This window comes from Psychrobacter sp. JCM 18900 (genome assembly GCF_904846625.1).
Lineage (GTDB): Bacteria > Pseudomonadota > Gammaproteobacteria > Pseudomonadales > Moraxellaceae > Psychrobacter.
In genome coordinates this window covers 115,344-173,014 of record NZ_CAJHBL010000003.1, presented here as the reverse complement: position 1 = coordinate 173,014, position 57,671 = coordinate 115,344, and the positions used below count along the sequence as shown (strand labels likewise).

Annotated in this window: 54 protein-coding genes and 2 tRNA genes (2 of these 56 cut by a window edge); 29 read left to right on the top strand and 27 right to left on the bottom strand. The window is 42.0% G+C overall.

The genetic code is table 11. The features are described from left to right. From JMX96_RS06355 to JMX96_RS06345, 3 genes are all read right to left on the bottom strand, one after another. Positions 1-645, bottom strand: partial view of an NADP-dependent oxidoreductase gene (locus tag JMX96_RS06355; protein ID WP_201568152.1) — the 5' portion only. 387 nt of this gene lie to the left of the window's left edge; the window shows 645 of its 1,032 coding nt (coding positions 1-645); its start codon is at positions 643-645; its stop codon lies beyond the left edge, outside the window. A gap of 186 nt (positions 646-831) precedes the next feature. Continuing rightward, a complete protein-coding gene (locus JMX96_RS06350; RefSeq protein WP_201568151.1) occupies positions 832-1,587 on the bottom strand; it encodes an endonuclease/exonuclease/phosphatase family protein in 756 nt (251 codons plus the stop codon). A 208-nt stretch (positions 1,588-1,795) separates the two neighbouring features. Then, positions 1,796-2,908, bottom strand: coding sequence for a hypothetical protein (locus JMX96_RS06345; protein ID WP_201568150.1), 1,113 nt, complete (start codon positions 2,906-2,908; stop codon positions 1,796-1,798). Between the two features lie 496 nt (positions 2,909-3,404). On the opposite strand from JMX96_RS06345, the gene JMX96_RS06340 reads away from it, so the two are divergent. The 4 genes from JMX96_RS06340 to JMX96_RS06325 all read left to right on the top strand — a co-directional run bounded on the left by JMX96_RS06340 (position 3,405) and on the right by JMX96_RS06325 (position 7,146). Next, on the top strand, positions 3,405-5,600 hold the full coding sequence (locus JMX96_RS06340) for a M3 family metallopeptidase (protein WP_201568149.1): 2,196 nt from the start codon (positions 3,405-3,407) through the stop codon (positions 5,598-5,600). Beyond that, the gene (locus JMX96_RS06335) at positions 5,601-5,858 is read left to right on the top strand and encodes a YheV family putative metal-binding protein (RefSeq protein ID WP_201568148.1); all 258 of its coding nucleotides are present in this window, start codon (positions 5,601-5,603) and stop codon (positions 5,856-5,858) included. A gap of 142 nt (positions 5,859-6,000) precedes the next feature. Next, a complete protein-coding gene (locus JMX96_RS06330; protein ID WP_201568147.1) occupies positions 6,001-6,549 on the top strand; it encodes a hypothetical protein in 549 nt (182 codons plus the stop codon). A gap of 33 nt (positions 6,550-6,582) precedes the next feature. Further along, a complete protein-coding gene (locus JMX96_RS06325; protein WP_201568146.1) occupies positions 6,583-7,146 on the top strand; it encodes a hypothetical protein in 564 nt (187 codons plus the stop codon). A 119-nt stretch (positions 7,147-7,265) separates the two neighbouring features. On the opposite strand, the gene pnp is transcribed toward JMX96_RS06325, so the two are convergent. The 14 genes from pnp to tpiA form a co-directional block, all read right to left on the bottom strand. Then, on the bottom strand, positions 7,266-9,368 hold the full coding sequence (gene pnp / locus JMX96_RS06320) for a polyribonucleotide nucleotidyltransferase (RefSeq protein ID WP_201568145.1): 2,103 nt from the start codon (positions 9,366-9,368) through the stop codon (positions 7,266-7,268). Between the two features lie 690 nt (positions 9,369-10,058). Next, a complete protein-coding gene (gene rpsO / locus JMX96_RS06315; RefSeq protein ID WP_045443035.1) occupies positions 10,059-10,325 on the bottom strand; it encodes a 30S ribosomal protein S15 in 267 nt (88 codons plus the stop codon). Positions 10,326-10,704: 379 nt separating this feature from the next. Beyond that, positions 10,705-10,881 (bottom strand): hypothetical protein, encoded by a 177-nt coding sequence (locus tag JMX96_RS06310; protein WP_201568144.1) that lies wholly within the window; start codon positions 10,879-10,881, stop codon positions 10,705-10,707. Between the two features lie 114 nt (positions 10,882-10,995). Then, positions 10,996-11,157 (bottom strand): hypothetical protein, encoded by a 162-nt coding sequence (locus JMX96_RS06305; RefSeq protein WP_201568143.1) that lies wholly within the window; start codon positions 11,155-11,157, stop codon positions 10,996-10,998. Between the two features lie 97 nt (positions 11,158-11,254). Then, entirely contained in the window at positions 11,255-11,779 is a 525-nt protein-coding gene (locus JMX96_RS06300; protein ID WP_201568142.1) for a type 1 glutamine amidotransferase domain-containing protein, read from the bottom strand. A 386-nt stretch (positions 11,780-12,165) separates the two neighbouring features. Continuing rightward, positions 12,166-13,260, bottom strand: a complete 1,095-nt coding sequence (gene truB, locus JMX96_RS06295) for a tRNA pseudouridine(55) synthase TruB (RefSeq protein WP_201568141.1) — start codon at positions 13,258-13,260, stop codon at positions 12,166-12,168. Between the two features lie 9 nt (positions 13,261-13,269). Then, positions 13,270-13,659 (bottom strand): ribosome-binding factor A, encoded by a 390-nt coding sequence (locus tag JMX96_RS06290; RefSeq protein WP_102078739.1) that lies wholly within the window; start codon positions 13,657-13,659, stop codon positions 13,270-13,272. Between the two features lie 204 nt (positions 13,660-13,863). After that, positions 13,864-16,590 (bottom strand): translation initiation factor IF-2, encoded by a 2,727-nt coding sequence (gene infB, locus JMX96_RS06285; RefSeq protein ID WP_201568140.1) that lies wholly within the window; start codon positions 16,588-16,590, stop codon positions 13,864-13,866. A gap of 148 nt (positions 16,591-16,738) precedes the next feature. Next, on the bottom strand, positions 16,739-18,223 hold the full coding sequence (gene nusA / locus JMX96_RS06280) for a transcription termination factor NusA (protein ID WP_057757751.1): 1,485 nt from the start codon (positions 18,221-18,223) through the stop codon (positions 16,739-16,741). 135 nt (positions 18,224-18,358) lie between these two features. Further along, positions 18,359-18,859 (bottom strand): ribosome maturation factor RimP, encoded by a 501-nt coding sequence (gene rimP / locus JMX96_RS06275; protein ID WP_057757748.1) that lies wholly within the window; start codon positions 18,857-18,859, stop codon positions 18,359-18,361. A 452-nt stretch (positions 18,860-19,311) separates the two neighbouring features. Further along, a tRNA-Met gene (locus JMX96_RS06270) sits at positions 19,312-19,388 on the bottom strand. A 123-nt stretch (positions 19,389-19,511) separates the two neighbouring features. After that, positions 19,512-19,595: transfer RNA gene (locus JMX96_RS06265), tRNA-Leu, on the bottom strand. A 141-nt stretch (positions 19,596-19,736) separates the two neighbouring features. Beyond that, on the bottom strand, positions 19,737-20,045 hold the full coding sequence (gene secG, locus JMX96_RS06260) for a preprotein translocase subunit SecG (protein ID WP_201568139.1): 309 nt from the start codon (positions 20,043-20,045) through the stop codon (positions 19,737-19,739). Between the two features lie 214 nt (positions 20,046-20,259). Then, positions 20,260-21,072, bottom strand: coding sequence for a triose-phosphate isomerase (tpiA, locus tag JMX96_RS06255; RefSeq protein ID WP_201568138.1), 813 nt, complete (start codon positions 21,070-21,072; stop codon positions 20,260-20,262). A 384-nt stretch (positions 21,073-21,456) separates the two neighbouring features. On the opposite strand from tpiA, the gene pilB reads away from it, so the two are divergent. From pilB to coaE, 4 genes are all read left to right on the top strand, one after another. Further along, positions 21,457-23,172: a type IV-A pilus assembly ATPase PilB gene (gene pilB, locus JMX96_RS06250; RefSeq protein ID WP_201568137.1), complete on the top strand. Its 1,716-nt coding sequence runs from the start codon at positions 21,457-21,459 to the stop codon at positions 23,170-23,172. Positions 23,173-23,392: 220 nt separating this feature from the next. Continuing rightward, entirely contained in the window at positions 23,393-24,616 is a 1,224-nt protein-coding gene (locus JMX96_RS06245) for a type II secretion system F family protein (RefSeq protein WP_201568136.1), read from the top strand. A 7-nt stretch (positions 24,617-24,623) separates the two neighbouring features. After that, complete coding sequence (locus JMX96_RS06240; RefSeq protein ID WP_201568563.1) at positions 24,624-25,523, top strand: prepilin peptidase; 900 nt, start codon at positions 24,624-24,626, stop codon at positions 25,521-25,523. Positions 25,524-25,649: 126 nt separating this feature from the next. Further along, positions 25,650-26,336 carry a dephospho-CoA kinase gene (coaE, locus tag JMX96_RS06235; protein ID WP_201568135.1) on the top strand — a complete coding sequence of 229 codons (687 nt, stop codon included), beginning with the start codon at positions 25,650-25,652 and terminating at the stop codon, positions 26,334-26,336. Here the strand turns inward: coaE and rlmB are convergent. Both rlmB and JMX96_RS06225 read right to left on the bottom strand, forming a co-directional pair. Then, positions 26,299-27,069 carry a 23S rRNA (guanosine(2251)-2'-O)-methyltransferase RlmB gene (gene rlmB / locus JMX96_RS06230; RefSeq protein WP_201568134.1) on the bottom strand — a complete coding sequence of 257 codons (771 nt, stop codon included), beginning with the start codon at positions 27,067-27,069 and terminating at the stop codon, positions 26,299-26,301. The two genes, coaE and rlmB, sit on opposite strands and share 38 nt — an antisense overlap. A 223-nt stretch (positions 27,070-27,292) precedes the next feature. Beyond that, positions 27,293-27,628 (bottom strand): pyrimidine/purine nucleoside phosphorylase, encoded by a 336-nt coding sequence (locus tag JMX96_RS06225; RefSeq protein WP_057757729.1) that lies wholly within the window; start codon positions 27,626-27,628, stop codon positions 27,293-27,295. Between the two features lie 764 nt (positions 27,629-28,392). Here JMX96_RS06225 and recN point away from each other — a divergent pair. The 7 genes from recN (at position 28,393) to JMX96_RS06190 (ending at position 33,838) form a co-directional block, all read left to right on the top strand. After that, complete coding sequence (recN, locus tag JMX96_RS06220) at positions 28,393-30,072, top strand: DNA repair protein RecN (RefSeq protein ID WP_201568133.1); 1,680 nt, start codon at positions 28,393-28,395, stop codon at positions 30,070-30,072. 167 nt (positions 30,073-30,239) lie between these two features. After that, positions 30,240-30,803, top strand: a complete 564-nt coding sequence (locus JMX96_RS06215) for a YqgE/AlgH family protein (protein ID WP_101204671.1) — start codon at positions 30,240-30,242, stop codon at positions 30,801-30,803. A gap of 50 nt (positions 30,804-30,853) precedes the next feature. Continuing rightward, positions 30,854-31,435, top strand: a complete 582-nt coding sequence (gene ruvX, locus JMX96_RS06210) for a Holliday junction resolvase RuvX (protein WP_227676954.1) — start codon at positions 30,854-30,856, stop codon at positions 31,433-31,435. An 86-nt stretch (positions 31,436-31,521) separates the two neighbouring features. Continuing rightward, entirely contained in the window at positions 31,522-32,016 is a 495-nt protein-coding gene (locus JMX96_RS06205; protein WP_201568132.1) for a hypothetical protein, read from the top strand. A 92-nt stretch (positions 32,017-32,108) separates the two neighbouring features. After that, a complete protein-coding gene (gene tusA / locus JMX96_RS06200; protein WP_201568131.1) occupies positions 32,109-32,435 on the top strand; it encodes a sulfurtransferase TusA in 327 nt (108 codons plus the stop codon). 66 nt (positions 32,436-32,501) lie between these two features. Beyond that, the gene (gene xerD / locus JMX96_RS06195) at positions 32,502-33,440 is read left to right on the top strand and encodes a site-specific tyrosine recombinase XerD (RefSeq protein WP_114701433.1); all 939 of its coding nucleotides are present in this window, start codon (positions 32,502-32,504) and stop codon (positions 33,438-33,440) included. A 68-nt stretch (positions 33,441-33,508) separates the two neighbouring features. Then, positions 33,509-33,838, top strand: coding sequence for a DUF3817 domain-containing protein (locus tag JMX96_RS06190; RefSeq protein ID WP_201568130.1), 330 nt, complete (start codon positions 33,509-33,511; stop codon positions 33,836-33,838). 63 nt (positions 33,839-33,901) lie between these two features. On the opposite strand, the gene JMX96_RS13735 is transcribed toward JMX96_RS06190, so the two are convergent. Next, positions 33,902-34,174 carry a PH domain-containing protein gene (locus tag JMX96_RS13735; protein WP_227676985.1) on the bottom strand — a complete coding sequence of 91 codons (273 nt, stop codon included), beginning with the start codon at positions 34,172-34,174 and terminating at the stop codon, positions 33,902-33,904. Between the two features lie 412 nt (positions 34,175-34,586). On the opposite strand from JMX96_RS13735, the gene JMX96_RS06180 reads away from it, so the two are divergent. Next, positions 34,587-35,195: a class I SAM-dependent methyltransferase gene (locus JMX96_RS06180; protein ID WP_101204678.1), complete on the top strand. Its 609-nt coding sequence runs from the start codon at positions 34,587-34,589 to the stop codon at positions 35,193-35,195. Positions 35,196-35,309: 114 nt separating this feature from the next. On the opposite strand, the gene lptG is transcribed toward JMX96_RS06180, so the two are convergent. Beyond that, positions 35,310-36,518: an LPS export ABC transporter permease LptG gene (lptG, locus tag JMX96_RS06175; RefSeq protein WP_201568128.1), complete on the bottom strand. Its 1,209-nt coding sequence runs from the start codon at positions 36,516-36,518 to the stop codon at positions 35,310-35,312. Further along, complete coding sequence (locus tag JMX96_RS06170) at positions 36,518-37,828, bottom strand: LPS export ABC transporter permease LptF (protein WP_201568127.1); 1,311 nt, start codon at positions 37,826-37,828, stop codon at positions 36,518-36,520. The genes lptG and JMX96_RS06170 overlap by 1 nt, the downstream gene beginning before the upstream one ends. A gap of 493 nt (positions 37,829-38,321) precedes the next feature. On the opposite strand from JMX96_RS06170, the gene JMX96_RS06165 reads away from it, so the two are divergent. The 4 genes from JMX96_RS06165 (at position 38,322) to sstT (ending at position 42,820) form a co-directional block, all read left to right on the top strand. Beyond that, a complete protein-coding gene (locus tag JMX96_RS06165) occupies positions 38,322-38,933 on the top strand; it encodes a cysteine hydrolase family protein (protein ID WP_201568126.1) in 612 nt (203 codons plus the stop codon). 225 nt (positions 38,934-39,158) lie between these two features. Further along, entirely contained in the window at positions 39,159-40,814 is a 1,656-nt protein-coding gene (locus tag JMX96_RS06160; protein ID WP_201568125.1) for a leucyl aminopeptidase, read from the top strand. A 7-nt stretch (positions 40,815-40,821) separates the two neighbouring features. Continuing rightward, positions 40,822-41,313 (top strand): DNA polymerase III subunit chi, encoded by a 492-nt coding sequence (locus JMX96_RS06155; RefSeq protein ID WP_201568124.1) that lies wholly within the window; start codon positions 40,822-40,824, stop codon positions 41,311-41,313. A 304-nt stretch (positions 41,314-41,617) separates the two neighbouring features. Continuing rightward, the gene (sstT, locus tag JMX96_RS06150; protein ID WP_201568123.1) at positions 41,618-42,820 is read left to right on the top strand and encodes a serine/threonine transporter SstT; all 1,203 of its coding nucleotides are present in this window, start codon (positions 41,618-41,620) and stop codon (positions 42,818-42,820) included. 80 nt (positions 42,821-42,900) lie between these two features. Here the strand turns inward: sstT and JMX96_RS06145 are convergent, their stop codons facing one another. The 4 genes from JMX96_RS06145 to JMX96_RS06130 all read right to left on the bottom strand — a co-directional run bounded on the left by JMX96_RS06145 (position 42,901) and on the right by JMX96_RS06130 (position 45,399). Then, positions 42,901-43,224, bottom strand: a complete 324-nt coding sequence (locus JMX96_RS06145; protein ID WP_102083164.1) for a chaperone modulator CbpM — start codon at positions 43,222-43,224, stop codon at positions 42,901-42,903. Between the two features lie 100 nt (positions 43,225-43,324). Next, a complete protein-coding gene (locus tag JMX96_RS06140; protein ID WP_201568122.1) occupies positions 43,325-44,350 on the bottom strand; it encodes a DnaJ C-terminal domain-containing protein in 1,026 nt (341 codons plus the stop codon). A 446-nt stretch (positions 44,351-44,796) separates the two neighbouring features. Further along, positions 44,797-45,090, bottom strand: a complete 294-nt coding sequence (locus JMX96_RS06135; protein WP_201568121.1) for a Bor family protein — start codon at positions 45,088-45,090, stop codon at positions 44,797-44,799. A gap of 9 nt (positions 45,091-45,099) precedes the next feature. Beyond that, a complete protein-coding gene (locus tag JMX96_RS06130) occupies positions 45,100-45,399 on the bottom strand; it encodes a Bor family protein (RefSeq protein WP_201568120.1) in 300 nt (99 codons plus the stop codon). Positions 45,400-46,274: 875 nt separating this feature from the next. Between JMX96_RS06130 and JMX96_RS06125 the strand changes: the two genes are divergently transcribed. Continuing rightward, positions 46,275-46,637, top strand: coding sequence for a septal ring lytic transglycosylase RlpA family protein (locus JMX96_RS06125; RefSeq protein WP_057757673.1), 363 nt, complete (start codon positions 46,275-46,277; stop codon positions 46,635-46,637). Positions 46,638-46,709: 72 nt separating this feature from the next. Here the strand turns inward: JMX96_RS06125 and JMX96_RS06120 are convergent, their stop codons facing one another. Beyond that, positions 46,710-48,731, bottom strand: a complete 2,022-nt coding sequence (locus tag JMX96_RS06120) for an ATP-binding cassette domain-containing protein (RefSeq protein ID WP_201568119.1) — start codon at positions 48,729-48,731, stop codon at positions 46,710-46,712. 660 nt (positions 48,732-49,391) lie between these two features. Between JMX96_RS06120 and erpA the strand changes: the two genes are divergently transcribed. The 8 genes from erpA to JMX96_RS06080 all read left to right on the top strand — a co-directional run. After that, on the top strand, positions 49,392-49,772 hold the full coding sequence (gene erpA, locus JMX96_RS06115) for an iron-sulfur cluster insertion protein ErpA (RefSeq protein ID WP_057757666.1): 381 nt from the start codon (positions 49,392-49,394) through the stop codon (positions 49,770-49,772). A 353-nt stretch (positions 49,773-50,125) separates the two neighbouring features. Further along, positions 50,126-51,700 carry a glutamate--cysteine ligase gene (gene gshA / locus JMX96_RS06110; RefSeq protein ID WP_201568118.1) on the top strand — a complete coding sequence of 525 codons (1,575 nt, stop codon included), beginning with the start codon at positions 50,126-50,128 and terminating at the stop codon, positions 51,698-51,700. Between the two features lie 105 nt (positions 51,701-51,805). After that, entirely contained in the window at positions 51,806-52,318 is a 513-nt protein-coding gene (locus JMX96_RS06105) for a disulfide bond formation protein B (protein WP_057757661.1), read from the top strand. 442 nt (positions 52,319-52,760) lie between these two features. Then, positions 52,761-53,399 carry a copper resistance protein NlpE N-terminal domain-containing protein gene (locus JMX96_RS06100; RefSeq protein WP_201568117.1) on the top strand — a complete coding sequence of 213 codons (639 nt, stop codon included), beginning with the start codon at positions 52,761-52,763 and terminating at the stop codon, positions 53,397-53,399. Positions 53,400-53,660: 261 nt separating this feature from the next. After that, on the top strand, positions 53,661-55,142 hold the full coding sequence (gene mpl, locus JMX96_RS06095; protein WP_201568116.1) for a UDP-N-acetylmuramate:L-alanyl-gamma-D-glutamyl-meso-diaminopimelate ligase: 1,482 nt from the start codon (positions 53,661-53,663) through the stop codon (positions 55,140-55,142). A gap of 341 nt (positions 55,143-55,483) precedes the next feature. Next, positions 55,484-55,738, top strand: a complete 255-nt coding sequence (locus JMX96_RS06090; RefSeq protein WP_057757652.1) for a GlsB/YeaQ/YmgE family stress response membrane protein — start codon at positions 55,484-55,486, stop codon at positions 55,736-55,738. Between the two features lie 233 nt (positions 55,739-55,971). Beyond that, the gene (gene def, locus JMX96_RS06085) at positions 55,972-56,526 is read left to right on the top strand and encodes a peptide deformylase (protein WP_057757649.1); all 555 of its coding nucleotides are present in this window, start codon (positions 55,972-55,974) and stop codon (positions 56,524-56,526) included. A 147-nt stretch (positions 56,527-56,673) separates the two neighbouring features. Continuing rightward, positions 56,674-57,671: the 5' portion of a type III PLP-dependent enzyme gene (locus JMX96_RS06080; RefSeq protein WP_191115316.1), read on the top strand. 178 nt of this gene lie beyond the right edge of the window; the window shows 998 of its 1,176 coding nt (coding positions 1-998); its start codon is at positions 56,674-56,676; its stop codon lies beyond the right edge, outside the window.

Below are 57,671 nucleotides of genomic sequence, written 5' to 3'. Positions count from 1 at the left end.
TATCAACTCATCAAGCTTGGCGTACTTTTCTGGCGAGCAAATTACCGTCACCTTGATATTATCCTGAGCCACTTTATTCATGAGCAATTGGATTAGTAAATGACCGACACCACCTGCTGGTGCATTAATCACCACATGCTCGCCTGTTTTTATATCAGCAAAATCTACAAACTGTAGAGCCGTTTGTCCGATACAAGGCAAAGCACCTGCCTGCTCTAAAGTGACATTGTCTGGTACTTTTGCAAGCAACTTGGCATCCACTGCCACATATTGCGCATAGCCACCACCGCTAAAAGTCAAAGCCGCTACTCTATCGCCAACAGCAAACTCATCGCTATTACTGCTGACTACTTCGCCTGATACATCGAATCCTAAAATAGCTGGCTGATCATTCTCAAACTTGTCTTTACGGATGTTTTCCGCACCCCAGCCTTTACCTTGGCGGGTTTTATAATCGACAGGGTTAATCCCAGCATAGGCAATTTTTACCAGTACTTGGTCGTCCTGTAGCTCAGGGACCTCAGCACCCTCTTGATATTTCATTACTTCCGGCTCACCGAACTCGCGTATGAGTACGGCGTGCTGAGTCTTAGGTATGTTTTGGTTAGCTTGTTGATTGTTATCAGTAGTAGACGCTGTTGCCATCGTAGAATATCCTTATATTTTGTTTATTAGGCTGTACTTGTTATCTATTTTATTGAAACGTTGTGCTGCAAATAGCACTTTCAATCGAAAACATAATTAATCAATAATATGGTTAATAAAGACAATTGTTCATATATCGATAGATTGCCAATATAATACATTTAGACGAATTATTATAGTTAGGTATTAGGGCAGCATCAGCTCTGCACTGATAGGCAGATGATCTGATAGCGATGACCAAGGTTTTCCAATGTGTACCCAAGCATCCTTCACAAGCAAATTGCGCACATAGATACGATCTAAACTGAGTACTGGCAGTTTTGCTGGAAAGGTTGGCAACAGCTTGCCATGACAATGCTTGAACGCTTCTATCATACCGAGATCTGACGCCAGTTTGTCACAAGACATCTTTTTCCAATCATTAAAATCGCCTGCCAAGATGAGCGGTTGATTCGGCGCAATCTCATTTCGCACATAATCACTAATCGCTTGATACTGCTTGATACGATCACGCTCAAACAAGTTCAAATGTGCACACAATACGACAACTGGCATCTCCCAACCGATAGGTTGTACCTCACAGTGCAAGACACCGCGCTGCTCAAGCTTGTTGACCGTAATATTTACATTGTGTTTGGGGTCTAGCGGAAAGCGGCTCAATACTGCATTGCCGTGATGGCCGTTTTCGTACTCGGAGTTTTTGCCGTAACTGTTTTGCAGATCTAAAAACTCGCCGAACCATTCATGCTGCGATTGATCTGGGTACTCGTTGTATTGCATATTGCGTTTAAGGTTTTGGCCTTGCACTTCTTGCAAACACAAGACGTCTGAACCCACAGACTCTAGCGCCTGAGCAATACCTTGCATCTTCACTTGGCGATTCAGCGGTGACATGCCTTTGTGGATGTTGTAGCTGGTTAAAACAAAAGAGGTGGTAGTCATAGTTTGGTTAGTTGTACGCTCATTATTTATGGAGTAAAGATCAATAGCTCAGCTACGATAGCACCCATAGTGATGGTAATGACAGACATAAAAAGAGCACTGGCTCGTATTGAACCAATGCTCTCATATTACACCTATGTATTATCAATGGCTAATTCATAAATGGCTGACCCATAAATGAACATCGCGCATAGGTGTCATCGTCAGATTAGTAGCGAGTTACTAGCGCTATTGGTTGATCTTCACCCATGATGTCTTGTGGCATAAATACAGCTTCGCCGCCATTGTGAATGACATGTTCGATGATTTCACCGATTGCATCATCTGTGATGCCTTCCGTAGTCGCATCATTGGCAGGGCTTAACGTTTGTGCTTTCTCATCAATCTTAGCGGACTGTATATAACCACGGCGTACATAAAGTGTCTCGCCAGCCCCTTGGAAGGCACTGCGATATACTTCCTGTAAATCAGTCTGCAACATATTCGCACCGCGAGCTTTATCGATTTCACCCAATGCAGCTTTATGTAGTGAAGTGCGATACTCTTCTACGGCCTCTTGCACGCTATCTACGATATGCTGAGCACTACCGTCTTCTAGATTGGTCGCATTCGATACTGTAGCGATGATATTATCTGGACGATCACAGACTTCTTTATAGTAGCCAATATTCTTTGCATCACCAACTATGACAAGAGGCATTTTATGCTCACCCCATAGTTCTTGGACACTTTTATCAACTTGGTTAAAGAATTCTTTTAAGTGACTGCTTTCGTTATTTGATGAACGATCTGAGCCACCGTCCCCTGTTGTGTATAGTCCGTTGTTTTCGACAGGGAACTGAATGTTCTCCATGTTGTTTTGTGCATCGTCATCTTTATCGAATTCTCTCACAACACGGTCATTAGACGCTTCGATCAAACGAGCATTGTCACGGGTTAAGACCACAGTATAATAATGAACTGCACTTGCCATATCACGTACCAAATCTCGGGTCGCAAATCTATCTGAAATCACAACACGTTCTGTTGTATCAATTGGCATACGGATAACTTGCACATCATCCGTACTAGCAAATATAGCTAACGTATCAAGATTATAATTGTGATTGAGCTCACTGATTTTATTTTGGATATTATCTAGAATGGTAGTTGCTGTGCGTTTATCGTACTCTTTCGTCAGACGATCTTCGGCAACTTTCAATTGGTTTTTTAGAGCGATAGGATCTTGCTCGTTATCTGGATGTTCACGATGTGTTTTAACAAAGATACTTACTGCAGGGTTAGCTTTAGTTTCACGTAAACTTTTAAGAGTCGCTTTCATATATTGCTCCTTGTTTTATTATCGTTCATTTTTAACTTTATGTATTTCTTCACTCATATACTGTTATAAGCGTAGAAATTTCTATCCGTGTTTTTCTTGCATCCTGTCGATGCATAATATTTAAATTCCATTATCTTGATGCTAACAGCTATACCCCACTCCCTGTAGGGTTAATTTGCAAGCAAATGATAGCGCTTTGTAAGTAGAGCACTCTATATTGTTAAAGAACTGCTTTAACGAGCATAGCTACATATTTGGATAATTATCTTGAGAAGTTGAATCTAAGTATCAGAATTTCGATATTTACTTCCAGATTGCTAGCACTGTCCTAATTACTTGAATCGTATAAAAGTGCTTAGGTTGTATTTTTACCAAACGAACCCATCTTTTATATAATCTATATATAAAATAAGAACACACTGTATATTTCAATAGTAGCCAGACTTTTCTCATTCTCGTTTTGATTAATAATAATTCATTGATATCGGATACCTATATGACACCTTCTCCTTTAGATTTGCACCTTGTCGATTTTGCCGACACTGCGCCACATACCTTACAAAACCATGTGATTGACGCCATTGATGCTGCCAATGCTTTTTTAGATACTTTAACCGTGATAGAAAGCGACAGTGCTGAAAAAATAAGCGCTGAACAAGCTTTGGCAGATGTGATGAGCTTTGACCATATTAATTTGGCATTAGATCGTAGCTGGGGTATTTTGTCGCATCTCAATAGCGTGATGAGCAACGATGAGATTCGTCATGTTCACCATGAACTGCTACCAAAGCTGTCTGCTTACGGTACGCGAGTTGGACAACATCAGCCGTTGTTTAATCGCTATCAAGCTATCGTCAATGACACAGATTTCTTTGCTACGTTAGAGCCTGCTCGTGCACGTGCAATTGAACTGGCATTACGTAGCTTTGAGTTATCAGGCGTTGCGTTACCTCAAGCTGAGCAAGAAAAATTTGCCGCTATCCAAAGTGAATTATCGACCCTGTCTGCAACTTTCTCGGACAATATCTTGGATGCGACGCAAGCATTTGCCCTACCTTTAGAAGACTCTCAATTAAAGGGCTTAACAGAGAGTGGTTTGGCACTATTGGCAGATGCAGGCGAGCAATACAAGGCGCGTGAGCTTGCTAGCGGTGCTCTTGGCCAAGCTGATATAGATGCACTTCCTACTCCTTACTATGTGGCCAGTTTAAATATCCCTGTATATCTAGCGATCATGACTCATGCGGACGATCGCAACCTGCGTGAGACGCTGTATCATGCTTATGTCACACGCGCCTCTGAGTTTGATACGCATAGTAATGCAAAAGGCAACTCATTAAATAACGCTAACAATATGAGTCAAATCCTCTCATTACGTGAACAAAAAGCTAAGCTACTTGGTTTTACAAATTATGCTGAAGTATCGCTATCGACCAAGATGGCAGACAGCGTCTTAGAAGTTGAAACATTCTTACGTGACTTAGCAACGCAAGCCACCCCTGCTGCCAAAGCAGATTTGGCACAGCTACAGAAATACGCTAGCGATTATGGCATTGACGAGTTGCAACCGTGGGATAGCGCCTACATCGCTGAAAAAGTAAAACAAAGTGAGTTCAGCTTATCGCAAGAGGAAATTCGTCCATACTTCCCATTACCCAAAGTGATTAATGGCTTGTTCACTATCGTTGAGCGTCTATACGGTATTAAAGTACAAGAGCAAAGCCATAAAAATACAGAAAGTGACTCAGTCTCTCGCTGGCATGACGATGTAAGCTTTTATCAATTATTCGATGCTGATGATCGCTTGCTCGGTGGCTTCTACTTCGACTTATTTGCACGTAGCGGTAAGCGTGGCGGTGCATGGATGAGTGGTTTTCAATCTCGCTACAGCTATGAAGAACAAAACCATCAACAGCTGCCCGTCTGCTTTATGGTTGGTAATTTCACGCCAGCACTTGATGGCAAACCTAGTTTATTGACCCATGATGAAGTATTAACCTTATTCCACGAGTTTGGTCATGGCTTGCATCATTTATTGACTCAAGTCACGGTCGGTGATGTCGCTGGTGTCAATGGCGTCGAGTGGGATGCGGTCGAGCTTCCTAGTCAGTTTATGGAAAACTGGGCTTGGGATGCTGAAGGTATCGCGCTTATCAGTAGTCATGTTGAGACTGGTGAGCCATTACCTAAAGACAAATTGGATGCACTATTAGCAGTGAAAAATTTCCAAAGCGGCATGCAAACGCTGCGTCAGATTGAGTTTGCTCTATTTGATTTGCTCATTCATGCTCATACGCCAGCACTTAATTACGATGGCATTTTAGAGACGCTCAATACTGTCCGTAATGATATCTCCGTTATGCAAACACCTGACTATAACCGTTTTGCTAATGGTTTTAGTCATATCTTCGCGGGTGGTTATGCTGCAGGTTATTATTCATACAAATGGGCGGAACTGCTATCAGCTGATGCGTTTAGTAAGTTTGAAGAAGACGGTATTTTCAATCCAGCGACAGGCAAAGCGTTCCGTGAATCTATCTTATCTGTTGGCGGCAGTTTCCCAGCGAAGACCAACTTTGAAAACTTCCGCGGTCGTAGCGCCAGTATTGATGCCTTGTTACGTCATAATGGTTTCACTGATGCTAAAAATATCGATGCCGCAAATACTCAAACGACGCGCGAGGTCATTTAAATGCGTTATCAGTCATCTAGTCCTAAGCGCCGATTTTTAGCAGGGGTACGTTGTCCGAAATGTCAGGAGATGGACGCTGTGGTGCAAGTTAATATCGTCAACCCTGCCCCAGATGAGTATATTGAATGTACTCAATGCGGACACACAGAGCACCGCCCCGATCCTGATGCCATTAGCGCCAAGAACCATTTAGAAGATCAGATGGCACGTGATGTGATGGCAACCGGCACCAGCGGTACTGTAAAATTCAAGTCTTAACTATTCAGTACTCATATCTAAAAATAGATTAAATACTTTATTATTTAATGGTCTATTAAGCCTATCTATCAATAGATAGGCTTTTTATTTTGAGTTTGCTATAGTATGGCTACTTATATTCTTGACTTGAATCGATCATAATATGAAACGAGAAAACATTCGTCCTTTACCCACTCACGCTTCCAAGAAAAAGCAGACTAAATCACGTCAGAAAATTTTGGCAATACTTATCTCTGTATTGCTACTTATTATCATTGTCTACCTTATCATAGGAAGGTCTGGCACTCATTCCACACTCCCTATAGATGACGCCACTTCAACACCAGTAACTGACCAATTACAGACAGAATCAGTCACAGACAGCACTTCAGAAGTATCAGATGATTCTGTGATTAACGACGGTGTGCTCATAGATGAAAACTCTGGAGCAGCCAACAATGACAGTAACGCGATACCAAACCCTACTGCTATATTAGATGCGCCTCTACCAGAAAATGATAGCTTGGCGAAAGAAGAGATTGATCGTTTAGAAGATGAACGTCAGCGACTAGCCGAACAAGAGAAGTTAGCAGCTGAACAAGTGGCTATGAATAAGCAGTTGACTGATATGAAGGCCGAACAAATTGCGCTACTCGAACAACAAATTGCTCAGTTAGAAGCAAACGACTCTAATAAAGCGACGGTTCAATAACCGTTACTTGATTTGGTTACAGAGAGGATTACGATGGCGATTTTGCAATTCACACATGCCTCTATTTTAATTAGCGATGCACAGTTGCTTATTTTACCTGTCAACAATGCTGGTGTCGTTTTAGATCCTGTACTCACACGAGCGAAAACTCTCTTTCCTGATAATTATAGTCGCTATCATCGTGCGTGCCGCGATGGTAGTCTGAACGTTGGTAGCTGCTTACTTAATAAGCGTACACGTGAGCAAGTCGGACTTGGTATCAGTAGTAACGGTAACCAGCCAAACTATATTGCCAACCTTGTGATATCAAACCATCCTTATCATCCAGCGCGCACACGTTGGCTGACTGCTGCCTTGATTGATTTGCAACAGCAAATAATGCCGCTTATACGTTACCAAGGCATACGCAGAGTTGCATTGCTGGCGCGGCCGCTTATCTCAGGCAAACCACGTGATAACGTATCCAATGAAAGTAATACAGCAGATACCCTACCTTTAGACTGGCATGCTGATACTTTGCCATTACTAACTGAGTATTTACAAGACCTACCAAAACTTCGTATCGATATACACCTGCCTACAAGCATTGATTTATAAATGGCCTTTTAGCTAGCCAGTCATCGTCATTTTGAGCATACAAAAAAACCGCCTTGAATACTCATGACGAGTATTTCAAAGCGGCTTTTTATTACTTAAACCACATCAAATATTAAGTATTAGTTCTGCTCAACACCTTTCATAGTCAGTTTGATACGACCACGGTTGTCAACGTCTTGTACGAGTACTTTAACGACCTGACCTTCTTTTAGATAGTCTGATACATTCTCTACGCGCTCTTCCGCGATTTGTGAAATGTGTACTAGACCATCAGTGTTTGGCAAGACATTTACAAATGCACCGAAGTCGACGATACGAGCAACGGTACCTTCATAAGTTTTACCGACTTCAACTTCAGCAGTTAGTGCTTCGATTTTACCGATAGCTGCTTTGGTCGCTGCTTTGTTTTCACCAAAGATACGGATAGTACCAGCATCATCGATATCGATAACCGCGCCAGTTTCTTCCGTTAGCTGACGGATAGTTGCGCCGCCTTTACCGATAACGTCACGAATCTTGTCTGGATTGATTTCGATAACCGCGTAGTTTGGTGCATGAGCATTGATTTCAGTACGGCTCTCAGGCAATACTTGGTTCATTGCTTCTAGGATATGAATACGACCTGCATGAGCTTGTTTAAGCGCTTGCTCCATGATGTCAGGGGTAATACCTTCGATTTTGATATCCATCTGAAGTGCAGTGATACCATTTTTAGTACCAGCCACTTTAAAGTCCATATCACCTAGATGATCTTCATCACCTAAGATATCTGACAATACGGCAAAACGATCGCCTTCTTTAACCAGACCCATCGCGATACCAGCAACTGGTGCTTTTAATGGTACGCCTGCGTCCATCAATGCCAGACTTGCACCACAAACAGAAGCCATAGAAGATGAACCGTTAGATTCAGTGATTTCTGATACCACACGAATCACATACGGGAAACGCTCACTATCTGGCAACATCGCTTGTACACCGCGGCGTGCTAGACGACCATGACCGATTTCACGACGTTTTGGAATACCTTCACGGCCCGTTTCACCAACTGAGAAATGTGGGAAGTTATAATGCAGCATGAAATGGTCACGAATCGTACCACCTAGTGAGTCAATCATGTTGACGTCACGGCTGTTACCAAGTGTGGTAGTAACCAAGGCCTGCGTCTCACCACGTGTGAACAATGCTGAACCATGCGTATACGGCAATACACCAACTTGTACGTCAAGCGCACGAACTGTCTCAGGGTCACGACCATCGATACGCGGCTTACCTGACAAGATATTGTCACGAACGGTACGATATTTAAGGTCGTTATAGATTTCTTTAAGCTCAGATACGGTATCAGCATAAGTTTCTGACTCAGCATCACCAGCAAGTGCATCAATAATTGATTGCTTAATTTCATCAAGCTTCGTGTAACGTGCTTGCTTATCAGTAATGGTATAAGCGTCAGCAACTTGCTCGCCGAACTGCTCTTTCATGCTGCTGGTAAGTGCTTGGTCACGCTCAGGAGCAGAGTATTGCTGCTTAGCAGTACCGATTTCTTCAGCCATTGAAGCAATGTTATCAATAACGATTTGTTGTTGCTGATGGCCGTACAATACTGCACCTAACATCTGGTCTTCTGACAGCTCTGCCGCTTCAGACTCAACCATCAATACTGCAGACTTAGTGCCAGCCACAACCAAATCTAGATCACTGGTTTCAAGCTGCTCAGACGTTGGGTTTAGAACGTATTCACCGTTAATAAAACCAACACGAGCGGCAGCAACAGGACCATTAAATGGTGCATCAGAAATAGCCAATGCTGCTGAAGCACCGATTAGTGCAGCGATATCTGCAGACTGAGTTTTATCTGATGATACAACTGTTGCGGTGATTTGGATTTCGTTTACGTAGCCTTCTGGGAATAGCGGACGAATCGGACGGTCAATCAAGCGTGAAGTTAAGGTTTCAAATTCGCTCGCACGGCCTTCACGTTTGCCGTAAGCACCTGGAATTTTACCTGCTGCATACATTTTTTCTTGATAATTAACCGTTAGCGGAAAGAAGTTTTGACCTTCTTTAGCTTCTGATTTCACGACTGCTGCAACTAATACTGTTACGCCGCCCATGTGTACTAAAATAGAGTTTGCTTGACGGGCAATACGGCCTGTCTCGATAACAACCTGCTGGTTGCCATACTGAAATTCACGCTTAATGGTGTTGAACATTGTCATATAATCTTCCTAATGTTGACTGACAAAACTGATATCAGCGTCAAAAAAAGCTGATATCTGTCATTAAAATTCTGTGTATATGGCTATCAGTTGACATGTTTTCTATTAGAAATCATCGCAACCAATGCCAATAACGTTACTTGGTTATCTCATATATTTGTCTGAGTTAGACATCGTACTATTATGTATATTCGGTCGTGCAATTTTGGCTTTACTATAAATACTATCAAAAAGACATTAAGTCAAAAGACTTCGATGCTAAAAACCCTACAGGCTATTTTCTAGGCTTTCAAATATCAGCTATCCGCGCCGATTACCAAGCCAAATAATAAGTATCTTATTAATAATCGCCATATCTGTAGCAGATGCGCTATCAAACTCACAAGGCATTATTTTACAGTGATTTATAGCCATTGACCAATTAATTGCACAGTAGCGCAATTATCGTCAGAAAATACCGTATTTGAGACTTGGTTAGTACAGTTTATACCGATACCCCTCTTAACTATTCTATAAAAGGAGCTATAGCTCTTACTATTTGAGCACGGTATCTAAAACGAATAAGCATAAAAAAACGGCGTGAAACTATTCCACACCGTTTTTAGAAAAATCTATTTTATCGATAATAACAAACAAGTTCCAAGCGGTTTGGCAAAAAATTCAGCATCCGCTCGTACTATTGTCGTTAGATTAACGACGTAGACCCAACTGGCTGATTAGAGTAGTGTAACGACCAAGGTCTTTACCTTTTAAGTAATCAAGCAGTTTACGACGCGTATTAACCATACGGATAAGACCGCGACGGCTATGATGATCAGCTTTGTGTGCTTTAAAGTGGTTCTGCAAATCATTGATACGAGCACTCAACAAAGCTACTTGAACTTCTGGAGAACCAGTGTCATTTTCGCCACGTTGGTATTGAGCGATGATTTGTTCACGATCGGTATTAGTTAGCATAAATATCTCCGGCAATGCTAAAAACTTTAAAAAACAGACTGCAATTTGAGTCAGTATTAAAGCAATAGAATAATAAATAAAATAACCTGTACGCCATTCAGGACAACCCTGCATTACTAGAGTTGACCTAGTGTACGACAAGCTCAGTTAACAGCCATTTAGTATGTTTTGAATCGTATATTGCATTTAGCTATAGCACTACTTAATCAAAGTAATGGGCTAATGACAGTACATCATCCAAAACCTAATTTAAATGTGGGGGTAATTATAACAAAAAACTGCTGAACTAGCAGCAGTTTTTCATAATACTTGTAAAGCTACCTTTGGTCTCTGGTAACTAGTATTTAATAGATAACTATCTATTAAGAGCCTACCTAGGCTACTTATTAACGTCAGATTCTTCCGCATTGCCGCCTAGTTCATCATCTTCAAGAGGCGCGGCAGTAGTCACTTCCGCTAGACTGTCTGGGGCAGTATGCTCACTTGGATTAATTTCTTCTGCAAGCTTTTGAATCTCTTTTTCCTGCTCGTCCATATTGTTCGGTGAATTACTCATATTAGCTCCTGAATTATTATTTTGTGGACTAACTGTCGTTGCACTCATCGATCATAAGACGTGCAAACTATAAACATATCAATGCCACCCTACTACAGGTGACATATAAAAAACTTACTTATCTTCTTTCGCATTTTCTAAGTTAGCTGCGATACGTTCTGCTGCTGCTTCACTGTTTTCATTATGATTGTCTTCAGTTTGACCTTTAAGCGCTGCTCCTGCTGAATCAGAACGTTGTTGCTCAAGTTTAGTATCGTTTGGGTTAGAGTTTGACATAGTATCTTCCTTAGTTATGGTTATAAACATTAGTTGTACAGAGTTGAGATTTAATAGTACTTAGTTAATTAGATTTGTTTAGTTAGAAGTCGAAATTCTAAGATAATGCTTTATCTATGGCATCAACAAAATTAGGAATATCGTCTGGGTTACGCGAAGTAATTAGATTACCATCTACTTGTACTGTCTTATCTACGTAGTTTGCTCCAGCATTTTCTAAATCTAGTTGCAAAGTAGGATAAGCGGTAAGGGTTTTACCTTTGGCAATACCTGTATTGATGAGAACCCAAGGTGCATGGCAAATAACAGCTAATGGCTTTCCTGCTTCATGAATAGCATTGATAATTTGATGAGCCTTTTCGTTGCCACGAATAGTATCTGCGTTGACAGTACCGCCTGGTAAAACCAATGCATCATACTCAGAAACGTCAGCATCTTCTGCAAAGATATCGGCAGTAAAAGTATCACTTTTATCTACGTCTTGCTGCATGGCTTGCACTTCTTTTTTATCATTTGTTGTTATGAGAAGTGTTTTGTAGCCTTTATCTTTTAGCTGATTATTAACGTCTTCGTACTCTGCTTTTTCGAAGTAGTTATGTAGTAAAAAAGCAATCGTTTTCATAACTTTCCTTCTTCTTATCTATTAGTTTTTGTGAGCCAGTATATTTTTATAAGTTAGTTTTATTATTATTCGGTAGTACATTTTCCTTTGAACTATTTTATTTTTATTAAAATGCGTCCTTTCTGCATTAATTTTTTCTTTTAATTGTCTGTTATTTTGATTATTTGCTTCATAGCAATTTTTTATTTTTATAATATTTATCCATTTTATTTTTCAGCTCAGCATTCCCTATCTGATGAATCTAGAGTACAAAAAAAACAGGTTTCACCATAGGCGAAACCTGCAATAAAATGTGACGGTATGTGATTAGTGTAAACTATTAGTAAATCAGGCCAATGTTAGGTGGTAGTTTCTCTATTTAAGTAACATTGATGAAAACGTGACTATTAGCGCTGAATCAATTTTTTAGGTTGTAAACGTCCGTTTAAGCTCACAGACCCCAAACCAAGAAACTCTCCCTGCTCGTTGAGTAAACGTATATCAACAGGTATTTCATGCTCTAGGAGCTGAGGCACATCATCAAGTCCAGTATCAGCTTTACCATTGGTACTAGCGTTATCATCAACACTAACAGAGCTATTATTAGATAGTTGGATAGAAACCATATTAGCAACATACTCTTTAAGCTTACCTGTTAGCTCATCAAATACGTTTAGGCGTTGCCCCATATGTACGCGGGTGCATTGCTCATCTGTCAGCGTCAGTTCAGCATCGATATCAATACAAGCATCGATAGGCAGCAGCCAAGACTGACGCTCCTCTAAACTATGCTCTTCTAATGATGATAAAGCGATCGCATCATCAATGCTAAAGCTCCCTACTTGTGTACGACGTAATGCCGTCAGATGTCCTAGCGTGCCTAGCTGCTTTGCAATATCTTCCGCTAATACACGTACGTAAGTACCTTTCGTACAAGTAACCGTGAGATTAATCTGGGTATCGTCTATCATCTGTAGATTGATTGCTTTAATCGTGATATCTCTAGGCGGTCTATCAACCTCAATACCTGCACGAGCATATTCATACAGTTTTTTGCCATCTTTTTTTAGCGCTGAATACATTGGTGGTATCTGCTGCTGAGCACCTAAAAACTGCTGGGCAATAGTCGCTAATGAGTCTTCATCAAATACTGGAATAGAAGCCTGCGTTACGATTTGGCCATCAGCATCACCAGTATCGGTTTGGCTACCTAGCAAGATAATCGCTTGGTAAGACTTATCAGCATCCAGTTGATAATGGCTAAACTTGGTGGCTTCACCCAGGCAAATAGGCAGTAAGCCAGTTGCCATCGGATCAAGCGTTCCTGTATGCCCTGCCTTTTTACTATCGTGTATCGGTGATTTAAATAAATACTTCACTTTTGACACGACTTGCTGCGAGGTCATACCTTTGGGTTTATCCACCAATATGACACCTGAAACTTTTACTTTTTCAGGTGTCATATTGGCTTTTTTATCAACTTGCTTAGACGCTATAGACATAATAATAATTTACTCGTCATTCTCGTTTTGCTCGGTTTTAGTCACGGCCTTGCTAATCAAGTCCATCATGTAATTACCACGAGCCGTTACTTCATCGTAATGAAAACGTAAGCGCGGCGTAGTACGTGTCTTTAAGCTATGGCTTAATTCTGTACGCAAGAATCCTGCCGCTTTATTCAATACTTTGATGCTTTCTTCATGATTGGTCTTGTTCATAGCATCATTGAGCTCAGGCTCCATGATAGTGACATAGACGTCCGCATAGCCTAAATCTGGGCTAACCTTGACACTAGAGATCGTGACAAAACCCGTTAGACGAGGGTCATTAACTTCATCGCGAATAAGAACAGCAAGCTCACGCTGAATCTGATCCGACAATCGTTGTAAACGTTGGTTCATTTTATTACCTTAATTTGGTAGGGCTTGTTTTCATTGATTAGCCCATTTGCTTATTAATACATTTAAGGGCTGATATTTGCTAAAAAAGGCCTAGCAGGGTGTACCTGTTAGGCCTAAGTACAGCTGAATATTAGCAGAGTATCTGAAAAGCTCAGCGGATTACGCATGTTGCTTTAATACATACTCTGCTATCGAACAGCAGCTTTAGATAGTACGTGCGAACTCTTGGATTTCAAAGACTTCGATCTTATCGCCAGCTTCGACGTCATAGCCACGAACGGCCAGACCACATTCCATGCCAGTACGTACTTCATTAACGTCTTCTTTATAACGACGCAATGATTGCAATTGACCAGTAAAGATAACTTGGTCTTCACGCAATACGCGGATAGGTTTGTTGCGATAAATTGTACCTTCGACCACCATACAACCAGCAGCAGCACCGAACTTACTAGAACGGAATACTTCACGAACGTCTGCAACACCAAGGATTTTCTCACGATGTTCAGGAGCAAGCATACCGCTCATTGCTGATTTCACATCATCGATCAAACCATAGATTACGCTGTAGTAGCGAATATCCATATTAGCAGTGTCTGCTTTACGGCGTGCAGTAGCGTCTGCACGAACGTTGAATCCTAACAGTACCGCTTCACTAGATTCTGCAAGGGTTACGTCAGACTCAGAGATAGGACCAACGCCTGAACTGATCACTCTGACTTTTACTTCATCAGTAGACAATTCATTTAGAGCAGCTAGTAGTGCTTCTAGTGAACCACGTACATCTGTTTTCAGTACGATATTCAAGAATGACACATCGCCTTGGCCCATCTGATCAAACATGCTTTCTAAACGCATGGCATTTTGACGCTCAAGTTGACGCTCACGCTCACGGTTGGTTCTAAAGTCCGCAACTTCACGAGCTTTTTTCTCATCCGTTACAACTAGGAACTCACTACCAGCAGCAGGTGTTTCAGGTAGACCTAAAATCTCTACAGGAATAGAAGGACCAGCTGATTTGATACGTTGGCCATGCTCGTCTGTTAATGCACGAACTTTACCATAGTGCTCACCAGCTAGAACCAAGTCGCCTTGTTTCAATGTGCCTTTTTTCACTAGCACACTAACGACAGGACCACGACCTTTTTCCAGTCTTGACTCAATAACCACACCCTGAGCAGCACCGTCTAATGGCGCTTCTAGTTCCATTAGCTCAGCTTGCAAGCTAATAAATTCTAGTAAGTCTTCGATACCTTCGCCTGTTTTGGCTGAGATACGAGCCATTGGTGTATCGCCGCCCCATTCTTCTGAAACAACTTCTTTCGTCGTTAATTCATTAAGAACACGGTCAGGATCAGCACCTGGCTTATCCATTTTGTTGATAGCCACAATAATCGGCGTACCAGCTGCACGTGCATGATCAATTGCTTCTGCTGTTTGTGGCATCATGCCATCGTCAGCTGCAACCACCAATACAACGATATCAGTCGCTTGAGCACCACGTGAACGCATTGCGCTAAACGCTGCGTGACCTGGAGTATCAAGGAAAGTAATAACACCGCGATCAGTTTTTACGTGGTAAGCACCGATATGCTGTGTAATGCCGCCCGCTTCACCATTCGCAACTTTCGTTTCACGAATTTTATCTAGTAGTGAGGTCTTACCATGATCGACGTGACCCATGATAGTCACTACTGGTGGACGAGTCTGGATGTTACTACTACGCTCATCAACTGCGTATTGTAAGTCATCTTCGACTTTAGTATCACTAACTGGTACTGGGTTGTGGCCCATTTCTTCAACAAGCAAGCTTGCGGTTGCTTGATCAATCGTATCTGACTCACGAGCCATTTCACCCATTTTCATAAGTAATTTGGTTACTTCGCGAGCTTTAACTGCCATGCGCTGCGCAAGATCGGCAACTGAAATTTGCTCACTAATCTCGACATCATAGACGATTTTTTCAACAGGTTTTTCAAACTTATGCTGTGATGCTTGAGTTGAACGCAAACCGTTTTTGCGGTTTTTGATTTCGCGCTCATCTTGGTTCTTACGACGACGACCACGAGTACCAGTACTGTTCGAACCGCGTTTGATTTCGCGACGTTCTTTTTCGAAAGACTCTTCTAGTGCATCACCGACCAAACCTTCAGCCAATGGCTCATCTTTACGTACTTCAGTAACAGGTTCACGATCTGTATATTTACCAGCCATTTTGCGCATTTGCTCAAGTGTACGCTTTTGCGCTTCTTCAGCTTGTGTGCGGCGGGTTTCTAATTCGATTTCACGCAGACGTGCTTCTTCTTTCTCACGAGTCTCACGAGCTTTACGTTCAGCAGCGGTTTCAACTTTAGGCTTAGTTGCAGCAACTTTCTTCTTCGGCTGCTCTTTAGGCTTAACTTCAGCCGTCGCTTTGCCGCCTTTTTTGACGACAACTGATGTAGAAATATCATCATTCTTGTCGTCTGATTTTTTGCTAGAGCCTAAGCTTGCGCGCATTGCTGCTAGCGTTGCTGCTTGACGCTCTTCCGCTTTTTTCTTAGTAGCGGCGCGTTCTTCAGCTTCTTTTGCTGCACGTTCTTGAGACTCAATTAGAGCCTGCTCACGAGCGGCTAACTCTTCAGCCATTTTTTCTGGATCAGGCTTTTCAAATACTTTCTTTTTACGCACTTCTACGTTGACGCTCTTAGATTTACCAGAAGAGCCGGTCACACGTGCAGTACTGGTCGTCTTAGATTTAAGACTAATACGACGCTTTTCTTGTTGACCATGACTTTGCTTTAAATACGTCACCAGCTTTTCTTGCTCAAGCTCGGTGACTAGGTCATCCTCTGCGCGAGCAGGCAGGCCAGCATCTACTAATTGCTGCTTTACAGCATCTGTAGTTTTGCCTACCATTTCTGCCAGTTCTTTGACGGTCTTATCTGCCATTTATTATCACCTACTGTCTATTATTTGCTATATGTTCAATTCAGTTGTTGGCTACAAATGATTGGGTTAAGGCTGATACTTATAAATAGATATCAGCGCTTTATTCTCAATAGCATATCACCAAAAGACAGCGATATGCAGTTACCGCTTATTCATCGAACCAAGATTCCCGAGCTTTCATGATGAGTTTTCCTGCAGTTTCAGAGTCTAATCCTTCGATATCTTCTAGATCGAAGACGGCTTGTTCTGCCAAGTCATCAACAGTAATGATGTCTTTTTGCGCCATTTTATAAGCCCAACTGACTGTCATACCTTCAAGCTCTTGAAGCTCTTGACTTGGCTCTTTCATGTTCTGTTGTTTGACCAGTTCATCAGCGATGACAACTTCTTTAGCACGCTCTTGAATCATATCAATCGCTTCATCGTCTAGACCTTCGATATCATAGAAAGTCTCAACTGGTACATAGGCCACTTCTTCGATACTGGTAAAACCAATATCAACCAATGCCTGTGCTAAATCTTTATCTACTTCTAGACGCTCATAGAATAATTCAATAAACGCTTTTGATTCGTTTTGTTGACGTTGCTGATACTCTTCTTCGAGCATCATATTAAGCTTATAGCCCGTCAATTCAGACGCTAGACGTACGTTTTGACCTTGTGAGCCAATAGCACGCGCCAACTGATCATTGGTGCTAAAGATAATGTCTGCTGTTTGAGTATCTTCATCTAAAATGATACTGCTTACGTCAGCAGGCTCTAGAGAGCTGATGATGAACTGGGCAGGATCATCTGACCATACCACCACATCAATACGCTCACCGTCTAGCTCTTGCTGTACTGCTTGAATACGTGTACCACGCATACCAATACAAGCACCAACTGGATCGATACGATGATCGTTGGTTTTCACAGCTATTTTAGCACGAGTACCTGGCAGACGAGCGACGTTACGAATTTCAATAATTTGTTCTGCAATCTCAGGTACTTCCTTTTGCATCAATGCTGATAGCATTTCAGGATGCGTACGAGATAACAGTAACTGGGCACCACGGTTTTCACGGTTTACATGGTACAAGATAGCGTTGATACGCGACTTTGCACGGAGTTGTTCACGTGGCAACATTTGATCACGTGACAAATAACCTTCAGCATTGTCACCCAAATCGATGATATAGCCATCACGAGTCTGTTTTTTGACTTCGCCATACATCATCTCACCAACACGTGGCTCGAAAGCATCTGCAACTAATGCACGCTCAGCTTCACGAATCTTTTGGATGATGACTTGTTTGGCTTGAGTAGCAGCAATACGACCAAATTCGATTGATTCAATTTGCTCTTCTTTAATATCACCAATTGACCATTCTTCCTGATCAAGATCGGTGATAGCAAGCTGACAAGCTGGCATCTCATGGTCTTCATCTGCAACCACTGTCCAGTAACGATAAGTATCGTAATCGCCAGTTGCACGGTCGATCGCTACCCGTACAGCCACTTCTGGCTGCTCGGTATATACTTTTTTCTTAGTCGATACCACCAAAGCGTCTTCAATTGCTTCAAAGATATCTTCAGGATTTAAGCCCTTTTCATTACTGACAGTTTCTACTACCGTTAAGATTTCACGACTCATGCTATACCTGTCCTATCATTTTTTAATTGACTTAAATTTTATAATTTGGGTGCTGCTATTATATAGTTGCTATAAGCCACATAAGCTATTGGAAGATAAAACTGTCTACCTATAAACAGTTACCCTAGTAAAAACCTAGGCATCTTCATAAATCAAATTGGCTTTATCAATATTACTTAGTGCAATCTCAAACTGCTCGCCATCACTTGACGTTAGTTTTAAAGAGTTTTCATCAATACTATCTAAAGTACCTGTGGCTTTACGACGTTTTTGATCGCCTGTACCGATAGCTTGAATCAGACGCAAGCTAACAGTTTGACCAACATACGCATGCATTTGCTCATCTGAGAAAAACGCACGATCAAAACCAGGTGAAGATACTTCTAAGATGTACTCACCAGCGATAGGATCATGAACTTCTAAGATACCGCTTACTTGATGGTTTACTGCCGCGCAGTCTTCAATCGTTACTTGTTTATCTTGGGCTTGCTCTTCTGGCAATGCCTCAATATAGATACGTAGTAAAGAGCGACGACCTTGTGGCGCAAACTCGATACCCCATAATGACACATCACAAGCGGCCACGGCAGGGGCAATAATATTAGTCAGTTCTGCAACTTTAGTCGAAAGCTTCATAATCTCTTTGTATTTTCCTATTCACTTATCTATCGTACTTAGTAAACCGTATTAAAAATTGACTCTTATCTATATATAGCAATCTTATGATGATAAGAATCACGGTCAGTATATAATTTTAAATCACAAATATATGATACATATTATGCATTTATATAGGGACGAGCGTAAAAAACATCAAGCTCGGCCAAACAATGCTTTTATTATTTATAAAGCACTACTATCGATAAAAGTATGAGGAATAAAAGATAGTGTTGCTTAAGAAGCATCGTGCCGGTAGCGGCCGATGATGACCAGTGACGAGTAATATCGTACTCTATAGACTTAGAGCTTAGCATAAGTAGGATAGATACCGCGATAACACTGACCTTCAGATACAAAAAAACCCACAAACATAATGGTGGGCTAATCGGCACTGACAAATTTAGTGTACAAAACATCAGTATAAAAAGTGGTAGCGGGGGCTGGATTTGAACCAACGACCTTCGGGTTATGAGCCCGACGAGCTACCAGACTGCTCCACCCCGCATCAATCTAGAACGCATATTATAGGGAGGTTTCGTAGAAGTGTCAATACTTTTTTTAAATTAATTATAAAATAAGTATTATCTGCTAAAAATCCAACCTGACGCTATGCTGCGTCTGTAAAACTTGGTGCGATTGGGGGGACTTGAACCCCCACAGCTTTCGCCACCACCCCCTCAAGATGGCGTGTCTACCATTCCACCACAATCGCATTGTACTGCTCTGTCTCTATCGTCCAGTCTATAATCAATGATGCTTAAGGTAGGCATCTATAGAACAGGAGTTGCGAAAACAGGAAAGCATTGTAAATCTAACCTACCAAAATAGCAAGCGCTGCCTACTTAAAAGAGGCTTACTCTGAATGTTGAGTCATTGGACGCGGCGTTTGCGGTGCTGAAGCTGGCGCATCTAGACGAAACTGATCTTCTGCTTGCTTACGAGCATGAACGGCAAGCGTCATACTCGTAATAAAAAATACGACCGTTAGTACTGCCGTGGCACGCGTCAAAAAGTTAGCAGTACCTGCTGCGCCAAACACGGTACCTGATGAACCAGCACCAAAAGAAGCTCCAGCGTCTGCCCCTTTACCATGCTGTATCAGAATCAAGCCGATCATGGCAATGGCCACAATAATATGCAGGGCTAATATAAACGTAAACATGGTGGCCTCTTTTGCCGCGTAATGACGACTGATAACGGAAAATAAAACGTAAGGTTAATAGAATGACAATCGGCATAATCAAATGCCAGATCGACTATATAAATAAGGCGCATTGTACACGATTGCAAGGGTAGTGTTAAACCTACTTTTACCAACTGATGAAACCATACTGTCTATAAGCTATGATCTTGATATCTGAGCGTTATTTATTCATTTAAGCATTGGCTTGGTTAAATGCACTAGCAATCGCTAAAAAGCTCTCCGCTTTTAATGAAGCACCGCCCACTAATGCGCCATCAATCATAACGTCAGAAGCAAAGCTACTAGCATTATCAGCATTAACACTACCGCCATACAGCACGGTAATCGTATCTGCTATATCAGCAAAGCTTGCAACCGTTTGCTTAATATACTGATGAGTCTTACTTACTTCTGCCACAGTAGGCACTTTACCTGTACCAATCGCCCATACAGGTTCGTAAGCGACGAGCAGCTTTTCAAATAACGATGATGCTAAATCTGGCTGCTGAGTCAGTAAATCCTTAATAACCGAGAGTTGCTCATTGATAATGTCGAGTGTTTGACCATTGTCATACTGCTCTTGTGTTTCGCCGATACAAAATACCACACCTAATTTCTGAGAAAACGCATGAGACAATTTGCTTATCAGGCATTCATGAGACTCTTTGTGATATTGACGACGCTCAGAGTGGCCAAGTAGCGTCCAAGTAGCACCTGCATCTGCTACCTGCTGTGCTGAGCAGTCACCAGTATAGGCTCCTGTACTTGCACTATAAGTACTAATGTCCTGTGCTGCACAGAGTATTGAGCTATCTGCTAGACGCGTACTCACTGTACTTAAATGAACACAACTTGGCGCTACCATTAATTTACAGCGGTTTTTTGATGCCTGCGAGTTGGCTTGTTCTTCAGTATTAACTTTAGTCAATAAGTCGTCCAATAGTGCATTGACAGCACTGTTAGTCGCAGGATTCTGTTTCCAATTGCCAATTACCCAAGCTTGCATACTTATTTACCTTGTCTCATGTATTCATGCCAATTCGGCTAATATGCGCGTCAGTATAACAAATAATTCGTAAGTGCTATAGTAGCCTGCCACCATGAGCAGAATCACTTCTGCAAACTTATCTACAGACAATACATCAATAGACCGTTATTTTTACGAGCTAGTCGTCTAATGGTATATATAAATTTTTCAAACTAAAGTAAAGTTCTATACTACAGAGTTTATAAAATCAAATATTTTTGCTGGTTCTATATATAGATATACAGGTAGATAAGATAAACAAAGCAAGACAGTTATAGCGAGTTATCAACTAGAAACAACAAGTATATAGCGTGCAATACCAAGCAAGTCTACAGAATATTTTGTATCAAAGGAGAGGTTACAATGTCTATCGCAACCAGTAAGTACGGCGGTCTAGCGCAGCAGCTGATTAGCGACGGTGTCGTTAGCGAAGCGAACATGAAGACGGCACAGATTGAGTCGCAACAGCAGCAAATAGGACTGGTACCCTACCTAGTAGACAACAAATTGGCCGATGCTTATCATCTTGCCCAAATGCTATCCCAAGCTTTCGGTGACCCTCTATTTGATCTTGATGCATTAAACATTGATGTTATTCCAAAAGACTTGGTGGATGAAAAAATCGTTCGCAAGTTTAATGCATTACCACTCTTTAAACGAGGACAACGTCTATTTGTCGCACTAAGTGATCCCACACGCGTTGATGCTATTGATGCGATTGCCTTTAATTCTCGACTGTCGATAGAAACCATTGTTGTCGAAGAAAATAAGCTTAAAAAACGTATTGAAAGTGCATACGCAGATACGATGCAAAGCTTTGATAGCTTTTCTAATAGCGATCTAAATGTCGACTTTGAAGACGGTAATGAAGATAAAGAGGGTGGTGAGACTCAGCTGAATGACGGCGTCGATGAAGCACCTGTTGTAAAGTTCGTCAATAAAATGTTGGTAGATGCTATCCGTATGGGCGCTTCTGATTTACATTTCGAGCCATACGAAAAGTCTTTCAGAGTACGATTTCGTGTCGATGGCGTCATGCAAAAAATGGCCAATCCACCAGTTCAACTTGCGAATAAAATTGCAGCACGTCTCAAAGTCATGTCTCAAATGGATATCTCAGAACGCCGGGTGCCGCAGGATGGACGTATTAAACTAAAAATTTCTAAAAATAAAGCCATTGATTTTCGAGTAAACTCATTACCGACGTTGTTCGGTGAAAAACTTGTTTTGCGTATCCTTGATCCATCCTCAGCCATGTTAGGTATTGATGCATTGGGGTATGAACCAGATCAGCAGGAAATGTTTTTAGAGGCATTACACAAACCACAAGGCATGTTGCTTATAACTGGTCCTACTGGTTCTGGTAAGACGGTATCACTTTACACTGGTATCAATATCTTGAATACTGGCGCAACCAATATCTCAACGGCTGAAGATCCAGTCGAAATTAACCTTGAAGGAATTAATCAAGTCAATGTTAACGCCAAAGTTGGTCTAACGTTTGCCAATGCACTCAAGTCTTTTTTACGTCAAGATCCTGATATTGTCATGGTCGGTGAGATTCGTGACCTTGAGACTGCTGAGATCGCTATTAAAGCTGCGCAGACAGGTCATATGGTTCTTTCTACTTTGCATACTAACTCGGCACCTGAAACATTAACGCGTCTACGTAACATGGGTGTGGCCTCTTTTAACATTGCCACATCAGTCAACCTAGTTATTGCCCAACGATTGGCACGCCGTCTCTGTAAGAACTGTAAAAAACCTATTAGCATTCCGCGTCAAAGCTTGTTAGAGATTGGTTTTACCGATACTGATTTAGATAACACTGATAATGTCATTTATGAACCAGTCGGCTGTAATGAATGCCGTGAAGGTTATAAAGGCCGTGTAGGTATCTATGAGGTGATGAAAGTCAGCCCTGATATTTCACGCATTATCATGGAAGATGGAAATGCAATAGATATCAAAGACGCTGCCATTAAAAACGGTTTCCGCGATTTGCGTCGCTCTGGGATTTTAAAAGTGTTGCAAGGTGTCACAAGTATTCAAGAAATGATGCGGGTGACTTCTGAATAATAAATAAAAACGTAGAATGTATCTGCTATTTCTTGGCGATTTAACTTGTAGTTGTTAAGCAATTTATAAACTAGCAACATTGTCTATCGTATATCTTTAAAAATAAAACAGATATACACTGGTTTTTTACGCTAAAATAAAGTATGCCTGACTGGTATCTTAAGTCTGGTATTCTATTGTAAATTTACAATATATATTGGACTATTTTGAGGGTAGTAATATGGCAAAAGCTAAGACCGATATGTTGTTGGACTTTGTTTACGACGGTGTGAATCGACGCGGACAGAAAGTTAAGGGCGAAACTACCAGTCGTAGTTTAGAACTGGCAAAAGCGACCCTACGTAAACAAGGTATCACGGTTAAAGGGATTAAGAAAAAACCAAAGCCACTTTATACCTTCAAAAAAGCAATTAAAGCTATTGATATTGCTATTTTTGCTCGGCAGTTGGCAACAATGATGAAAGCAGGTGTACCGTTGACCCAGTCCTTTGAGATTGTCGCCGACTCGCTCGATAATCCAAGTATGAAAGACTTAGTATTGAAAATAAAAGCAGATATTGAAGCAGGTGGCACCTTTGCCTCTTCTTTGCGCAAACATCCTCGTTACTTTGATGATTTATTCTGCTCACTCGTCGAATCTGGTGAACAATCAGGTGCACTTGAGACGATGCTTGAACGAGTCGCTACTTACAAAGAAAAAAGTGAGCTTCTCAAAGCAAAAATCAAAAAAGCAATGAAGTATCCTATTGCCGTTATCGTGGTTGCTATCATTGTCACCATGATTCTATTGATAAAAGTAGTACCTGTATTCTCCGATCTATTTGAATCATTTGGCGCAGAGTTACCAGCGTTTACGCAAATGGTTGTTGATATGTCCGAATGGATGCAGGCATGGTGGTTTATCCTTATCATTGCTATCGGTGGTGCAATTATCGGTTTTTCAGAAGCTAAAAAACGCTCCAAAAAGTTCCGTGACTTCTTAGACCGTGCCGTACTCAAAGCTCCCATATTTGGCAATATCGCCTATCAAGCGATTATTGCACGTTTCTCTCGTACACTGTCTACAACTTTTGCCGCTGGTGTTCCACTTATCGATGCCCTAGACTCTACTGCCGGTGCGACTAATAATGTTGTGTTCTACAATGCCACTCAACAAATCAAAAATGACGTATCTACTGGCCAGCAATTACAGTTCTCCATACGCTCCACCAATTTATTCCCGAGCTTAGTTATTCAAATGGTTGGTATTGGCGAAGAATCTGGTAGCTTAGAAGAGATGCTAGATAAAGTCGCTGTCTACTACGAAAACGAAGTTGATAATGCGGTTGATGGTTTAACCAGCTTGATGGAGCCAATGATTATGGCAGTTTTAGGTGTATTAGTTGGTGGCCTAGTCATTGCAATGTACTTGCCAATCTTCCAAATGGGCTCAGTAGTAGGATAATTATTTGATGCAATTTATACAGTTACTACAAGAGAACATTACCCTAGCTTTATTCGTATTTGGCCTATTAGGTCTTTGTGTTGGCAGTTTTTTAAATGTTGTGATTCATCGCATACCGCTGATGATGGTCTACGGTTGGAGACAAGAGTGTAGCCAGTTTATGTCTGAACAGGCTGATATGCCACGCGAGCATACGCTACCCATAGCAAATATTGTCGCTACTGACCAACTAATCACCCTAAGTCGCCCTGCCTCTCGCTGCCCTCATTGCGCACATAAAATTGAGTGGTATGAAAATATCCCTTTAATAAGTTGGCTGTTACTACGCGGACGCTGTTCAAGTTGCAAAGCAGCTATCGATCTGCGTTATCCTCTCGTTGAGCTAGTAACTGCCCTCCTGTCCGTGTTAGTAATATATAAGTTTGGGGTAAATACTACAGGCTTGTCCGCATTGGTTTTAGTATGGACACTGGTTGCTCTAACAGGTATCGACTTTGACACACAGCTACTACCTGATCGTCTAACTTTTCCTTTAGCAGGCTTAGGGTTGGCGGTAAACTCACAAAGCTGGTTCGTCTCACCAACACAGTCGATATGGGGATTACTACTTGGGTTTTTATCGCTATGGATAGTAGTCAAGGTGTTTTATTTAATCACTAAAAAACATGGAATGGGTCAAGGTGATTTTAAACTATTGGCAGTATTAGGTGCTTGGCTTGGACCTATGATGTTACCCTTAATCATCCTACTATCGTCTTTGCTTGGCTCTATCGTTGGATTGATCTTGATGAAAAAACAGGGTGAAAGTCGACCTTTTGCTTTTGGGCCTTATATCGCTATAGCAGGTATCGTTGCCTTATTATACGGCTCAGATATCGTCAGCTGGTATCTTGGTATGTATGTCTAATAACTGATAGCATACATTAGATTATTGTAGGAAATTTTCGGCAGTGACTCATAAATAAAGCCTTAAAAGGCCAATTGTGAGTTTAAAGCTGCATTCATTGTTCTATCTGTCAGATAAGCCATTATTATGTCAAAAAATACATCACACTCTTATTCACACCAATCACAAACCACGCAACCAAAAAATAAGAAGCTTGTGGTTGGTTTGACGGGTGGTATCGGTAGTGGCAAATCTGCCGCTAGTGCTTGGTTTTCTGAGCAAGGCATCGATATTATTGATGCAGACGTAATCGCTCATGAGATTGTCGCTAAAGGTAGCGCCACTCTGCAGAAAATTCAGAAAAAATTTGGTGATTGGATATTGACGGATGATGGTGTCATGGATAGGGCGGCAGTACGCACACACGTATTTGCAAATCCTGAAGCGCTGATTGAGCTTGAGGCTATCACTCACCCAGCGATACGTGAGACAGCAAAAGCACAGCTAGATGCTAGTACTTCACCGTATATAATCTTGTCTGCGCCCCTACTTATAGAGGCGGCAGAAGCAGGACTGGCTAATTTATGTCAACGTATTTTAGTCATGGATGCCACCGAAGACACGCAGCTTGCGCGTGCCAGTCAGCGTGATGATCAAAGCATACAAAAGATTAAAGCCATTATGACCAATCAGTTGAGTCGTGAAGAGCGTAATCGTCATGCAGACAATGTCATACTCAATGAGAGCGACCTTGCCTCTCTATATCTACAGTTAGAACCCTTGCACCAAGAGTATCTTACGCTTGCCCAGCAGCTAAAGTTCGCTGGCGATTAACCTCGTACAATGCCATGCCAGTAGCAACACTCACGTTTAGGCTCTGTAGATTACCATGCTCGTTTCCTGACATTGGAATATAAACCAACTCGTCACAGCTTTCCATTGTCAGGCGACGCATACCCTCTCCTTCTGAACCCATAATAATAGCGGTCTTGCCAGTTAGGTCAGCGGCATGTATTGGCTTAGCCTCTTCACTAATTGCCGTACCAAATACGAAAACGCCTGCATTTTTGATTTGCGATAACGTGCGTGCTAAGTTCGTAACGCTGACAATCGGCATCATCTCTGCTGCGCCAACCGATACTTTCGCCACTGTTGGCGTTAGGCTCGCTGCGTGGTGTTTTGGACAAACCACTGCATCCACACCCATAGCCACTGCGGTACGTAGGCAGGCGCCAAAGTTATGTGCATCTGTGATTTGATCTAGTACCAATAATAAGCACTGTTCACGGCCAATAATAGTATCAAGCAAACCTTCATCAGCGAAACCTAACGGACGAGCATTGAGCACCACGCCTTGATGCTGCGGACTGCCACATAATTGCGTTAGCTTGTCTTTTTGGGTTGGTTGAATGCTAATGCCGTTTGCTTCCGCTTCGGCCATGATAGCTTGTACATGACTGTCACTCTCACGCCCTTGCTGCACAAACAAGCTAAGGCCATCAAGAGGACGATGTTCAAGTAACGCATCAATGGCATGAATGCCGTAAAAATAAATGGGTTTTGCCATAATAGGCCTACTAAATATAAAGTGGATATCGCACTAGGCGACGGAATAAAAGAGGAAAACGTCGGCTTTAAATGTCATAGCTCATTGATGATGAGAGAACAGTAAACCAAACGTCAAAAAAGAAATAAACAATACCAATCCGATATTGTTTATTTTCTCGAAACATTAATGTGTGATAAAACAAGCACTAAAATAATAAAGCTCAAGCGCCCTATTAATAATATCAGCCTTCTAAATGACAGACATATTGAACAATTTCTTCAGTACGTAGGTTAAAACCGCTATTGCCTTCAACGACAAATGATTGACCTGCACGGTAGTAGCTGAATTCATCGTCACCATTAATTTTCACTTCACACTCACCACTGGTGATTTCGATACGCTCAGAGGTGTTGGTGCTAAAGTGATAATGCTCAACCAAGTTGTCACAAGGTAAGATCACGCCTAGCGTTTTATGGCGACCATCCTCAAACATAATGGTATGGCTTGAGCAGCGACCATCATAAGATACTGTCGCTTGGGCATTAACTGTTACGTTAGTAAATTGCGCCGCTGTCATAGTGGCTTCCTTATCAAATAATTATGGCAAAACTAAAAAATAAGTGACGGGTTAAAGTATTGACAGAGTTGCACTGGGCTTCAAATACGCGACCAGTAAGCAAACACGCCTGCTTTAGATACTTTATCCCTCTATAGTAGATATCTGCGCGCTAAAGGTAGCCACAGGTTCCATGAAAACGCTTTTGAATAATGATTGAGTGGCATGTTTTTACCACTATACGCCTACAATTTTACGAAATTATGACTCGTTATTATGTTGCATAGCGCATCAAACTCATAAGAAGAGTTTATCATTATGTGAGATTATGCTACCACATTATATCTATAAAGTTTGTTAAAGCGGCTAGGAAAATTCTATTTGATGGCAAGTATCCACTCACTCATTTAATATTCATTTGGTATTTTTCTAGGCGGATGCTAGGCCACTAACTTAGGTATATTTTTATCATTATCAGTCAAAATACTTTTTCGCATACTTTGCTTATCTTTAGATGTTAAATGACCCTAATGATTAATATTATAGGTATTATGTCGATGATTTATTGTCAGTTTTTAATAGTTTTATGGTAATCTCCCAATAATAAATTCTGTTATACCTCGTCTTAAAGTTTGTATTTACGCACATTTAACACCATACTATTTGCCTACAATATTTATCTAATTAGCAAGTTTAAATAGATATTTTCAATTCCTTATTTATCCTATTTATAGATGGCTTCCTAAGATTTATATGATGTCCATTGTCTGTCCTGAGAGGCGTTGATGCTAGTATCGTTAACTTTACATCAGTTTGCGTTGATTGCTCAGCATGAGCTGAGCGTGGCTGAAGGTTTTAATGTCATCACTGGTGAAACAGGTGCTGGCAAGTCGTTATTGCTAGATGCACTATCACTATGTGTTGGTGAGCGAGCAGACAGTGCGATGGTCAGGCATGGCGCTGCGCATGCAGATATCTACGCTCAATTTGATGTAGAAAATAATAGTGTCGTCGCTGAGTGGTTTGCCAAAAATGATCGACCGCTAGAAGAGCCTGAAGTACTTATTCGTCGACAATTAAGCAATACTGGCCGCTCAAAAGCATGGCTAAATGGTTCACCGGTTAGCTTAGCGGAGCTAAAGAGTTTAGGCACTTTACTGGTCAATATACATAGCCAACATGCTCAGCAAGCATTGCTCAAGCCGCAATTTGTGGTGCAATGGCTTGATGAGATGGCACAGATAACACCGTTAGCCAACCAAACTACCAGTAGCTATCAAGCCTATCAGCAGCTAAAACGTCGCGCGGATGACATCGCGAGCCGCGAAGCCCAGCGTCAAGATCGTATTCAGTTATTGCAGAGTCAATTAGCAGATATTGCGCCGTTATTGGCTGTGGACTACGCAGAAGTTGAATCTGAACACGAAGAGCTCTCCAACATTGAAGCCCTAATGCAAGAGGCCAGTCATGGTCTGCATTTGCTCGACAATGATACCGATGAGCCAGACGTCATGACCTTGCTCGGACAAGCGATCAAACTCTGTGACAATCAAGTAAGCGTCAGTCAAACGTTTGAACAAGCTTCTGAACAGCTCCATCTAGCTCAGCAGCAAATTACTGAGGTGACTGCCCTGCTATCAGATTATGCCGAACAGCAGCTACCTGATCCTGAACGCCTGCAAACACTAGACAATTTAATCAGCTTAGGACATCGTTTGTCACGTAAGCATAGCTTGCCAGCGAGTGATTTAATTGATGAAGCAAAGGGCTGGGAAGCGCAATTAGAGCAACTAGAGAACGAGCCAAGTAGTGATGCAATGGCAGCGCAAATTGAGCAGGCTTGGCAAGACTATCTCGCTCTGGCGACACAGTTAAATAAAGAGCGCACAAAAGCTGCTCCGACAATTAGTAAGCAACTCATCAAACAGCTACAACCACTTGCACTACCCAATGCTCGCTGTGAATTTGTTTTTACCAAAAAAGCCGAACCTAGTCAGTACAATGCACAAGGCTGTTTCGATATTGATTTATTGTTCAGCGCCAATGTCGGTATGCCAATGCAGCCTCTACACAAAATCGCCTCAGGTGGTGAACTGTCACGTATGGCGCTCGTGATGCAAGTATTACAAGCGACCAATGCTGATAACAATGCCGCCAAGCCTATGCTGGTATTTGATGAGGTCGATGTCGGTATCAGTGGCGGTACTGCGCAAGTGGTTGGCGAACTGCTACGCTCGCTTGGCCAAACACAGCAATTGCTAGCCATCACGCACCAAGCACAAGTCGCAGCACAAGCGCATCAACATATCTTGGTACAAAAGCATCATCAAGAACAGACTGAAAGCGAGCTACTCATACTGACCAACAGTGCGCAAGTAGACGAGTTGGCACGTATGTCTGGCGGTGTCATTATCACTGATGTCACACGCGATCATGCCCGCAGCTTATTATCCGATGTTAAATAACGCTCTATCTGACCTATCTAACGTTAAATAATCATTCGTTTTCATCAAAACGGATGGTTATTTGAGTCTATATGATGGTCAGTAGTAATTGGTGCGAATCTTGCTTTTCTATTGATTATCACCATATAGTGGTCTTTCACCCTTATTATTAGGTTGCATTTGTTTCTATGTCCAAAACCAATTTGACCCATCATTTTTTAATTGCAGCACCAGAGCTGTCAGACCCAAGGTTTGAGCAGGCACTTATATATATTTGCCGTCATGACAAGCACGGTGCGCTAGGTCTGATGGTCAATCGTCCGCTTGAGCAATCTCGCGTAGGTAAGTTGCTAGAAGATTTGGATATTGAAGTGACCAATCCGCAGGTGATGGAAGATGTGGCATTAGAAGGCGGCCCTATGTATCCGGAGGTCGGCTTTGTGCTGCATACTGGTCAGCCAGAATGGGCCTCTTCTTTTGCTATTTCAGAGAACGTTTGCATCACGACTAGCCAAGATATTCTAAAGCGTATTGCCGCAGGCCAAGGCGTCGGTCACTATCAACTGTGCCTCGGACATGCCAGCTGGGGCAAAAAACAGCTAGACCAAGAGCTCAGTAATGGTGACTGGTTAGTCTGCCCTGCTGATCTGAATTTATTATTTGATACACCGTTTGAAGAACGCTGGCAAATCGCAGCCGATAAAATCGGAGTCAATTTCGACTACCTTAGTAGTGACATAGGTCATGCGTAATATCATACGCTCTACGAATTTAGATAAAGACATAAAGGACACCCGTTACTATGGTAGATAGCACTTTTACGGCTAATAGCACAGACGCTATAGATAATGACATTGATATTGGTGTTGATACTCTCGATAACGGTAGCAATATCATTGCTGAAACTATTGAGCCAGAAGTAAAGCCGCATCTTATCTTGGCGCTAGATTACGGCGTCAAAAAGATGGGTATGGCACTCGGTAATACCATTACGCAGACAGCGCGTGCCTTTGACATTTTGGCAATGAATAACGGGCAGCCAGATTGGGACAATCTAATTGGTATCATCAAAGTCTGGGGCGTGGCTCAAGTCGTGGTTGGCCTACCGCTTAATATGGATGGCACGAGCTCTATGCTTTCAAAACGAGCACACAAATTCGCTCGTCGTCTGGCCCATAGAGTGATGGAGCAACATTTGCCAGTGACCGTATCACTGTGTGATGAGCGGCTGACTTCCATCGAAGCAAGAGAAATCGCATGGGACAATGGTTGGATCAAAAACGAACGCGACCCAATCGATGATATCTCCGCTTGTATTCTAATGTCGACCTATTTTGCTGATCCTAATAGCAGTATCGCTATCGATGCAATCAAAGCAGAATAAAGCAGCCAAATAGGTAAAAGACACGTGTGCGGCTATAATGTCACTTCAATACATCGTACTTCTTAACGGATAAATGACTGATTACTATGACCACTGTCTCAGACCAATCTTCGCAACATAAGTCACAGCATGGTTTTGCTCCACTGGCTATTGCCCGTATTAAAGGCGCACAGCGTGCCAACCAAATAGCGATTTATCTCATTTATGCGGCTATTTCTGCATTTGTGGTCTTTGGCACGATTGCTAGTATCAAAGCCTTCCATGATAACCAGCTGCTTTATCAGTTATTTTATAATTTGCCCTACGCCCTAGTAGCCCTCACGATACCTGTTACTATTTACGATGCATTGGTCGTTTATCGTTATCGCTTAAACCAACCGTCGATGATTGCCATGAGTATTGGTGTATCAACCATTATATTGGTTGGCGGATTAATTTTTGCCGATACTGCATGGTTAGGGCTATCTTGTTGGTTGGGTGTGGCATTTTTATTTAAAGTAAGCTTTAAGCGGTTTTTTAACTTTCTAGAAGTAGCTGATACGCCTGATGCCGACGAAGAGGCTGAAAGTACTAAAGCATAGACGATCTACAAAGTACGCCGCGATAAGCAATTAAGCAAACTACTTACCCTACTCATCCTTAAACCCACTTATTTAGCTTTATGATAATGACTATGAACACTTCGATACCAGACACGCCTATCCACCATCACTTAGATACTCAAGGGCTGATTTGTCCTGAGCCTGTCATGATGCTACACCGCGTCATTCGCAAAGCAGATGGCGGCGAAGTGATTGAAATATTGGCGACGGATCCGGCTACCACGCGCGACATTCCGAATTTCTGTCGTCATTTGGGTCATGAGCTAATCGGTCAAGAAACACTGGCTGAAAATGTAAGCTTAGATGCTGATCCTAACGAAATCACCATCGATAGCGATGATAATACGCCTGCGAGCGTAACGCTATATCGCTATCTGGTTAAGAAAAAAATGGCATGATAGGTTTGATGTTATATTAATGACTATCTGTCATCGCTAACTTAACCCCTACCTGAGTATCGTCCTATGAGCCGTGATCGTGCCGTGCAACAACGCCAACCTAAAGCATTAGCGGTCGATGATGAGCCAGCTTATATGACTGAGTTTCGTCAAGCCATGCTGGCGCGCGGTCTAGCGACGCGTACTCGCAATGCGTACGTCCGTGACCTACGCTCTTGCGAGCTGACCAATCCTATCGCCCTGACACGCTGGCAGCCTGATGATGTGCTGCACTGTCTGTCACTCCTTGCTAAAGATGGCAAAACCCCACGTACCCAAGCACGCATGCTCTCAAGCTTGCGTCAGTTTTATCTATGGATGATTGCCAGTAATCTGCGTGAGGACAATCCTTGTGAACGTATCAAAAGCCCAAAACTCGGACGTCCGCTGCCAAAAGACTTAGCTGAAGCGGATGTCGATAATCTACTTGCCGCACCTGATACCAGCACCGCGCTCGGTCTCCGTGATAAGGCTATGCTAGAAGTTTTATACGCCTGCGGTCTGCGAGTGAGTGAGTTGATTAACCTCTCATTAGAGCAAGTGAATCTAAACTCAGGCTGGCTACAAATCACGGGTAAAGGGAATAAAACGCGACTGGTGCCCCTCGGCGAATATGCAGCGGATGCATTGGAAGATTATCTGTCTCATGGGCGTGGAGATTTGATTGCGCATTTGAAGTCGGGGAATTGCCAAGCGGTATTTTTGACGGCGCAAGGCGGCTATATGACACGGCAGAACTTTTGGTATCTACTTAAGAAGTACGCCAAAGTTGCCAGTATCGATAAAGAATTATCCCCGCATACGTTACGTCATGCCTTTGCCACGCATTTACTCAATCATGGTGCAGACTTGCGTAGTGTGCAGTTATTGCTAGGACATAGTGATTTGTCCACCACGCAAATCTATACTCATGTGGCAACGGCGAGATTGCAGAAATTACATGCGGAGCATCATCCACGAGGGTAGCCTTGCCATATTGCCATATGGGCAGCATTGAAATCTAATATTATTGATGATTGTAAAAGGAATATATCGTGTCGCAAGCTCAACCGTCTGCCTTAACAAAGCGTCAAAACTCTGCACTCAAAAACCTTACTATCATGGGTTATTTAGAAGGTACATCTTTTCTATTGTTACTTGGTATCGCGATGCCACTCAAATATATGTTCGATATTCCAGAAGCGGTGAGCTATGTCGGTCCAGTGCATGGGGTATTATTCGTTGCTTATGTCATGGTGCTAATTATTACCGCGAGCAGAATAAAAATGCCGCTTTGGGCGCTACCTGCAGGTGTGCTCGGCTCGTTTTTACCATTTGGGCCATTTATATTTGATCATTTATTAAAGAAGAGTTTGAGAAAGTAGTTTCAAGAAAAATTCAATATCAGTAACGATATATGGCTGAATGCGGCTAACTATAATGCCATTCTATTCGCCTGCTGTATCTATCACTATTCTAGGATTACGTGCTCGTATTTCTTGATAAAAACTTGCTCTATCTTTCGGTGATATCAATACTTCTTTGTTCCGATATTCTATTTTAATTCTATCCAGTGATAGTGCTGGCGCAGAACTCATACTTCGAGTCGGCGTAATATAGGTGATATCTGCAATCTCAATTTTTTGAACAGAGAACCCACTATCTACTTGTAGTTGGTCATTCGTTAATATGTACTTAGTACCGAAAAAAGGGATGAGCATTAGTGCTGCAAAAGGTATGAGAATAACCGTCATTAATATAGTTTATATGAGGGATTTGTGAGCACCTCGCTTCCACTGCCATAATGGAACAAACACAGTAAATAAACTCAAACTCCAAAGTAACAGTGCGAGCCAGAAGTCTACTTTAGATACGAATATAATGTCTGGCATAAATAATACTTGGCGACTATTAGGTTAAATTCGATTCTATATTAAGCGATACCTCTTATCTAATATCTCTAGCATTTTTTCTTAAAAATTTTTGCGATACAGCAAAATGCAGTTCTAGAAATAGATAGCTGCAAACCCATCCTTTTCTCGTTACAATACCCTTATTAAAGTGCGTCATGATGTACATGCTGCCTAACTGGGCTGCGCACTACCTTTTACCTATCTATTATCCGAGAATCTCATGAGCCATAGACCACCTGCTGACCTACTAAAAAACGCCGAACACTGGCGCGAAGACATTAACTTTCGCCAAGAAGTGCTGGGTAAGCCGTTTGATTTTGCGACCACATGGGGCATTTTTTCACCGCAAAAGCTCGATGACGGTAGTTTGATGCTGCTTGATTATGTGGATTTTGAGCAAGATGATGACTCGATCGATTTGGGCTGTGGTTATGGCGTACTTGGTATGACGGCAGCACGTGAATGTCCAAATGGTCAGCATACGCTGATTGATAAAGACTTTATGGCGGTAGAATACGCACGTCGTAACTGTGAGAAAAATGGTCTAAACAATGTCGATGTGCATTTATCAAATGGCTTTAATCATGTGGCAAAAGACAAAGACTTTAGCCTTGTGATGTCAAACTTGCCAGCTAAAGTGGGTAAAGAGCAGCATTATTTATACTTCCTCGATGCCTATGCACGCATGCGTAAAGGTGGCCGTTTTTATGTCGTGACCATCAATGGCCTACGCCAATTTGTGAAACGCTCATTTACCGAAGTTTTTGGCAATAGCGATAAAATCAAACAAGGTAAAACCTATACGATTACGATGGCGACCAAAGACTAGTTTTAGCTTTGCCTGATTGAGTTTCAGTCATTTAAACTAAAATTGACATCGACATAAAAAAGCACGCTAAATCTGATTTAGCGTGCTTTTTATTTTGTATGATTAACTATCATCTTACATCTGACGTTTTATCAAATATCCGCCTAATAGCGCGCTGCCGATAATCGGCAATAGCACCATGAGCATTGGTGAAAAGCCTGTCGCCAGCGATACAAATCCGACTAAGTCTTGAATATAGCTAAATAGTAGACCAAACAACAATGCCACGACGATACGCAAGCCTAAGCTGTGCGTCCGTAGCGAGCCAAAGACAAACGAGCAAGCGACAATCACTAGCGACAATATCGATAATGGCGATAGTAGCTTTTGCCAAAAGGCCACTTCATGATCTAAAGAGCGATTGCCCTGTTGGCGCATAAACGTGCGATGCTCATACAGCTGCGTCAATGACAAATCCTCTGCCTTACGCGTTAGCAGATACACAGACTCTGGGGCAAAAGGTAAGCTTAACGTATCTGATGGTGAAATAGCTTGGCTACTCTCAAATCCCTGATTGATAGAGAGCTTAACCATATCGTTTAACTGCCACTCGTAGCGATACTGCTCGCTTGGCTTTTCACTGTTCACATCAATTGGTTCACGGCCAGTATACTTTCCACCTTCCGCATGGACAGCAGTTTGCAAATTGCCATTATTATCCAAATGCCAGCGTTTCACCTCGCCAATGTTGCCTGCGACATCAGCATAATCAATATATAAAACGTCGCTACCATCAGGTGTAGCACTGCCATCTTCTGCGGTTTCGAATCGTGGCTGTATCGTCCAGTAGCCGCGTACTGATGTGACCAATGAGGTGCTGTCTTCATCATTAATCTGTTTCGCTAATTGGTTAGAAGACGGTAGGACGAATTGATTGATAGCCAATGCCAATAGTACAAATATGAAAGCAGGCTGTAATACCCAGCCGACGATGCGATAGATACTGACCCCAGCCGCGCGCATGACGACCAGCTCGCTTTTATTGGCCAGCAAACCCAATCCTATGACAGCACCCAATAGCGCACCCGTTGGGGTAAATTGCTCTAAAAAGTAAGGCGAACGATAAAAGATATACTTGAGCGCCTCGCCCATGGTGTAGTTATCATCTAACGAATCAAGCTCTGATAAGTAAGAAAAAATCAGCTGTAATGCCCACAAACCAACGACGGCAGCGATAATAGCCACTAGAGCATTAAGTTTGACATAACGACTAAGGACTTTTAAATTGGCAGGTTTTTTAGCCAATTGATTAGACTTGTCTGACTTAGCAAATAAAGAGCGCATTAAGACTGCCCTCCTTGTGAGCTGTTGTTCTGATTGTCTATGTCGCTAACTGAGTTAGTTGCGGCAGCGGCTAGCCTATTTTCTTGTTTGCGAAAGCGCAATCGATGTTGCACGCGGCTACCCCAATTCATATAAAGCGCCAATGCCATAAATCCTAAGATAAGCCATGCATACGCCCATACGCTGATGCTGTCTTTGCTCACTGCGTTTTTTAGCGAGATGATACCTAATACACAGCTGACAAATAATAAGATAGAAGGAAACAAGCGTAGCCAACGTCCTTGACGCGGACGGACTTGCGCCAGTGGCACGGCCAACATAGGCGCGATAATCATCAGCCATGGTAGCGCCAAACGATAGCCAAGCTCACCTTGTGCAGCACGCATTGCACTATTTGTGCCTGATGGTGAAATACTCGTTGCGGCTTGCCACAATGGTCCAATCTTCTGCGTTTCAATATTGTCTTCGGTGATAACTTCCTGTGAAGACTCAGTCAAGGTGATGCGATAACGATCAAAAGCAACTTGATTATATTTCAGACTGCCTGCACCGACTTCGTAACGACGTCCTTGGAACAGATCCAACTGGGTCACGCCGCTATTGCCAGTATCAACTTGCTCAGCACGCTTAGCCAACGTAATCGTGTCTTTGCTAATGTCCTTCGCACCGCTATTTATAATATCTTTTGGGATATCAGAAATGCCAATTTGTTCGGCTGTTTCACTGTCAATCGTGTTATTCATATCAGTGGCATTAGCATTGACACTTTCAGCAGCACTACCTTTTTTCGCAGGTTCAGATTGGATCAAGATCACATCTTGCAGTTTTTTCTTATCATCGCTGAGACTACCCACGTACAAATGGTAATTACCGCTACTGATAAACTCGTTCGGACGAATCAAATCAAACGCACTGGTCAATGCTTGCTGCTGCCAAACAGCCTCAGACGAGCGTACGCCCCAAGGTTTACCAACGACAGATAGCGCCGCTTCACCAACGAACAATGCCAATATTAACGGTGTCATCAATCGAGCAAGCTTACCTCGAGACACGCCACTAGCATTAATCACTGCCATTTCTTGATCGACATATAAGCGGCCAAATACGAGCATCAAAGCGATAAAGAATGCTAGCGGTAATATCAGCTCTAAAAAGTACGGTAGGTTATACCCAATGATTGTAAACAGTAGGCTGACGTCCAAACGACCTTCAGCAGCGATGCCAAAATAGCGTATCAAACGACCACCAAGCATCATCACTACCAAAAACCCCAACACTAAGGCAGTGGTCGAGGCAACTTGTTGTGTCATGTAGCGGCGTAATATCACAATGGGTACTCTTAAACGGTTGGTATGCGCGCGATTGTTGATGAGCTTATTGAATATTTAGAACGTACGACGACATATCACTAGCATGATATGGGTCATTTAAATACTCAAATAACGGTAAACGTTACTGAGCGACTGGTTAGTCATACTCAATAAACACAAGCAACAGATATAACCGCTAATGCTAGCATGTTTTGCCTAAAAATGGCTGTGAAATGTGTTTGAAAACATTACCTACACCTTGCTGAGAACGCATTATTGACAGTAATTAACGAATATAGCAAATATTGGATAAACAATTGATAAAACCTTAAATTACATCGAATTGATAGCATTTATAGCGTTAAGTTTTTGCTTTATTTATTTTAGAAAGGTTTGTTTGTCATTCGTATCATCGAACATTTATCTCTGTTATTAATTGCTAGACTGACTGATAGAAAAATATACTTATATAGTCAAACGGAGAATAATACTAATGAATAAAACGACCTCTACACCTTCTACCCTACTTGAACTCGCCGGCGGCACATTCGATGCGCTTGACTGGTCAAATAGCGCGCTTGTTCTTATCGACTATCAAAATGAATATGTCGATGGCGCTATGCCATTAGGGGACGCTGGGGCAAAAGCCATCGCCAATGCACACCTAGTACTCGATAAAGCGCGTCAGCAAGATATACCTATCTTCCACATTACCCATCATGGTGCAGAGAATGTCTTTGATCCTTTATCAGCTAACGTTGAGATCGTCGAACAGTTGCAGCCGCAAGATGGCGAAACAGTAATTGCCAAAAAGCATCCGAACGCCTTTTATGATACGCAATTACAATCACTGATTTCAGCAGCAGAAAAAAAGCAGATTATTTTTGCGGGTTTTATGAGTCATATGTGCGTCAGCTCAAGCGTCCGCGCTGCATTTGATTTAGGTTTTGATAGTTTTGTCTGCCATGATGCCTGTGCCACGCGCGATCTACCTAGCGCTACAAGAAAGCCGATAAGCGCTGAAATCATGCATGATACTGCCATGGCCGCACTACAAGACAGATTTGCCGCGATGGTAACGACCGATGAATTGGTCAATGGCTAATATGTTGTCATCATCGAAAAATGATAATGTAACCGCTAAACCATAGCGCAAGTTAGCACAGCATAATAATTCAAACGTATTACCTAAGGCTTGCTAACTGCGCACGATTATCGCAATATGCTACACTACTGTGATTGCTCGATAGACCAAATAATCTAATAATCTGACAGGTATAAGCAGACATACAAATCCTGCAATTTTCATAACTCTAATAAGGATAACTATATGAATATCAAATTATCTCAGCATTTACCAAAGACCCATACGCAGAAAATCCTGAAAAAAGAAGCCAAAAGTAAAGACGATGCTTGTCTGGTTGTTTTGGTCGATGACAAGAAAAATATTCTGGCTGAATCTGTGCTAAGCGAATATACCACTCGTATTGAGCAGCTGATTGAAGTATCACATTTCAAGGGCACTACCTGTGAGACTGTTGCTGACTATGCGCTGGCAGGTGATAAAAAAACCACTAAGCAAAACCCTGTACAACTGCTATTGGTCGGTGTAGGTAACACTGATAAGTTCAACAATACAGTACTGCAAAAAATCGCCAATACCATCTATAGCAGCACACAAAAGCGTGTGTCTTCTATCACTGTCGCCTTGGGTGATGCACTAGAAGAAAATCATTTTGGTCAATTTGCCCTTAATCTACTGGCAGCAAGCTACCGCTTTGACAAGTATAAGTCTGAGCAAGCAAGTCCTGTATTGACTGATGTTTATCTATTAGCGGATGAGTCACTACAGCCTGCACTTGCCTTCGCTCAGTCAGTATTTGCTGGTCAGAGCCTCACTCGTGATGTGGCCAATGAGCCTGGCAATATTTGCTTCCCAGCTTATATGGCTGAACAAGCTCAAGAACTTGCGAAAACTTACCCTGACCTATTAACCGTGAAGGTACTAGGTGAGGACGAGATGTCAGCGCTAGGTATGCATTGCTTCTTGGCCGTTGCACAAGGCTCTACCAAAGAAGGTAAGCTGGTACTCATGGAATACCGTGGTAAATCAGAATTTAGTTCAAATGCAGGCACTATCGAGCAAACCACTAGCAACGCAAAAGTGAGTGGTCTAAAGGCATTGGCCGATAAACTACCAACCAAAAAGTCAGCTAAAAATGCAAGCAAAAATAGCAATGACAATGCACAAGCGACCAATGACGACGCACCTATCGTATTAGTCGGTAAAGGCGTGACCTTTGATTCAGGCGGTATCTCAATTAAGCCAGGTGCGGCGATGGATGAGATGAAGTTTGATATGGGTGGTTCGGCGTCAGTACTTGGTACAATCAAAGCCTTATGTGAAGCGCGTCTACCAATCAACGTCGTTGGTGCGCTAGCCTGTGCTGAAAACATGCCATCAGGTGATGCAACGCGTCCAGGCGATATCGTCAAAGCGATGAATGGTAAATCAGTTGAAATCTTGAATACTGATGCTGAAGGTCGTTTAGTACTAGCAGATACCTTGTGCTACGTGCAGCGTTATCAGCCAAAAGCCATCATCGATGTTGCCACCTTGACTGGCGCTTGTGTGGTTGCACTAGGCCATGTGCGTTCAGCCGTATTTAGTAATGATGAAGACGTCCTGTTTGATTTAGAAAATGCCAGCAACCTATCAGGCGATCTTATCTGGCATATGCCTTTAGATGACGAATATCAAGCTCAGCTTGATTCACCAATCGCTGATATGCAAAACATCGGTGGTAAAGGTGCTGGTGCGGTAACTGCCGCCTGCTTCTTATCGCGTTTCATTGAAGAAGGTCAAGCATGGGCGCATTTAGACATCGCTGGTACTGCATGGAACTCAGGTAAAGACAAAGCAGCCACTGGACGTCCTGTACCATTGTTTATGCAATATCTAAAAAACAGCGCAGAGATGGCTTAATCCATTTATGAAAATTAGTTTTTATGTATTAAGTGAGAGTAAGGCCCAAGATTTCTTGGGCTTTATTTGTCAGCTGACTCAGACGGCGCTTAACAAAAGCGCTCAGTCTTTGCTGATTTTAATTGAAGATGAGACATTACTATCAAATCTAGATACGGCACTTTGGTCACAGGACTCCACGAGTTTTATACCGCATCAATGTCTTTCTGATACTGACCATAAAAGTACCAATGATAGAGGTACTGATGATAGTAATATTGCTACTCATAAATCATTAGCACCTGTACTGCTAGGCAATCATATGCCAGCTGATTTTAATGGTATCGTGCTCAATACGACGACACGTCCCGTCAACAATTTTATGGCTGCTACTAATAATTCAAAACCCTCCCGAGTCCTTGAGTTGATCCGACCTGATGCTACAAGTACCAAAGAAGGTCGCAATAAATATAAAGCCTACCAGCAATTAGGTTACGAGCTGACCCACTTTAAAGTGTAGCTCTGCCGTTTATTTCCCTCTTACCTTTTTCTATTTTTGCAGCAAAATCTCTTCCTACATTGTATATCACTGCCTATATCGCTGCTTTTACTTTCCTATAAATGAGGTATTCTGAGTAGCTAGCCCTTGCCTATAAGTGCTGCATCCTTTTTTATACTAATTATATAACTCTGCTATCCCTCCATTTGCGCACAGTATCCACTGCTATGAGCGGTATGCGAATATGTCAAAAAATGCTACCATCCTTCGATAAATTTTCTGTTGTGACAATTCACTTACTTTTAACGGACTTGAGGGTGTACAGATGCGTTCATTAATTGCAATGTATCAGCGTATAGGGCTGGTGCCGCTTATTATTATTGGTTTGGTGTTAGGGGTACTGATTGGTTGGCTAGCGCCAAGTATCGGCACCGCCATAGGGTTGCTCGGTACACTCTTTGTCGGCGCACTAAAAGCAGTCGCTCCCATCCTAGTATTTATTCTGGTTATGGCAGCCATTAGTCAACATCGCAGTGGCAATGAAGTCTACGTAAAGCCGGTGCTTATCATGTACATGTTCGGCACTTTTTTGGCAGCACTAACGGCAGTCGGTGCCAGCTTTTTATTCCCGACTGAGCTGGTCTTGATCAACGCCGACATCGCGCAAGTACCACCTGCTGACCTAAAAGAAGTCTTGACGAACTTGCTCATGAACTTGGTCGCCAACCCGATCAATGCAATCGCTGAAGCCAATTACATTGGTATCTTAGCATGGGCAATTATTATTGGTTTTGCCTTGCGCCAAGCAAGTGATACTGCTCGAAATGTTGTCAGTGATTTCGCTGATGCCATCTCACAAGTGGTTAAATGGATTATTGCTTTAGCCCCATTTGGTATCTTAGGCCTAGTCGCTAGCACGGTTGCTGAAACAGGCTTTGCTTCTTTGGCAGGCTATGCACGTATCTTAATGGTATTGATCAGCTGCATGTTATTCATTGCGTTGGTCGCCAATCCGCTTATCGTCCTTATTAAAACAGGTAAAAATCCTTATCCGCTCGTGTTCAGATGTCTGCGCGAATCAGGAATTACTGCCTTCTTTACGCGCAGTTCAGCGGCCAATATTCCAGTCAATATGAACCTTGCCCGTAAACTTGGATTGCATGAAGACACTTATTCAGTGACCATTCCACTAGGTGCCACTATCAATATGGCAGGTGCTGCGATTACCATTAACGTCTTAACGCTTGCTGCTGCTCACACGTTGGGTATCGAAGTGACGTTTGCATCAGCGCTGCTACTCAGTCTGGTTGCTACGATTAGTGCTTGCGGTGCTTCTGGTGTTGCTGGTGGTTCGTTGCTATTGATTCCACTCGCTGCTAGCTTATTTAGCATTCCAAATGATATCGCGATGCAAGTAGTTGCGATTGGCTTCATCATCGGTGTGATTCAGGATTCAGCTGAGACTGCCTTGAACTCTTCTACTGATGTATTGTTTACAGCAGCAGCTGATCCGACGTATTCGCGTTAATTTCTGCTGAAGTGTTTTATATAGATATCAAAAAGGGCCTTTATAAGGCCCTTTTTTTACGTGTTCTCTTGATTGCTCGATTACTTTAAATTGTCTATATCAACTTCGATGACTGGTGTTTGCTGCTCTATCTGACGTTTAAGTTGGCGCAGTTGCTCAACCTCATCTAACAGCTCAAGTATCAAACCAATTGCTGGTACGCTGGCTTCAAAATCACGACTCAATCGCGATGCACGGCGCACTGTCGTCAGCTGATAACCAGTAAATTTTTCATGCTCTGGTACATCATATTCAATGATATTTTCTTCGATTAATTCGATGACCCATTGGCGCTCTTGGCCACAGGCAGAGACCAGTTCATCTAAGCTCATGATGATGTCTGTAAATTCAGTCGAGTGGTTCATAGCTATTATCCTCGTTTTCTCTTTATTTCATCGGTATCGTATTCATCTCTGCTATTCGTTTATTACTTCAGTAATAAGTAATGGTTATTCATAATCTTGTTTAACGACTAATATTGGTATCAGCAAAGGCTTGTTTTAGCTGCTCATAAGCCTGTATCGACGCATCACTACTGACATCAGGATTGACGATATTTAGAGTTAGATACAAGTCACCTGCTTGCTTAGCAGGGATACCTTTTCCTTTAAGACGTAAATTGCTACCGGACTTGCTGTTCTTAGGAATAGTCACACCAAGCGTGCCCGCTGGCGTACTGACATTGATTTTTTCACCCAATGCCGCTTCCCACGGTGCAATATTCACAGTTTGATAAACGTCTGCGCCTTCTATACGAATATTGGCATCATGACGAATTTTAACCTTCAAAAACAAATCGCCATTTTTACCATTACTGCTACCAGCAGCACCTTGCCCTGCCAAACGTATTTGCTTACCGTCAGTGATGCCTTTAGGGATTTTTATCTTAAGGGTTTTGTTATCGTAGTCGACATTACCATTGGGCTGACGAACAGGGACGTTTAGCTTAATGCTGTAGTCGTCGCCACTATAGACTGAAGACAAATCAACGGTAATCTCAGCATGCTGATCCTGACCTTTGCTGTCTTGCGTCCCAAAGCCACCACCAAATTGATCAAAGCCGCTGCTTTGAGAGCGACCACCCGTCTGCCCACCAGCTGACCCACGTGCGCCGCGACCAAATGCTGAAAAAATGTCATCGAAGCGAAAACCACCATCACCAAAGGCCTCACCGTCACCAAACTGATCTTTGATATCTTCCCAGCGAAACCCACCTTGACCCGCACCAGTTTGCCCACTGCCACCAAACCCACTTGATCTACTTTGACCTGCGAACGGATTATTGAGCATAGCATCATATTCAGCGCGCTTTTCTTTATCTCTGATCGTTTCGTAAGCGTTGTTTATTTCTGCAATTTTATTATCAGCGTCTGGATGATCACTGACATCGGGATGATACTGACGAACAAGCTTGCGGTATTTTTTTTTGATATCAGCGTCTGAGGCGTCTTTTTTGACCCCTAAAATGTCATAGTAGTTTTTCTCTGCCATGTTATTTTCCCCAAAATAAAAACATATTAGTGGTATCAGTCTGCCAATTTCAAACGATACGGTATAAATAGCTACTAGACTTTGCTATAGCAATTTTTGTAGCCTACTTATCATCATAACAATAATTACAACAAACACCGTTATATAAATATTACCAGTAGCTATGCCAAGCGATAGCAGCATCTATCGTATCTGAATCACCTAACACTACGCTATTATCGGCCATCACAGTGTCTGAGTACGTTATTATAAGTCTGGCATCGTTATTCTTTGATAGCTGCTGGCGTGATATTAATTTTTTTCTAGTACGTACTAAATTTTTAGAATAAAAAAGAGCAAACAGTAACTGTTTGCTCTTTTTTTATTCTAAAGGCCTGATAATAGATCGCTCAGTTGTTCGTCACTTAACGATAAAGTGATATTTTACGATGTATTAGTCGCTGTTTTTAGCGGCAGAAAACTTTAGCAGTACGAGGTGTATAAATACCGAAAGTCACTAGACCTAGCGCGATGTCTTTAGCCTCTTGCACAGTTTGAACTTTAGCTACATTTTGTGCACCACCACATACTTCGGCAGCATTTACAGTCTGTTCTTGTCCAATGCCACCGATAAAGAAAGTTTGTGATTTAGTATATTCTGGGGTGATTTTTTGGGTTGGTTGAATTAAACCAGTTTGAGTAGCACAACCTGATGCCAAAAATACCGAACCCATCACTGCTGTTATTAGTAATTTTTTCATTATTATTCCTTACTTACAGTAAACACTGATTTGACGAGGGGTATAAATGCCATTAGAAATGGTACCTAGTACAATGTTGATAAAGTTGGACTTAGTCTGAATGCTGGCCACATTTTGCTGACCTTGGCAGACTGCAGCTGCATCAATTTCCTTCTCTTGACCGAGGCCGCTTACAAAAAACGTCTGCATCTTTTCAGCGTTCGGTTGTACCGAAGTACTTGGCGCCTCTGATGAAGACAACAGATAATTTTGGGTCGCACATCCTGATGTCAGGATAGCGAGTAGCGCTACAGCAACTATCTTATTCATATATGGTCTCATTAACTGATATTTGTTTGGTGCGAATAATACTGTCAAACTATCTGCAATGCAACACATTTGTAAGCTAATTTTTTCTTATCTATTTTATTGGTAACTTAGAACTTATTTGCGAACATTAAATATATTTAAACAAATAAAAATCGTCTCTTTAATTCAGTTATAAGCGCAGTTTTCTACTATCTCGTTATGTTATATACAATATGCTGGAACTAGTACCATCACTTTAGAATATTGCTTACAAACCTTATCTATCTTGCGATGCGATAAAACTCCGCTGCTATGAATCTACAACCAAGTTTATTCTTCACTACAATAAGTTGAAGCATTACGATCGCAATCGCATCAAACATAGTTTTTTAAGTTGAAACGTCATTAAAAAATAATAGAAAAATAGTTTTCAGGTGATGTGATCAATACTGTCATGAAGATATCTAATATAATTTATAGAATAAAGTTCAACAATATTGTCTTTACAAAATAGTAATAATATAGCAAGGTTTTTTTACATTATATTATCTATTACTATTTGAGCTTTCATAACGATAATTATGCTATATCGATAGATTTGGTCTTTATATATTACCTATTTATATTGTATTAATGGCTTTCCAATATTTTGTCGGCTTCTTTATGAGAATCACTCTTTATAAGTCTAATTTTAGTACCTATATCATCATTATTCTTGCTAAAAAATAGCTATTTTTCCTTAAAAAACAGCTATTTGACCTCATGAGTTTTTTACACGGCAGTAATAATATGACAAGCTAGCTCTTGTAGAATCCCCTATTATTCATACTCATAGGGAGTATAGATAACGTAGGCAAGAGCATCTGTCTATTTTATTAATTGCTTAAAGGTATTAAATGTCTTATTTAATCAAGTCTTTGGTTGTCACTTTATCGCTACTACTTAGCACCACAGTTTTCGCTGCCAATACCAGTTACTACGGTAGTAAGTTTCATGGCAAGCGCACAGCGAGTGGCAGCATCTTCAACATGAACTCTTTAACCGCTGCACATCGCACGTTACCGTTCGGCACGAAGGTACAAGTAACCAATCAAAAGACAAAGCAGAGCGTCGTTGTAAAAATTACGGACAGAGGACCTTTTATTAGAGGTCGTATCCTTGATTTATCAAAAGCCGCTGCTGGTGAAATAAACTGTCAGCTTTGTACGACTACGATGGAAATACTGTCGTACGGCGATGGCAAATATCGTAAGGAATAATGTAATAAAAAAGGGATGGCTTATGCCATCCCTTTTTTATGTCTGCTTATATAACTAACTATCTAGAACGCTTTATGCGAACTTAGCTTCCATCTCTTCTAAAGTCGTCATTGATAGTAGTAACTTTTCTTCATTATCACTATGCTGCTGCTGTAGCGCTGTTTGCTCATTGAGTAATACAAGCAAGTCAGACTTACGGCTCTCTTCGTACAACTCCGTATCAGCCAGTTTTTCTTCAAGCGTCACAAGCTGCTTATCAATCTTAGCCAGTGTCTTTTCTGTTTCCTCTATCTCACGGCGGATAGGTGCTGTCATTTTACGCTGTTCAGCGGCTAGCTTACGCTGCTCTTCTTTACTAAGTGCAGGTGTAGCAGCTTTACTGTTTGATGAGTTATCAGATGATTTGTTGTTTACTTGACTATTATCTGTTTCACGTGAAACAAACTTCTTACTCTCTTTTTTGCTTTTTTTCTTACCGGTATTTTTATCTGATGCGTTCTCTTGCTTACGCTTCTCTGCTAGCCATTTACCATAGTCGCCAATGTCACCATCGAATTCTTCGATGATGCCATCATGTACCAGATACAGCTCATCACAGACATTGGCAATCAATTCTCGATCATGCGAGACCAGTACCACTGCGCCCTTAAAACCTTGCAAGGCGATAGTCAATGCTTGACGCATTTGTAAGTCTAAATGGTTGGTTGGCTCATCGAGTACAAGAACGTTTGGACGTTGCCAAACAATCAATGCTAGTGTCAGACGTGCACGCTCACCACCTGAGAATAGCTCACTTGGGGTGTCAATACGCTCACCGCGGAAGTCAAAGCTACCCAAGAATGAACGTAGCATCGCATCGGAGGTTTTGCCTGCTAGGCGACGTAACATCTCTATAGGCGTTGCTTTGGCATCTAGGATATCCATCTGATGCTGATTGAAATAACCTAGCTTTAGGGTATCCGAAACACGATACTTCCCTGTTAATACACCAAGCTCACCGACTAAGGCTTTAATCAACGTTGATTTACCAGCGCCGTTCATACCTAATAAGCCAAGACGGGTATCAGGGGTAACCTGTACATTGGCATTGTGTAGAAGCGGTGTCTCACTATAGCCAATATCTGCGTTGGTTAGCTCAATCAGCGGTGAGCTCATATTTGCTGGCTCATAGAACTGAAACGAGAAAGGGTTGTCAGCCATCATTGGTGATAGCTCTGCCATACGCTCTAACTGCTTAATACGGCTCTGTGCTTGCTTGGCTTTACTGGCTTTAGCACGGAAACGACGAATAAAATCATCCAAGTGAGCCTTGGTCGCTTCTTGCTTTTCAAACGCTTGCTGCTGCTGCGCCATACGCTCGTGACGGGTACGAATAAACTGCTGATAGTTACCGGTATAAAGGGTGATTTTTTGTTGCTCTACATGCAGGATATGACCGACGGTTGCATCTAGAAATGCCTGATCATGCGAGATGACGATGACCAGACCCATATAGGCATTGATCCATGTCTCAAGCCACAAGATAGCGTCCAAGTCCAAATGGTTGGTTGGCTCATCGAGTAACATCAAATCAGCACGGCTCATCAAGGTTTTGGCGAGGTTTAAGCGCATACGCCAACCACCAGAAAACCCTTCTACGGGCAGTTCATGCTGGCTAGTCTTAAAACCCAGACCTGCCATAATTTGTGCTGCTTTGGTTGGCGTACGATATCCGTCGATTTCATCGAACTGCTGGTGTAGCACACCAATTTGCTCATCACTAACGCTGCTTAAATCATTTAGCGCAGCATTAATTTCATACCACTGCTCATCACCGCTCAATACATAATCGATTGCAGACTGCGTCGTAGCACCAACTTCCTGCGCCATGTGCGCCACATGCCAGCTATCAGGAATACTGACTTCACCTTTATCAAGGGTGACCTCTGTATCGCCTGTACCCATCTGCGTCAGTAATAGCGCAAATAACGTAGATTTGCCTGTGCCGTTGTTGCCCGTCAGTCCAACTTTGTGACCTGGATGGAGCTGAAAGCTTGCACCTGCAAACAATTCACGACCATCACGGCGAACACCAACGTCTTTAAATTCGATCATATAATTTCTTCATCTCAACAATAATATAGATATAGGGCAATAAGAAACACACATAAGGTATGCCAACTGGCGGCTATTATTTCAAACGCTTGCTCCATAGGCAAACAATTAAATAACTATTTCAAAACTAAGTATTTATTACGCCAAACACCTTAAGTTGCACAAGCGACTCTTGAGCTCATACATGGTTGTTACTATTATAAAGGTTATGGCCGTAAAATACCGTAATATGACTAATAAGCTTTAAGACTGCCTAATATTACTAAGTAGGGTTTTATATAGTCACACGCTATTATTTTTTAGTCTGGTTATTGATTTAGCCCATTGACGCAGTTATTTTAAAAAACACAATATCAAAAATGGAGCACTGCTATTTATTAGTAAAATTCAGTAGTTGCATCACTCTTGACAAACGAATCAGCACCCCCATTATGATATACTGCTAAAAGATAAGTGCCCACTATCAATAGAGCCAATAAATATTGTGGTGGCACAAATAATATTTTGAAATTGTACAAACAGCTTATAATGCACCAATAGCTTTGCCATAATGACAGCACCCAATTAAATCAAACGCCGTGCGTATCTTTATTTGCAAGTACCCTATTGCAAACCCAAACAGGACGACGACCGCATTTGATCCTAGCAACTGAGGTAGATATGAACGAATCAGCCAACCAATTTAGTCCAAGCTCAAGCCAGCCAGTAGACCCAACCGTATTAAGCCTAACTGATAGTGCGGCGCAAAAAGTACGCCGTCTACGCGAAGAAGAAGGCGATAGTGATCTTATGTTACGTGTCTATGTGACGGGTGGCGGTTGTTCTGGTTTCTCTTACGGGTTTAACTTTGCCAACGATCTAAACGAAGACGATGCCAATTTTGATAATGGTGATGTGACGTTAGTCGTCGATTCACTAAGCTATCAATACTTGCAAGGCTCTACCGTTGACTATACCGAAGGTCTGGAAGGGGCACGTTTTGTGGTGACCAATCCAAATGCCACGACCACGTGCGGCTGCGGTTCGTCATTCTCTATATAAGCCAAATAGACGCGGTCGCGCTATGGTTATTGAGATAATGCGATAGTGTGCCAATACTATGTCAAATGGCTTGTAGGCATAATGAATAAAGCATCTATCTCTCAGGTAGATGCTTTTTTTATCAAAATGTCTGGCCAGAATAACGCTATATTCGAGATGAATTTGTATTAAAAACAGGGTCAAAATCCTCACAAATCGCTTTGCCTAAAGCTTATCGTATTTGTAATTGTCCGTGGTTTTCAAGACAGCTTTGAGCTAAACTGACGGAATTATTGACCTAACATTTACCTATTTTATGGACAAACGCTTATCGTGTTTTGATCCGCCATAATAAATAACAATAGATGACTATTATGAGTAATTTTGCGAGTAGCTTTGTTAATTTTGAGATCCCTAATTGGTTTGATAGCCAACACTTAACGGGTATGCTCCGCGGTATTGAAAAAGAGGGCCTGCGCGTAAAGCCTGATGGTTTCTTGGCACAGACCCCGCATCCAACCAAACTTGGGTCAAAACTTACCCATCCTTTTATTACTACCGATTACTCAGAAAGTCTGCTTGAGCTCATCACTGAACCAAAATCCTCACCAAAAGAAACCCTCAATATGCTGCGCCAATTGCACGTATTGGTCTATCAGGGCATACCTGAAGGTGAGCTGATGTGGCCATTATCGATGCCTTGCATGTTGTCTTCTAAAGATGAGGATATCCCACTAGCTGATTATGGTAGCTCTAATACGGGTAAGCTAAAAACTCTATATCGTAGTGGCCTTGGTATCCGCTATGGTCGTCGCATGCAGACGATTGCTGGTCTACATTACAACTTGTCTTTTGGTGATACGTTGTTTGAGACTTGGCAAGCCCAAACACCGACTGCACAAAGCCAAACGTTAACAGAGTTCAAAAACGAGAAATACTTAGGGCTGATTCGTAACTTTAAACGTCTGACTAGCCTTGTTTTGTATTTACTGGGTGCTAGTCCAAGCGTATGTCCTTGTTTCTTGGCAGGGCGTGAGCACGATTTAGAATTGCTCAATGATTCGACTTATTACAAACCTGCGGCGACTAGCCTGCGTATGGGTAAGCTTGGCTATACCAATAGCGTGCAAGAGCAGCTTGATATCCGTTATAATTATTTGCCAGAGTATGTCGATGGTCTGCGCCGTGCCATTCAAACACCGCACGAAAGCTTTGCTAAGCTTGGCCTAGAAGACGAAGATGGTAACCCGATCCAAATCAACAATCATATTCTGCAGATAGAAAACGAGTACTACAGCCCTATTCGTCCTAAACAAATCGCAATGAGCGGTGAAACACCAACCGAAGCGCTTGAGCGTCGCGGTATCGCCTATGTCGAGTTCCGCGCTATCGATCTTGACCCATATAGTGACGTAGGTATTCGCCTATCTAGTGCTTGCTTCTTGGAAGTGATGGCTCTGTATTGTCTGTTCAGTGACTCACCAGACCTGCTACCTGAAGAAGAAGATACGCTCGCTATCAATCTCGAGCGTGTGGTCAATGAAGGTCGCCGTGATGACTTGCATATTATCAATAATGGCCAGGAGCAGTCACTCGAAAGCTGGATGCTAACGCATCTAGAACGTATGCAGCCGCTTGCTGCATTGCTTGATGCTCACTATGGTGGTAACGATTACCGCGCGGCTGTAGCATTGATGCAGGGCAAAGCAGGACACTCTGAGTCGACTATCTCTGCACAAGTAAATTCTGACAGTAAACGCTTAGGCAGCTTATGGCAGCTTGGATTTACGTTAGCTCAGCAGCATCGCGAGTCTTTATTACAGCAGACACTTAGTCCAAACACTCAAGCTAAATACGAAGTATTGGCAGAAAAATCTATCTTACAGCAAGCTGAGATTGAGCAGTCTGAAACAGAAGACTTTGCGGAATTTTTACAGCAATATCGCTAAGTTGCTAGTTATTAATTGCTAAGTCCTGACTGTGACATTTTGACTGCTTAATCTTGATTGCTACCCCACATCTATTATAGATAAACCCATAAGAGTAACCGCACAATGCGACAGCTAACCACTTACCGTAACCTGCAAGTATTTTTGGTGATAATGGCCATCATAGGCATGAGTTTTGCGCTGTTTTATTTACAGCGTCATCTAGGGCTTTCGCCTTGCCCGCTCTGTATTTTTCAGCGCGTTGGTCTAATCGTCATGGGCGGATTTGCCCTGATATCAGCGTTGTTTAATCCTAAGTCTAAAGTGATAAGACTATTGCTATGGCTTGGTAGTCTAGTAGGTATTGGTTGGGCAACTGCAGTAGCAGCACGCCATGTATGGCTGCAACATTTGCCTGCTGACCAAGTACCTTCTTGTGGTCCAGGACTGAACTATTGGCTTGATACCCTCCCTATCTTACAAGTATTCAAAGAAGTATTTGCAGGATCTGGCGAATGTGCCTCTGTTGATTGGACGCTTATGGGATTAAGTATCCCTGAGCAGTCGTTGATTCTATTTAGTGTGCTGCTGATCGTACATGTGTTGATATTAATGCGTATCGTAAAATCTGCTAATTAAGATCGTATGACTCAATAAAACGTTAGGTTTCTTTCCTAGTTTTGGTTTTAAAATAGACATTGCTATCTTCGATACAATGTCTGTTTTTTTGTCTACTATTAACCCGCCCTTATAAACCATATTAGCGTTACCAACAGGTATCGCTAATGCCAACTTATGCCTTTTAGATATAAGGCCAACAACAAAAAGCCCACAGAGATAATTTGAAGCCTTTGATATCTTTAGTCAGCTTACCTTATAAACGGATAAGCATTAGATATTTGTCGCTTTCTACTCATAAGCTATCTGTATTTTGAATATAAGATAATGCTATCAAGTTCTTAATTTATATTATTACTACGCGCCCATGCCTTATTATCCTTATCTTTGACAATGGCTTTACGTTGTCGATAGTATAGATGAGCTTGAAAAATACTTGTTAAAAACTGTTTTTGGTATGACCATGATATATTTTGCTCCCGTTCGCTCTACTACGCTTGCTATCGTAAAACGGTGGCGTCCTTCGTTACTTGTAGCGTCACTATGCGTGCTACTCGTAGGCTGTGATAGTGCCTCGTCCAATACCGATAAAGACATGGTATCTACGTTCGCGTCGACTGGTTCTGAGTCGCAGGAGGCTTCACAATCATTGCAAGATGACAATGCTAGAAATGCTGAGCTAGCGAATGATGATGAGACAGGTGAAATGGTGGAAGGGCAATCATTAATTGCTGCTGCTCAGTCAAATAAAGATACCTATGCAGACAGCTCTATGGAGCGATCAGAAGCGAAAAGCAGTATGCTGCAAGCGACATTAATGGGCGACTATGGCGGCATGGTCTCTTGTACAGATTGTGACAGTATTGATGTCACATTGAACTTATTCGCTGATGGTTCCGTACTAAAAGCAAGTTATTATCATAATCCTGAAAAACCAAAAACACCCCTACTCGAATCCGGTATCTACCGACAAGACAATGACAAAATTACCATTGTCTATGAAGGAAAAAATATCGAGACCTATCATATCCAAGACAATCATTTGATACGGATCGATGAGCACGATAATTTAGAGGATGACTATACGTTATCTCGCAAATAAAAGCGTCATCATGCTGACTGTTAGTTGGCGTATCTCTACATACTAAAACGACCAAATTACATTAGCTAGATAGCGCCTACTTGTTAGGCGTTTTTTATTGGTCATCGAACAGGGTTTACTTTACAATGATTGCTTGTTTGCCCAGCTGATGTATTGGTCGTTGTTTATCAAAGTGGTTATTTTTACTGATGACAGCTAGGCACTTCACAATTTATTTTATCAGCTCTCTATTCTTTTCATTCAAGCGCGTACGGAACGTCTATGCATATTCATATCCTTGGTATTTGTGGTACTTTTATGGGCTCACTGGCATTGCTAGCACGTGCGCTTGGGCATACGGTCACAGGTTCAGATGCCAATGTCTATCCTCCTATGTCCACTCAACTCGAAAATGCTGGCGTGACTATCGAAGAAGGCTATCTGGTAGAGCACTTGCAACCAACGCCAGACTTAGTGGTCGTTGGGAACGCGATGAAGCGCGGCATGGATGTGATTGAGTATATGCTAGATAATGGCTTGCGTTATACTTCAGGTCCGCAGTTTTTATCTGAGCAAGTATTGCAGTCACGTCACGTAATCGCCGTTGCAGGTACGCATGGTAAGACCACAACCACGACTATGCTTGCGTGGATATTACATTATGCTGGTATCGATGCAGGGTTTTTGATTGGCGGTGTGCCATTGGTTGACACGACTGACGAGCACTTACAGCAAGTGTTTGCCCATAGCAGCTATTTGGGTGCTGATAAAAGCGATGATGATAAATCTGGCTACTTTGTGATTGAAGCAGATGAGTACGACTCTGCCTTCTTTGATAAGCGTTCGAAGTTCGTTCACTATCGTCCGCGCACTGCTATTTTGAATAACCTTGAGTTTGATCATGCAGATATTTTTGCAGATCTCAATGCAATACAAACTCAGTTTCACCATATGGTGCGCATGATTCCAAGCACTGGCAAAATCATTATGCCAGCCGCAACCATCAGTCTAGAAGATACGCTAGCGAAAGGGGTTTGGACACCTATCTGGCGTACTGCCGTCATCGACTCTACTTTAGCTAATACCAGCGAAAACGCACGTGCTCTAAAAGATAGTAGCGACTGGCAGGCTGAGCTGATTCAAGAAGACGGCAGCCAGTTTAAAGTTAATTTTGCCGCTAATGGAGAGGCAACTGCTATCGTAAACTGGTCAATGAGCGGTATCCATAACGTCAATAACGCATTAGTTGCTGTAGCTGCGGCCTATGATGTTGGTGTCAGTGTTGAGACAGCTTGTGCTGCTTTATCAGATTTCGCTGGTATCAAGCGCCGGATGGAGTTGATTGGCGACGTCAATGACATCTTAGTCTTTGATGATTTTGCCCATCATCCAACAGCTATTACGACTACATTAGATGGTGCCAAAAAGAAGCTGGCTGATAGACGTATTTGGGCTATTATTGAGCCGCGTAGTAACACCATGAAAATGGGCATTCATCAAGACAGCTTGGCTCAATCAGCGGCACTTGCTGACTACACATTATGGTACGAGCCTACTGGTTTGGAATGGGGCTTAAAAGAGGTCATCGAACAAGCTAAGGCTACTAGCGACTCTATCGGCAACCAACAAGTGTTATCAAGCATTGATGATATCATTGAGCATATTAGCAGTCATGCAAAAGCAGGTGATGCGATTGTGGTCATGTCAAATGGCGGTTTTGAAGGGATTCATCAGCGTTTATTAACCGCATTACATAACGGCTAACGCTTATAGTTAAGATAAAGAAGCAGCTCTTCTTATTCTCTTATATACAAACGCAGCTCATCTAATAGATGGCTGCGTTTTTTACTTCTAATATTTATATGCCTTCACTATATGAGTTCAGCACTACAGATACTACGTTGATAAACGCTGTTAGCACCACTGCTACCTTTGTAACCTTTCGTTTACTTATTGCCCTTACTCGATAGCAAATCGGACTTTTTCCTCACATAGCCCCTACAGTAGTAACATTTTATGCTTACTTTTGCGTCCGAGGAGTGTTTACAATAGATTTATCAAAACTTGTAACACATTATAAATATTAACAATATTAGGAGAATAACATGAGCTTTATTTGGATGATTATTGTAGGTTTAGTCGCAGGTTTATTAGCACGTGCCATCAAACCAGGTAACGACCCTATGGGTTGGATTATGACTATCGTATTGGGTATTGTTGGTGCAATGCTAGGTGGTTTCCTAGCTGGCCTAATCGGTATCAACGCTGATGGTGGTTTCACTGGTCTTATATTCTCAGTAATTGGTGCAATTATCCTACTGTTCCTATATGAAATGATTGTAAACAAACGCCGTGCATAATTAGTCATAAGCCATGCATAGTTTAGTCATAAATGATTACTAGCTAATTAAAATACTATATAAACAAAGCCTTGCGTTAAGCAGGGCTTTTTTATGCCATTTATCATCGAAATTTAGTCTTTCTATATACATATAGCATCATATGACTGCGAAAGTATTGATAAGCATTACTTTTGTCCCCATTTATCTTATAATATCAACCCTATTTTGTCCTTATCATTGAGGTGAGCGTTATGGCACTACTCCCTATCTTAAGTTACCCAGATCCTCGCTTGCGTACTATCGCCAAGCCTGTCAAGGAAGTGACTGCTGAAATCAAAACCTTAATCGCAGACATGATCGAGACAATGTATGATGCTCAAGGCATCGGGCTTGCGGCCAGTCAAGTGGATCATCATATTCAGCTTATCGTTATGGATTTGTCTGAAGACAAAAGCTCTCCTAGAGTTTTTATCAATCCAAAAGTCACGCCACTGGTAGAAGAAAAGCAACCGTATGAAGAAGGCTGCTTATCTGTACCTGATGTCTACGACAAAGTCGAACGTCCTAATAAGGTCCGTATCGAAGCGTTAGACGGTAACGGTGAGGTTATTGACGAAGTCGTTGAAGGACTGCTTGCTGTTTGTATTCAGCATGAAATGGATCACCTAAATGGCGTAATCTTCGTTGACTACTTGTCTCGTCTTAAACAGACACGTGCTCGTGATAAAGTTCGCAAAGTTCTTAAAATACGCGAAAAGCAAGAAGCTCAATCAGCAGAAAAACAGACACAAGCCGTCAATTCTTAAAGCGCTACTCTTTATTCTTATCTTTTTTATTTCGTCTTTATCCTTCACATAGTTACGTCTACAGTGAGTGTTAATATTTAGCATTCACTGTTTGGCGATAATTTTTTTAACCGATACAGTTTCCACAAAAGGTTTACTACTATGACAATGATCAAAATTGACCAATATTTTGAACCTGCCAGCTGGCAGAAATTTACCAAGGCTGCTGAAGGTCGCGAGACGCCTTTCTTAGTAGTTGACCTTAGTCGTATCGAAACCAAATACCATGAAATGGTAAGCCTGTTTCCTAATGCAAAACTGCATTATGCAATGAAAGCTAGCCCTGCGGTGGAAGTAATCGATCTACTAGCAAACCTTGGTTCAAACTTTGACTGTGCCTCTATTTATGAGCTTGATCGTGTGCTTGGTTGCGGCGTTGAGCCATCTCGTATCTCGTATGGCAACACCATCAAAAAAGCTGAGCATGTCAAATATGCTTTTGAAAAAGGCATCGATCTATATGCGACTGACTCAGAAGCAGATCTAAAAAACATTGCCAAACACGCTCCAGGTTCTAAAATATTTGTTCGTATCTTGGTTCAAGGCTCAGAGACAGCAGAATGGCCATTGTCACGTAAGTTTGGTTGCCATCCTAATATGGCCATCGACCTACTGGTTCAAGCACGCGAGTTGGGCTTGGTTCCTTATGGTATCTCATTCCACGTTGGTAGCCAGCAAAAAGACGTCGCTGCATGGGATGATGCATTATCCAAAGTTAAATATATGTTTGACTGGATGAAGAATGAAGAAGGTATCAAACTGCAAATGATCAATTTGGGTGGTGGCTTCCCGACCAATTACATCAGCGAAGTGAACCCTATTAAAGTCTATGCAGAAGAAATTACCAGCTATCTGACTGATGACTATAATGATGACGAAATGCCGGAGATTATTTTAGAGCCGGGTCGTTCATTGGTTGGTGGTTCAGGCGTGTTAGTCAGTGACGTGGTACTGATTTCTCGTAAGTCTGATACCGATTTGACTCGTTGGGTATATACCGATGTTGGTCTATTCCAAGGCTTAATCGAGACGCTAGGTGAAGCTATCAAGTACCCTGTCTATACGCCTAAAATGGAAACGTCTACCAGTGAAGGTACAGTAGTACT

Coding starts and splice junctions, on each gene's coding strand:
- JMX96_RS06120 (WP_201568119.1), bottom strand. CDS start 48,731: ATGATCGAATTTAAAGACGTTGGTGTTCGCCGTGATGGTCGTGAATTG.
- rpsO (WP_045443035.1), bottom strand. CDS start 10,325: ATGCTAACTAATACCGATCGTGAACAAATCATCGCTCAATACCAACGT.
- JMX96_RS06305 (WP_201568143.1), bottom strand. CDS start 11,157: ATGTCAAACTCTAACCCAAACGATACTAAACTTGAGCAACAACGTTCT.
- JMX96_RS06240 (WP_201568563.1), top strand. CDS start 24,624: ATGCAATTTATACAGTTACTACAAGAGAACATTACCCTAGCTTTATTC.
- truB (WP_201568141.1), bottom strand. CDS start 13,260: ATGTCTATAGCGTCTAAGCAAGTTGATAAAAAAGCCAATATGACACCT.
- JMX96_RS06145 (WP_102083164.1), bottom strand. CDS start 43,224: ATGAACCACTCGACTGAATTTACAGACATCATCATGAGCTTAGATGAA.
- JMX96_RS06330 (WP_201568147.1), top strand. CDS start 6,001: ATGAAACGAGAAAACATTCGTCCTTTACCCACTCACGCTTCCAAGAAA.
- tusA (WP_201568131.1), top strand. CDS start 32,109: ATGAACACTTCGATACCAGACACGCCTATCCACCATCACTTAGATACT.
- JMX96_RS06225 (WP_057757729.1), bottom strand. CDS start 27,628: ATGACAGCGGCGCAATTTACTAACGTAACAGTTAATGCCCAAGCGACA.
- xerD (WP_114701433.1), top strand. CDS start 32,502: ATGAGCCGTGATCGTGCCGTGCAACAACGCCAACCTAAAGCATTAGCG.
- JMX96_RS06105 (WP_057757661.1), top strand. CDS start 51,806: ATGCGACAGCTAACCACTTACCGTAACCTGCAAGTATTTTTGGTGATA.
- JMX96_RS06245 (WP_201568136.1), top strand. CDS start 23,393: ATGGCAAAAGCTAAGACCGATATGTTGTTGGACTTTGTTTACGACGGT.
- infB (WP_201568140.1), bottom strand. CDS start 16,590: ATGGCAGATAAGACCGTCAAAGAACTGGCAGAAATGGTAGGCAAAACT.
- pilB (WP_201568137.1), top strand. CDS start 21,457: ATGTCTATCGCAACCAGTAAGTACGGCGGTCTAGCGCAGCAGCTGATT.
- mpl (WP_201568116.1), top strand. CDS start 53,661: ATGCATATTCATATCCTTGGTATTTGTGGTACTTTTATGGGCTCACTG.
- nusA (WP_057757751.1), bottom strand. CDS start 18,223: ATGAGTCGTGAAATCTTAACGGTAGTAGAAACTGTCAGTAATGAAAAG.
- coaE (WP_201568135.1), top strand. CDS start 25,650: ATGTCAAAAAATACATCACACTCTTATTCACACCAATCACAAACCACG.
- JMX96_RS06205 (WP_201568132.1), top strand. CDS start 31,522: ATGACCACTGTCTCAGACCAATCTTCGCAACATAAGTCACAGCATGGT.
- JMX96_RS06345 (WP_201568150.1), bottom strand. CDS start 2,908: ATGAAAGCGACTCTTAAAAGTTTACGTGAAACTAAAGCTAACCCTGCA.
- JMX96_RS06125 (WP_057757673.1), top strand. CDS start 46,275: ATGTCTTATTTAATCAAGTCTTTGGTTGTCACTTTATCGCTACTACTT.
- JMX96_RS06100 (WP_201568117.1), top strand. CDS start 52,761: ATGATATATTTTGCTCCCGTTCGCTCTACTACGCTTGCTATCGTAAAA.
- JMX96_RS13735 (WP_227676985.1), bottom strand. CDS start 34,174: ATGCTCATCCCTTTTTTCGGTACTAAGTACATATTAACGAATGACCAA.
- JMX96_RS06325 (WP_201568146.1), top strand. CDS start 6,583: ATGGCGATTTTGCAATTCACACATGCCTCTATTTTAATTAGCGATGCA.
- ruvX (WP_227676954.1), top strand. CDS start 30,854: ATGGTAGATAGCACTTTTACGGCTAATAGCACAGACGCTATAGATAAT.
- JMX96_RS06165 (WP_201568126.1), top strand. CDS start 38,322: ATGAATAAAACGACCTCTACACCTTCTACCCTACTTGAACTCGCCGGC.
- JMX96_RS06215 (WP_101204671.1), top strand. CDS start 30,240: ATGTCCAAAACCAATTTGACCCATCATTTTTTAATTGCAGCACCAGAG.
- gshA (WP_201568118.1), top strand. CDS start 50,126: ATGAGTAATTTTGCGAGTAGCTTTGTTAATTTTGAGATCCCTAATTGG.
- JMX96_RS06135 (WP_201568121.1), bottom strand. CDS start 45,090: ATGAAAAAATTACTAATAACAGCAGTGATGGGTTCGGTATTTTTGGCA.
- JMX96_RS06300 (WP_201568142.1), bottom strand. CDS start 11,779: ATGAAAACGATTGCTTTTTTACTACATAACTACTTCGAAAAAGCAGAG.
- JMX96_RS06350 (WP_201568151.1), bottom strand. CDS start 1,587: ATGACTACCACCTCTTTTGTTTTAACCAGCTACAACATCCACAAAGGC.
- erpA (WP_057757666.1), top strand. CDS start 49,392: ATGAACGAATCAGCCAACCAATTTAGTCCAAGCTCAAGCCAGCCAGTA.
- JMX96_RS06160 (WP_201568125.1), top strand. CDS start 39,159: ATGAATATCAAATTATCTCAGCATTTACCAAAGACCCATACGCAGAAA.
- JMX96_RS06290 (WP_102078739.1), bottom strand. CDS start 13,659: ATGAACCAACGTTTACAACGATTGTCGGATCAGATTCAGCGTGAGCTT.
- rlmB (WP_201568134.1), bottom strand. CDS start 27,069: ATGGCAAAACCCATTTATTTTTACGGCATTCATGCCATTGATGCGTTA.
- secG (WP_201568139.1), bottom strand. CDS start 20,045: ATGTTTACGTTTATATTAGCCCTGCATATTATTGTGGCCATTGCCATG.
- sstT (WP_201568123.1), top strand. CDS start 41,618: ATGCGTTCATTAATTGCAATGTATCAGCGTATAGGGCTGGTGCCGCTT.
- rimP (WP_057757748.1), bottom strand. CDS start 18,859: ATGAAGCTTTCGACTAAAGTTGCAGAACTGACTAATATTATTGCCCCT.
- JMX96_RS06170 (WP_201568127.1), bottom strand. CDS start 37,828: ATGACACAACAAGTTGCCTCGACCACTGCCTTAGTGTTGGGGTTTTTG.
- JMX96_RS06335 (WP_201568148.1), top strand. CDS start 5,601: ATGCGTTATCAGTCATCTAGTCCTAAGCGCCGATTTTTAGCAGGGGTA.
- JMX96_RS06155 (WP_201568124.1), top strand. CDS start 40,822: ATGAAAATTAGTTTTTATGTATTAAGTGAGAGTAAGGCCCAAGATTTC.
- JMX96_RS06130 (WP_201568120.1), bottom strand. CDS start 45,399: ATGAATAAGATAGTTGCTGTAGCGCTACTCGCTATCCTGACATCAGGA.
- recN (WP_201568133.1), top strand. CDS start 28,393: ATGCTAGTATCGTTAACTTTACATCAGTTTGCGTTGATTGCTCAGCAT.
- tpiA (WP_201568138.1), bottom strand. CDS start 21,072: ATGCAAGCTTGGGTAATTGGCAATTGGAAACAGAATCCTGCGACTAAC.
- JMX96_RS06340 (WP_201568149.1), top strand. CDS start 3,405: ATGACACCTTCTCCTTTAGATTTGCACCTTGTCGATTTTGCCGACACT.
- pnp (WP_201568145.1), bottom strand. CDS start 9,368: ATGACAATGTTCAACACCATTAAGCGTGAATTTCAGTATGGCAACCAG.
- JMX96_RS06310 (WP_201568144.1), bottom strand. CDS start 10,881: ATGAGTAATTCACCGAACAATATGGACGAGCAGGAAAAAGAGATTCAA.
- lptG (WP_201568128.1), bottom strand. CDS start 36,518: ATGCGCTCTTTATTTGCTAAGTCAGACAAGTCTAATCAATTGGCTAAA.
- JMX96_RS06090 (WP_057757652.1), top strand. CDS start 55,484: ATGAGCTTTATTTGGATGATTATTGTAGGTTTAGTCGCAGGTTTATTA.
- def (WP_057757649.1), top strand. CDS start 55,972: ATGGCACTACTCCCTATCTTAAGTTACCCAGATCCTCGCTTGCGTACT.
- JMX96_RS06180 (WP_101204678.1), top strand. CDS start 34,587: ATGAGCCATAGACCACCTGCTGACCTACTAAAAAACGCCGAACACTGG.
- JMX96_RS06140 (WP_201568122.1), bottom strand. CDS start 44,350: ATGGCAGAGAAAAACTACTATGACATTTTAGGGGTCAAAAAAGACGCC.